This is a genomic window from Streptomyces katrae (assembly GCF_000717655.1).
Classification (GTDB): Bacteria; Actinomycetota; Actinomycetes; order Streptomycetales; family Streptomycetaceae; genus Streptomyces; species Streptomyces katrae_B.
The window spans coordinates 170,695-226,707 of sequence record NZ_JNZY01000003.1 but is presented as its reverse complement, the minus strand read 5'-3'; the positions used below and the strand labels follow the sequence as shown (position 1 = coordinate 226,707).

The window sequence follows — 56,013 nt, the reverse complement described above, 5'->3', positions numbered from 1 at the left end:
ACCAGGGCCAGGTCCTCCGGCGCGAACAGCACCGTCCGTACGATCCCCAGCACGTCCCGGGGCCTGACCTGCGAGGACCGGTTGATCCGGGCGCGGTTGGCCCGCCCCGGGTTCAGTTCCAGCTCGACCAGCTGCTGGCGCTCACCGTGGGTGACGGCCGCGCGGATGATCGCCCGGTCCGCGCCCATCCGTACCAGCGGCGCGTCCGACGAGACGCGGTGGCTGCCCAGCGTCGCCAGGTAGCCGATGGCCTCGACCAGGTTCGTCTTGCCCTGGCCGTTGGGGCCGACGAAGGCGGTGACGCCCGGGTCGAGGGGAACCTCGGCCCGGGCGTACGAGCGGAAGTCGGCCAGTGAGAGATGCGAAACATGCATGCGACGCCGACCTCCCCCGGCTTCCTGCTGCTCTGCTCTGTGCTGCTGTGGTGCCGTGCCTCTTCGGCGGTCGGCTACGCCTTCTCGACCGCGTGGCCGCCGAACTGGTTGCGCAGCGCGGCGATCATCTTCATCTGCGGAGAGTCGTCCTGGCGGGACGCGAACCGCGCGAAGAGCGAGGCGGTGATCGCGGGCAGCGGCACGGCGTTGTCGATCGCCGCCTCGACCGTCCACCGGCCCTCGCCCGAGTCCTGCGCGAAGCCGCGCAGCTGCTCGAGGTGCTCGTCCTCGTCCAGCGCGTTCACGGCGAGGTCGAGCAGCCAGGAACGGATGACCGTCCCTTCCTGCCAGGACCGGAAGACCTCGCGGACGTCGGTGACCGAGTCCACCTTCTCGAGCAGCTCCCAGCCCTCGGCGTAGGCCTGCATCATGGCGTACTCGATGCCGTTGTGGACCATCTTCGCGAAGTGGCCCGCGCCGACCTTGCCGGCGTGCACGGCGCCGAACTCGCCCTCGGGCTTGAGGGCGTCGAAGATCGGCTGGACCCGTGCCACATGGTCCTTCGCGCCGCCGTACATGAGCGCGTAGCCGTTCTCGAGGCCCCACACGCCGCCGGAGACACCGCAGTCGACGAAGCCGATGCCCTTGGCCGCCAGCTGCTCGGCGTGCTTCTCGTCGTCGGTCCAGCGGGAGTTGCCGCCGTCGACCACGATGTCGCCGATCGAGAGCAGCTCCGCGAGCTCGTCGACGGTGGACTGCGTCGCCGCACCCGCCGGGACCATCACCCACACGACGCGGGGGGCCTGCAGGTTGTCCACAAGTTCCCGCAGGCTGTGGACATCGGCGAGGTCCGGGTTGCGGTCGTATCCGATGACGGTGTGGCCTGCACGGCGGATGCGCTCGCGCATGTTGCCGCCCATCTTGCCGAGACCGACGAGACCAAGCTCCATCAGGTGGTTCCTTAAGCGTTGTGGCCGTCTGTGCCGGGTTCCCCGGAATCCCCTGGGGTACCCAGGCTCCGAGCCTACGCCGGGCGGTGCCGCGCGGCGCCACGGGCGCTCCTGGGGCGGCCGTACGCGGCACTGGACGGCGTGTGCGGGTGCGTGTGGGGCGAACGCCGTCGGGCCCGGCCCCGCAGCCTGCGAGACCGGGCCCGACGAAGGCGTGCGTCAGCCGGACAGGCGCACCGGCATGATCAGGTACTTGTACGCCTCGTCGGCCTCGGCGTCGACCGCCGGGCGGCCGCTCAGCAGCGCCGGCTTCGTGGACGTGGTGAAGCTCAGCTGCGCGGCCGGGGAGTCGATCGCGCTCAGGCCGTCCAGCAGGAAGGTCGGGTTGAAGGCGATCGAGATGTCGTCGCCCTCGAGCTTGGCGTCCACACGTTCCACAGCCTGTGCATCGTCGGAGGAACCCGCCTCCAGGATCAGCACGCCCTGCTCGAAGCTGAGGCGGACCGGGGTGTTGCGCTCGGCGACCAGGGCCACGCGCTTGACGGCCTCGACGAACGGGGCGGTCTCGATCACGGCGATGGAGTTGAACTCCGTCGGGAACAGCGTGCGGTACTTCGGCAGGTCGCCTTCGAGGAGGCGGGTGGTGGTGCGGCGGCCGGCGCCCTCGAAGCCGATGAGGCCCTCGCCCGCGCCGGAGCCCGAGAGCGCCAGGGTGACGGTGTCACCGCTGGTCAGGGACTTGGCGGTGTCCAGGAGCGTCTTGGCGGGCACCAGGGCCACGGCGGACGCGTCCGGGTTCTCCGGCTTCCACAGGAACTCGCGGACCGCGAAGCGGTAGCGGTCGGTGGAGGCCAGGGTGACGCGGTCGCCCTCGATCTCGATGCGGACACCGGTCAGCACGGGCAGCGTGTCGTCGCGGCCGGCGGCGATGGCGACCTGGGCGGCCGCGGAGGCGAAGACCTCACCGGGCACGGTGCCGGTCGCGGTCGGCATCTGCGGCAGCGCCGGGTACTCCTCCACAGGCAGGGTGTGGAGTGTGAATCGCGAGGAGCCGCAGACCACGGTCGCCCGTACACCGTCTGTGGAAATCTCCACCGGGCGGTTGGGGAGGGCCCGGCAGATGTCGGCGAGCAGCCGGCCGGAGACGAGGACGGTGCCGTCCTCCTCGACGTCCGCCTCGACGGAGACGCGGGCCGAGACCTCGTAGTCGAAGCCGGAGAGGGACAGGGTGCCCTCCTCGGCCTTCAGCAGCAGGCCCGCGAGAACGGGCACCGGCGGCCGGGCCGGGAGGCTACGGGCAGCCCAAGCCACCGCCTCCGCGAGTACGTCGCGCTCCACCCGGATCTTCACCGGAACCGCCTCCTGCTGTTGCTCGCTCGTCTGCCGGCCTTCGTCGTCGGCTCGATGCCTCGATCCTCGATGCCCTCGATGGCTCGGAGCCTCGTTGCCGGGGACCAGTCTGACGTACGGCGCCGACAGTCGCTGCTGCCGGAGGTCAAGTCGGGAGCGAGGCGTCGGGGAGGCGTGCCCACCGAGTTGTGCACAGGACCCGCTTGAAAACCGAAACCGGCCTAACTCTCTATGGGGGTAGTAGTAGGGCCTGTGGAAACGGTGGATAAGCCCGTTCTCGCAGGTCAACCCGCGTTTTTTATCCACCGGGCCTGTGGGTGACACCGGTGGACAACACGATGTCTCTGTGGAGAACGAAAAGTTCTGCACAGTCCGTCCCCAGGGGACCCCGACTACTCCACAGGTGTGTCCCCAGCTTTCCCCCGGTACTCCACAGCCCAAACGTCGACTTCTGTGTGACGGCTTTCACTCGGGGCAGTGACGGGGGGTGCAATGTTGCCGAACAGTGGACAACGGTGTGGGTAACTCGTCGGATCCTGTGCACAGCATCCGGCAACCTGTGGGTCGGCGGTGGACAGAGGCGTGGACGAGCCTGTGGACGAAACTTCTGTCCACAGCCTGTGGATGACGCTTGCGCACAATTCCACAGGGGGCTGACCAGGGTTGATGGGGGCTCATACGGCACCCCTGTGGACAGATTGTGGGCGACGGGAGCCGTCCCCACCCTGTGGACGGAGGAAAGTCCGGGAATCTGTGGATGAGTTGCTCCACAGGGGGCGTATTCGAACAGGTCGGAGGCGCGCGGACGAAGAAGGGCGCCCCCGAAGTACCCCGGGAGCGCCCTCTGGATGTGTTTGAAGAGGCTCGGCTTGGCCGTCCTCAGCCGTTCTTGATGCGGTTGGTGAGCTCGGTGACCTGGTTGTAGATGGACCGCCGCTCCGCCATCAGCGCGCGGATCTTGCGGTCCGCGTGCATGACGGTGGTGTGGTCGCGGCCGCCGAACTGCGCCCCGATCTTGGGCAGGGACAGGTCCGTGAGCTCCCGGCACAGGTACATGGCGATCTGCCGGGCGGTGACCAGGACGCGGCTGCGCGAGGAGCCGCACAGGTCGTCCACGGTGAGGCCGAAGTAGTCGGCGGTGGCCGCCATGATGTCCGACGCCGTGATCTCGGGCGCGGAGTCCTCGCCGCCGGGGATCAGGTTCTTGAGGACGTCCTCGGTCAGGCCCAGGTCGACCGGCTGCCGGTTCAGGCTCGCGAAGGCTGTGACCCGGATCAGCGCCCCCTCCAGCTCGCGGATGTTGCGCGAGATGCGGGAGGCGATGAACTCCAGTACCTCCGGCGGGGCGTTGAGCTGCTCCTGGACGGCCTTCTTGCGCAGGATCGCGATACGGGTCTCCAGCTCGGGCGGCTGGACGTCGGTGATCAGGCCCCACTCGAAGCGGTTGCGGAGCCGGTCCTCGAGGGTGACGAGCTGCTTGGGCGGCCGGTCGGAGGACAGCACGATCTGCTTGTTGGCGTTGTGGAGCGTGTTGAAGGTGTGGAAGAACTCCTCCTGCGTCGACTCCTTGCTCGCGAGGAACTGGATGTCGTCGACGAGGAGGATGTCCATCTCGCGGTAGCGCTTGCGGAACGCGTCGCCCTTGCCGTCGCGGATCGAGTTGATGAACTCGTTGGTGAACTCCTCGGAGCTCACGTACCGCACCCGGGTGCCGGGGTAGAGGCTCCGCGCGTAGTGCCCGATGGCGTGCAGCAGATGCGTTTTGCCAAGACCCGATTCCCCGTAGATGAAGAGGGGGTTGTACGCCTTGGCGGGCGCTTCGGCGACGGCCACCGCGGCGGCGTGCGCGAAGCGGTTGGAGGCGCCGATGACGAAGGTGTCGAACAGGTACTTGGGGTTCAGCCGGGCGGTCGGCTCGAGCGGGCCCGACGTGGAGCCGCCGGACGGGGCCGGGGGCGGCACGGGCCGGCCGGGCGCCGGGCGGGGGGCCGGCTGCTCGTACTGCTGCTGTTCGTACTGATGGGACTGCTGCTGGCGGGGCTCGTACTGCTGCTGCTCGTAGCCGCCCTGCTCGTAGCCGCCCTGCTCGTAGCCGCCCGGCTCGGACTGCTGGAGGTAACCCGGCTGCGGGGAGGCGTACGGGTCGCGCTCGGGGAAGCCGCCGAGGCGCGGCTGCTGCCAGCCGTAGTCGTCCTGCTGGCCGCCGCGGGGCCAGGAGCCGGGCTCGGGGCGCGACTGCTGGTAGTCCGGGTAGGCGGGGCGGGCGGTCGGGAGCTGGTCGTCGGCGGGGCCGCCGGGGCGCTGGCCGCCGTACGGCTCGTACGACTCGGGGCGCTGCTGCGCGGGGGCGGCCAGGGGCGCGGGCTCGCCGGCGGAGTCGTCCACGGTGATGGCGATGCGGATCGGGCGGCCGCACTCACGGCTGAGCGCATCGCTGATCAGCGGGGCGAGCCGGCCCTCCAGGACGCGCTTGCCGTACTCGTTGGGGACGGCGAGGAGCGCGGTGTCGGCGACGAGAGCCAGGGGCTGACAGCGTTCGACCCACTGCTTGTCCTTGGGCTCGATCGCCTGCTGTCCCTCCCCGAGGAGCTTCTCGAGCACCCTTGGCCACACTGCGGCAAGATCGGCAGGTACGTCAGCCACAGAGCACGCTCTCTCACAGGGGTCCCACGAATGTGTGGTTCTTTGGGACGGTCGGGACAAAAAATCCGGGATCAGACAACGGTAGTCAGGCCGACGGGTACGGTTCAAGTCGTTGTCCACAGCCTGTGCACAGTGTGGGGGCACGTAGCCTCGGTTTGACCGGATGGCGTAGCCGCGCGTACCGTAACGAGGTCGAGTTGTCGATGGCTGCTGCCGCCTGCCTACCGATGGGCGAAGGTCACCTTTTGTGATCGTTTAGCGGTGCCACTCGGGCGAACACGCGAGTTTCCTCGTGGGCGCACGGTGACAGCCAGGCGATGTCCCGCCACAACGATTTATTCTCTGGAGCCCCCGAGTGAGCAAGCGCACCTTCCAGCCGAACAACCGCCGTCGTGCCAAGACCCACGGCTTCCGCCTGCGGATGCGTACCCGTGCCGGTCGCGCGATCCTGGCGAACCGCCGCAGCAAGGGCCGCGCCGCCCTCTCCGCGTAACAACGCGCAGGTCGTGACGTCGTGCTGTCTCCCGAGAATCGGCTGAGGCGGCGTGAGGACTTCGCGAGCGCGGTACGTCGAGGCCGGCGGGCTGGTCGCCCGCTCCTCGTCGTCCACCTACGTACAAGCGGTGCAACGGACCCGCACGAGCCGGGGGAGATCGATCCCTCGACGCGTGCGGGTTTCGTTGTCAGCAAAGCCGTGGGTGGCGCCGTCGTCCGTAACCGGGTGAAGCGCCGTTTGCGCCATCTTGTCCGCGAGCGGCTGTCCCAGCTGCCCGCCGGTAGCCTGGTGGTGGTACGGGCATTGCCCGGCGCGGGTGATGCCGGTGCCGACGAACTGGCCCGGGACCTGGATGCCGCCCTGTCGCGGCTCCTGGGAGGCGTGGCTCGATGAAGTACCCGCTGCTCGCATTGATCAAGCTGTACCAGTGGACGATCAGTCCGCTGCTCGGGCCGGTGTGCCGTTACTACCCCTCGTGCTCGCACTACGGGTTCACGGCCATCGACCGGCATGGTGCGGTGAAGGGGACGGTTCTGACCGGCTGGCGGATCCTGCGGTGCAATCCGTGGTCCGCCGGTGGTGTCGATCATGTCCCACCCCGTAAACGCCCGCGTTGGCACGAGCAGCTGCGCAGTGCGTTGCGTAGATCTCGCAATGCTCAAGGAGCCTGATTAGTGGACACGATTGCCAGTCTGTTCAGCTTTATCACCACGCCCGTCTCGTGGGTCATCGTCCAGTTCCACAGCCTGTACGGCGCCCTCTTCGGCCCGGACAGCGGCTGGGCCTGGGGCTTGTCCATCGTGTCCCTGGTGGTCTTGATCCGTATCTGCCTGATCCCGCTCTTCGTGAAGCAGATCAAGGCGACGCGCGGTATGCAGGCGCTCCAGCCGAAGATGAAGGCGATCCAGGAGCGCTACAAGAACGACAAGCAGCGCCAGTCCGAAGAGATGATGAAGCTGTACAAGGAGACGGGTACCAACCCGCTCTCCTCGTGCCTCCCCATCCTGGCGCAGTCCCCGTTCTTCTTCGCGCTCTACCAGGTGCTCGCGAGCATCGCCAACGGCAAGACCATCGGCGTGATCAACGAGTCGCTGCTGGAGAGTGCCCGGCAGGCACACATCTTCGGTGCCCCGCTGGCAGCGAAGTTCACGGACAGCGAGGAGAAGGTCGCCTCGCTCGGCGCCTCCCTGACCGACGTCCGCATCGTGACCGCGGTCATGATCGTCCTGATGTCGCTGTCACAGTTCTACACCCAGCGTCAGCTGATGCAGAAGAACGTCGACCTCTCGGTCAAGACGCCGTTCATGCAGCAGCAGAAGATGCTGATGTACATCTTCCCGCTGATCTTCGCGTTCATGGGCATCAACTTCCCCGTGGGTGTCCTCGTCTACTGGCTGACCACGAACGTGTGGACCATGGGCCAGCAGATGTACGTGATCAACCAGAACCCGACGCCGGGCAGCAAGGCGCAGGACCAGTACCTGACCCGTCTGCTGAAGCACGTCACCACGCACGGCGATGTCAAGGGCCGGGGCAAGAAGAAGATCGTCGCGGCGATCGTGGCCAAGGGGCCGGACCGCAACGACAACGAGCGCAAGTTCATCACGGCTCTCACGAAGCAGGGTCTGGCTGCCCAGGCGGACGGGTCTGTGATCAAGAGCGTCGAGGCCACGGCCGACTCGGACGCGGCGAGCGGTGGTGCCGCCAAGCGGCAACAGCCGAAGCGGCAGTCGAAGTCACAGCGTCAGACGCCCCCCAAGCCCTCTTCCAAGAAGTAAGAAGGAGTCCCTCCCGTGACGGAAGGCACCACCACCGCCGCCGCTGAGAGTGGCGACACCCTGACCCGCCTCGAGCAGGAGGGCGAGATCGCGGCCGACTACCTCGAGGGTCTGCTGGACATCGCCGACCTGGACGGGGACATCGACATGGACGTCGAGGCCGACCGGGCCGCGGTGTCGATCGTCAGCGACTCGGCCAGCCGTGACCTGCAGAAGCTCGTGGGCCGCGACGGTGAGGTCCTGGAGGCTCTGCAGGAGCTCACGCGCCTCGCCGTGCACCGGGAGACCGGGGACCGCAGCCGGCTGATGCTGGACATCGCCGGGTTCCGTGCGAAGAAGCGCGAGGAGCTGGCGGCCCTGGGCGCCCAGGCGGCCGCGGACGTGAAGGCGTCCGGTGAACCGCTGAAGCTGGCGCCGATGACGCCCTTCGAGCGGAAGGTCGTCCACGACGCCGTGGCGGCCGCCGGTCTGAAGAGCGAGTCGGAGGGCGAGGAGCCGCAGCGCTTCGTCGTCGTGCTCCCGGCCTGATCGCGACCCTGACTGTTCGGCCCCGTCTGTCTCGCAGACGGGGCCGAAGTTTGTCAGCCTGGCAGTGCCCGTTCGGGCGGTACCAGTTTTGAGCAGTGCGTTTTCAACGATCCATGCGGTACGGAAGGACGGTCCCCGTGACGGAGGCAGCAGCGGAGCTTCCCCCGGCGCCCGAAGAGGCGCGCGCGGTGTTCGGTGAGTTTTTCCCGGAAGCTGTGCGGTATGCGGAGCTGCTGGCGGACGCGGGGGTCAAGCGCGGCCTGATCGGCCCGCGTGAGGTGCCACGGCTGTGGGAGCGGCACCTGCTGAACTGCGCGGTGCTCTCGGAGGTGGTGCCCGAGGGCGTCACCGTGTGCGATGTCGGCTCGGGTGCCGGCCTGCCCGGTATCCCGTTGGCTCTGGTCCGGCGCGATCTGAAGATCACGCTGCTGGAGCCGCTGCTGCGGCGTACGACGTTCCTGCAGGAGGCCGTGGAGCTGCTGGGCCTTGACCATGTCACGGTGGTGCGCGGCCGGGCCGAGGAGGTCCTCGGCAAGGTGCAGCCGGTGCATGTGGTGACGGCGCGCGCCGTGGCTCCGCTGGACCGGCTGGCGGGCTGGGGCGTGCCCCTGCTGCGCCCGTACGGGGAGATGCTGGCCCTGAAGGGCGACACCGCCGAGGAGGAGCTGGTGGCGGCGAAGGTCGCGCTGGCGAAGCTGGGTGTGGTGAAGACCTCGGTGCTGCACGTGGGCGAGGGTGTGGTGGATCCCATGTCGACCGTGGTCCGGGTCGAGGTGGGAGAAAGCCCCGGTGGGGTGAGGTTCGCGGCCAAGCGGGCTAAGGCCGCTCGCACCAGCCGCACCCGTCGGCGTCGCTGATTTCGGGTGCTTTGAGCCCTATAGGTATGCATTTCGGAGTGTCGTAGCGGCCTGATGACTCCGTCCGGGCATCGTGTTTCACGTGAAACGTCGCTCTCTGCTGCACGGAATCATCAGCCGCGGCCGTGCGGCTGCGTCCCCCCGCCCACGCAAGAACGAAGGGGGGACGGAGTTGTCCACATCGGTGGATTCATCCACAGGAGTACGGCCCCCGCTGGTTCGCGACCCACATGCCATGGCAGGCTCTGTTCATCGCGAGCCTGATGTCGAGGAGAGTGACACCGTGCGGTCCGACGCCAACCTCGCGGGGCCGATGGCCGATCCGGTCCCCGGTCCCCGCTCTGAATCGGCGCGCGAGGATGTTTCACGTGAAACATCCTCGCCCCTTGTAGACAACGACACACCCATCGGCCGTGCCGCCCAGCTGGCGGTCGAGGCACTGGGGCGCGCCGGCGAGGGGCTGCCCCGCCCGGAGCAGACGCGGGTCATCGTGGTCGCCAACCAGAAGGGCGGCGTGGGCAAGACCACGACGACCGTGAACCTGGCGGCCTCGCTGGCTCTGCACGGAGCGCGGGTCCTGGTGGTCGACCTCGACCCCCAGGGCAACGCCTCCACGGCGCTCGGTATCGACCACCACGCGGATGTGCCCTCGATCTACGACGTACTCGTGGACAGTCGGCCGCTGCTGGAGGTCGTCCAGCCGGTGGTGGACGTGGAGGGGCTCTTCTGCGCTCCGGCCACGATCGACCTGGCGGGTGCGGAGATCGAGCTGGTGTCGCTGGTGGCCCGGGAGAGCCGGCTGCAGCGGGCCATCCAGGCGTACGAGCAGCCGCTCGACTACATCCTGATCGACTGCCCGCCCTCGCTGGGGCTGCTGACGGTGAACGCGCTGGTGGCCGGCGCCGAGGTGCTGATCCCGATCCAGTGCGAGTACTACGCGCTGGAGGGTCTGGGTCAGCTGCTGCGGAATGTCGACCTGGTGCGGGCCCACCTGAACCCCACGCTGCATGTCTCGACGATCCTGCTGACGATGTACGACGGCAGGACCCGGCTGGCTTCGCAGGTGGCGGAGGAGGTGCGCACCCACTTCGGCAAGGAGGTGCTGCGCACGAGCATCCCGCGGTCGGTGCGCATTTCCGAGGCGCCGAGCTACGGCCAGACCGTGCTCACCTACGATCCGGGTTCCAGCGGTTCTCTCTCCTACCTGGAAGCGGCGCGTGAGATCGCGCTGCGGGGGGCCGGAATTTCGTACGACGCCCAGCACGCCCATCTGGGCGCGGGCATGAACAGCACGCAGAGTGTGGCGGAGGGGATCCAGTGAGTGAGCGACGTAGGGGTCTGGGACGGGGGCTCGGTGCACTGATCCCCGCAGCTCCGCAGGAGAAGACGCCGCCGGTGATCGGTGCCGGGTCGATGTCCCCGTCGGCGGTGCCGGTCATGACATCGGAGCGCGGAATCGCGGCGGCGAAGCTGGCTTCGCTGGCGCAGGCGGATGTTTCACGTGAAACATCGGCGGTTGCGGTCGCAGTGGCGGATGAGCCGGCGGCATGGGAGCCCGAAGCCAATGTGGTCGCCGGGGCGACGTTCGCCGAGCTCCCGATGGACGCGATCACGCCGAACCCGCGGCAGCCTCGTGAGGTCTTCGACGAAGACGCGCTGGCGGAGCTCGTGACCTCCATCCAGGAGGTGGGTCTGCTGCAGCCGGTGGTGGTGCGGCAGTCCGCTCCGGGCCGCTACGAGCTCATCATGGGTGAGCGCCGTTGGCGGGCGTGCCGGGAGGCCGGGCTGGAGCGCATTCCGGCGATCATCCGTGCGACGGATGACGAGAAGCTGCTGCTGGACGCACTGCTCGAGAACCTGCACCGGGCGCAGCTGAACCCGCTGGAGGAGGCGGCTGCTTACGACCAGCTGCTCCAGGACTTCAATTGCACGCATGACCAGCTGGCGGACCGGATCGGGCGCTCGCGCCCGCAGGTGTCGAACACGCTGCGTCTGCTGAAGCTGTCGCCGCCGGTGCAGCGCCGCGTGGCCGCGGGTGTGCTCTCCGCGGGACATGCGCGGGCACTGCTGTCGGTGGAGGAGTCCGAGGTCCAGGACCGTCTGGCACACCGCATCGTGGCCGAGGGCCTGTCGGTGCGCGCGGTCGAGGAGATCGTGTCGCTGATGGGCTCGGAGCCCTCCGGAGCTGTGAAGCCGAAGGGTCCGCGGGCGGGCGCCCGGGTGGCTCCGGCGCTCAGCGAGCTGGCGACGCGGCTGTCCGACCGGTTCGAGACGCGCGTAAAGGTGGATCTGGGTCAGAAGAAGGGCAAGATCACCGTCGAGTTCGCCTCGATGGAGGATCTGGAGCGGATTCTGGGGACGCTGGCACCGGGCGAGGGCCGGGTGCTGGAGCAGGGTCTGTCTGGGGAGTGAAGTCCCCGGCCGCCGAGGGGCGGGTCGTGCCGGTGCGAACCGGCGCGGTCCGCCCCTTTGCCTTGTAGCGGTTTCTCCTGATTCGGGCAGTGGATACGATGCGCTCATGGGGCGTCGGTTGGTACCACTCACGCTGGACAACCTTCAGGACCTGCCCAGGCGTTGCCGGTCCTGTGTGTTCTGGGAGTTGGATCCGGTCAGCGGTGAGGCCGCCGTGAAGGCAGGGACTCCGGCGCTGGAGAAGGAAGCGTGGATCTCCGCCGTCCTGCTGGAGTGGGGTTCGTGCGGCCGCGTGGTCTACGTGGACGATGTCCCGGTGGGATTCGTGCTGTACGCGCCGCCTGCGTATGTACCGCGGGCCGCGTCCTTTCCGACGAGTCCGGTGTCGCCGGATGCGGTGCAGCTGATCACTGCGTGGATCATGCCGGGCTATCAGGGGCAGGGCCTGGGACGGGTGATGGTCCAGACAGTGGCCAAGGACCTGCTGCGGCGCGGGTTCAAGGCGATCGAGGCGTTCGGAGACGCGCGGTGGGAGGGCCCGGCGTGCCTGCTGCCTGCGGACCACTTGCTGGCCGTGGGCTTCAAGACGGTAAGGCCGCATCCCGTGCATCCGCGGCTGAGGCTGGAGATGCGCTCGACGCTCTCGTGGAAGGAAGACGTGGAACTCGCGCTGGACCGGCTGCTTGGTGCGGCGCGGAAGGAGCCCGCGCTGCGTCCGCTGTGACGGCCGGACGGCCTGTGATGTGCGAACGGGGCCGCCCCTCGCGGGGGCGGCCCCGTTTCACGTGGAACTCACCCGGCTGCTGCCGGGCGGAGCCCCGGCCGTCAGACGGCCTTGGCCTGGATGAACCCCTCGAGGTCGCGCAGGATGGCGGCCTTCGGCTTGGCACCGACGATGGTCTTGGCGACCTCGCCGCCCTGGTAGACGTTCAGCGTCGGGATGGACATGACGCCGTACTTGGCGGCGGTGGCCGGGTTCTCGTCGATGTTGAGCTTGACGATCTCGATCTGGTCGCCGTACTCGGCGGCGATGGCCTCGAGGGACGGCGCGATCTGGCGGCACGGTCCGCACCAGGCGGCCCAGAAGTCCACGAGGACGGGCTTGTCGCTGCCGAGGACCTCGGTGTCGAAGTCAGCGTCGGTCACGTTCTTGAGGGTGCCGGCCACAGCGGCCTCCTATTTCTTCCTGCGGGGTGTGGGGTGGGGGGTGTGCGTGAGGGTCAGACCGTCGCGTGGGCCTTCTCGGCGTCCGCGAGGGCGGAGAGGAAGCGCTCGGCGTCGAGGGCCGCGGAGCAGCCGGTGCCGGCGGCGGTGATGGCCTGACGGTACGTGTGGTCCACGACGTCGCCGGCGCCGAAGACGCCGGTGAGGTTGGTGCGCGTCGAGGGGGCGTCGACCTTGAGGTAGCCCTCCTCGTCGAGCTCCAGCTGGTCCTTGAACAGCTCGGTCCGCGGGTCGTGGCCGACGGCGATGAAGAGGCCCGTCACGGGGAGCTCGGAGGTCTCACCGGTCTTGGTGTTGCGCAGGGTGAGGCCGGAGAGCTTCTGCTCGCCGTGGATCACGGCGACCTCGCTGTCCCAGGCGAACTTGATCTTCGGGTCGGCGAACGCGCGGTCCTGCATGGCCTTCGAGGCACGCAGGCTGTCGCGGCGGTGCACGATGGTGACGGACTTGGCGAACCGGGAGAGGAAGGTCGCTTCCTCGATCGCGGTGTCGCCGCCTCCGACGACGGCGATGTCCTGGTCCTTGAAGAAGAACCCGTCGCAGGTTGCGCACCAGGAGACACCGCGGCCGGAGAGGGCGTCCTCGTTCGGCAGTCCGAGCTTGCGGTGCTGGGAGCCGGTGGTGACGATCACGGCCTTGGCGCGGTGCACGGTGCCGGCGGTGTCGGTGACGGTCTTGATCTCACCGGTGAGGTCCACGGACACGATGTCGTCGGGAACCAGCTCGGCGCCGAAGCGCTCGGCCTGGCCGCGCATGTTGTCCATGAGGTCCGGACCCATGATGCCGTCCTGGAAGCCGGGGAAGTTCTCGACCTCGGTGGTGTTCATCAGCGCACCACCGGCGGTGACGGCGCCTTCGAAGACCAGCGGCTTGAGCGAAGCGCGTGCGGTGTACAGGGCTGCCGTGTAACCGGCCGGCCCGGAACCGATGATGATCACGTTTCGTACGTCGCTCACGGGTTTTTTCCTCGTCTCTGTGGACTGCGCACTGCTTGCCGGGGGGCCGGTGTGGACTCTCACCCCACCCAACGGATCCTACGGCGCTTGCATTCCCGGCCCGCTCCCTCGCGGTCCCGAAGGTGTCAGCTCCGGGGGTATGTCCTGGTCAGCAATGGTTTGCTGGGGCCGTCCGACGGGGTGTTCGTGCACTCGGTACCCACGAGGTAGGCGTCCACACGGGCAGAGTCGCCGGGGTGCGGCAGTACGAGGAGGTAGACCTCCGTGCCCTCGTAGCTGCCCCGTTCGGCGGCGAGCGGGGTGTCGGGGCGACCGGTGGCGCCCTGGACACAGGGCGGGACCGGGGCGGGTTCCGTGCGGTTGCGGTCACCGGGGACCGGTCCAGGTGAGGGAGTGGTGTTCTCCAACCCGTACGTGTTGTTCGGCTGTTCTCCCTGCGGCGAGGTCTTGGCGCCCTGCCCGGGGACCAGGAGCCTGCGGACGCTGCCCTGGAGGCCCTGCGCGGTGTACGTACCGTCCGTGGGGGCCTCGGCAGCCGTGCTCGTGCCGGATTTGCGGGCGGCGGTGTCCGGAGAGCCGGTTCCGAGCAGGTTGCCCGCAAGGAAGATGCCGAGGGCGCAGGCGGCCGCTCCGGCGAGGCCCGCGATGACGGCGATGCGGCGGCGGGCGCGGCGGCGTCCCGGGCCGGTTGCTCCGGCCGGGTGACCGGCGGGCCGCCGAGTACCCGGACCGGCGGGTGCGGCAGGCGATGTTTCACGTGAAACATCGCGTGGCGTGCCGGGCTCGGAGGCCTGGGCAGCCCCCGCCCTGGGCGTGGTGGAGTCGAGGAGGGCCTCGGCGGCGAGGGCCGCGTCGATACGCCCGGCGATGTCGGAGGGCATGCGAGGGGGCCCCGGCAGGGTGCCGAGGAGCGCCCGGATCTCCTCCAGGGAGGCGTGGACGTCGGCGCACAGCGGGCAGTCGCCCAGATGGCTGCGTACCTCGGCGGTCCGGACCGGGGACAGGAGCCCTTCGGTCAGGTCGGAGATCTCCGAGACGTCAGGGTGCCGGATCGTGCCGGTTGTGGGAGTCACGTTCGTCCACCTCCGCCCTTCACCGTGTCTGCGTCTGGGGCTGGCTGACTGGGGTCTGCCGCTGGTGGGACGGGCGTCCCCGGCGTCCGGTTCCTTCCCCGCTGCGCGGCGGTGTTATCCCCGGCATTCGAGCGCAGATGAGTGAGCATCGGGAGGAGTTTCGCCCTGCCGCGCGCGCAGCGGCTCTTCACGGTGCCGGCGGGGACGTCGAGGATACGTGCGGCCTCGGCGACGGGGTATCCCTGCATGTCGACGAGGACGAGGACGGCCCGCTGCTCGGCCGGTAGCGTGCCGAGGGCGGCCAGCAGCTGCCGGTGGAGCTCCTGGCGCTCCGCGGGGGCCTCGGCGGACTCGTGGGGCTCCAGGAGGCGCTCCAGGCGCTCTGTGTCGTCGAGGGGTGCGGTCTTGCGGGAGGCGGTCTTGCGGGCCCGGTCGAGGCAGGCGTTGACGGTGATGCGGTGCAGCCAGGTCGTGACGGCCGATTCCCCGCGGAAGGTGTGGGCGGCCCGGTAGGCGGAGACGAGGGCGTCCTGCACGGCGTCGGCGGCCTCCTCGCGGTCGCCCAGCGTGCGCAGGGCCACCGCCCACAGCCGGTCGCGGTGCCGCCGCACGAGCTCCCCGAACGCGTCGGGATCACCGGCGCCATGCAGCGCCAGCAGTTCCTGGTCGCTCCGGTCGTCTCCCGTTGCAGAGTGCATCACACCTCGCTTCTTCCCGGGATGGAGCGTAGAGCCTGTGCGAGCCGCGCACGAGGGGCCGGTTCACACGCCGGGAGCCACGGTCCGCCGGGGGGAGGACAGGACTCCCCGGCCGCACCATGGCTCCCTCGCCGTGCGGTGGGCTCAGCCTGCCGGGCCGAGCACTTTGATCTCGCCGATTCCGCCGCGGTAGCCGTCGCCACTGCCGTCGGACGGCAGTGTGGTGATGTGGACGAGCACGAAGCGGGTCTTAATCGGGGTGTCCACGGTGGCCTGCAACTTCTTCCCCGTATTGCCCAGTTTGACGAGCTCCTGGGGGAAGTCGGAGATGCCGTGCGGCGAGGAGGCCTCGGGGGCGGCGGCGCGGACCTCGACCTTGTGTCCCGCGGCGTACATGTCCGCCTCGATGCCCGTCACCTCCTGGACGCTTCCGAGGTCGACGACGATGCCACTGCCGTCGTCGTAGCTGTCCAGGTTGCCGAACTTTCCGCCGTAGCCGTAGAAGATCTTGGTGATCCATGCGGTGTCGGGGTTGCCGTCGACGGCCTTGCCGGCGTCCTCGGGTTTGATCGGGTCCTTGCCGAAGGTGGCGGCGCTGCCGATGTGCAGCGGTTTGCTCTCCTTGGGCTTCTTCTCGTCCTCGTTCGTCTTCGTGGACTGAGAGTTGCTGGTACCGCCGTTGTCGCCCTTGCCGCGGTCCAGGAGCGTGTCGGCGAGCTGCCAGCTGCCCAGGCCGAGGGCGGCGATCAGCAGGGCGGCGACACCCCACTTCAGAACCCGGCCGGTGCGGCTCTGCAGCGGGGCCGGCGGGACGGCGACGGGCTGGGGCACGCGCCCGCCGGGGTGCGTCGGAGGCCGGCCGTAGCTGCCCTGCTGGTAGGTGGTGTGCTGGTACTCGGGAGGCGCGGTGAAAGCGGGCTCCGGCGGCTTGATGCGGGGCATCGCTGCGACGGCCTTGGCCAGTTCCTCCGGGGTGGTGCAGGCGGGCTCCTGACGGGAAGCGGTGGCCCCGTCATTGGCGAGGGCACGCATGGCGAGCTCCCCCAGCCCCCGGTGCACCCCGGCGCGGACCTGGTCGGGGGCGATCAGCCCGACGCCCTTGGGCAGGCCGGTGAGACCGTAGGCGTCGACCTCGTACGGCCAGCGCTGGGTCAGGGCGGCGTACAGCAGTGCGCCGATGGCCTCGGTGTCCGCGCGCTGCGGGGTGTCGCTGGTGATGCCGCGCAGCGCGGCGTTCACGGCGAGCCCGCGGATCCGGTACTGGCCGGTGGAGGTGCGCAGTATCGCGCTCGGCGTGAGGCGCAGGTGGGCGAGGCCCTCGCGGTGCGCGGCGGCCATGGCCTGGGAGACCTGGGTCACGAGCTGGTAGGCCTCGTGGGGCTCCAGGGGGCCCGCGGCGAGGAGTGCGGTCAGCTCGGTGGCGTCGGGCAGCCACTCGTGGACGACGTAGACGAGGTCGTTCTCTTCCACGGCGTCGAGGACGTGGACGAACCGCGGGTCGCCGAGCAGCGCGGAGGAGCGGGCGGCGGCCAGGACGGCGCGGGCCCGAGGGTGGTCGGCAGGCAGCAGATGGACGCCCACGGCCCGGCGCAACTTCTCGTCCATCGCGCGCCAGCTGCTGAATCCGTCCAGACGGGTGACGCACTCTTCGAGACGGTAGCGCCTCGCGAGCTTGTGGCCGCTGTGCAGTTCGGGGGCGGCAGCAGGGGCCGCTTTTCTGCGTTCGCCGTCCTTTTCTGGCATGGGTCCGTCCGCGGCTCGTCCGTTCTGGGTGTCCACCCCGTCGGCCGTGACCTTTGCCGCATCTGCGGCCGGCGGCTCGTCGCCGCCGTTGTCGGCCACGTCGACGGCAGCCGTGCTACGTTCCGCCACCGTCGTTCCTGCCTCCCCATCCGTTACGCGCTGTCGGCCAGTCTGCGAAGCCATGCCAATTGTGCCCACAGTCCCGCGCTATGCACGACACGCGAAGGGGTCCGACGGTTGTGCGCATCAGCGCCCCATGCGTCCGCGAACCATTCCGACCATGGCGTTGAGCTCTTCGATGCGCATCCTCTTGGCAGCCACGAGGAAGACGACGGCCAGCGCGACACCGCCGGCGGCCAACGCGGCGAAGGAACCGGTGACTCCGCTGCCGAGCCACTGGGTGACAGCGTAGGCGGCTGCACCGGCCACCGCGGCCGCGGGGACGCAGGCACCGGTGAGGCGCGCGTAGGTCCGCATCACATGGGCGCCGTCGAGGTCGCCGCCCAGCCGGTTGCGCAGCCGACGCCAGGCGACGCCGACGCCGACGGTGTAGCCGAGGCCGTAGGCGGCCGCCATGCCGACGACCGCCCAGCGTGCGGGGAGCACGAAGAACGCGGCGGTGGAGACGGCCGCGTTGACGGTGGCGACGATGACCGTGTTGTAGAAGGGGGTCCGGGTGTCCTCGTAGGCGTAGAACCCGCGCAGGACGACGTACTGGACGGAGTACGGGATGAGCCCGAGGCCGAAGGCCATCAGGACGTAGCCGATGTTCTGGGCGCCGGAGCCGGAACCGGCGTACAGCAGCGTGGCCATGGGGACGCCGAGGGCGAGGAACGCGAAGGCGCACGGCACGATCGCGACGGCCGAGGTGCGCAGCCCGTACGAGATGTCGTCGCGGACGGCGGCGGCGTCCCCGTCGTGGGCGGAGCGGGAAATGCGGGGCAGGACGGCCGTCATGACGGAGACGGTGATGATGGCCTGCGGCATCTGCCACAGCAGCAGCGCGTAGTTGTAGGCCGTGATGCCGGTGCCCGGGTGGCCCTGCTTCTCGGCGACGGATCCGGCCCAGGTCGCGAGCTGGGTCACGACGACGAGGCCGATCTGGTTGGCGAGGACGAAGAAGAACGTCCACTTGGCCAGGCGGGCGGCCTTGCCGAGGCCGTGGCCCCGCCAGTCGAACCGCAGGCGCGGCTTGAAGCCGGCATCGCGCAGGTAGGGCAGCATCGCGAGCGCTTGGACGGTGAGGCCCAGGAGGGTGCCGAGGCCGAGCAGGCGGACGCCGTCGGCAGTGACGGTGGTGGCACTGACTCCGGAGGTGGTGAAACCGCCGAAGGCCCAGATGAAGGCCCCGAAGGTGGCGATGACGACGATGTTGTTGAGGACGGGGGTCCACATCATCGCGCCGAACCGGCCGCGTGCATTGAGGATCTGACCGAGGACCACGTGCACGCCCATGAAGAACATGGTCGGCAGGCAGTAGCGGGCGAAGGCGACCGCGACGTCCATCTGCTGGGGGTCGGAGGCGAGCTTCGGCGACATCATCGTGATGAACACCGGTGCGGCGAGGACACAGATGGTGGTGATGGCGGCCAGCAGCACCACGACGAGGGTCAGGAGGCGGTTGGCGTACGCCTCGCCCCCGTCGTCGTCCTGCTTCATGGCCCGCACCAGCTGGGGGATGAAGACGGCGTTGAGGGCGCCGCCGCCGACCAGCACGTAGATCATCGTCGGCAGGGTGTTGGCGATCTGGTACGTGTCGTTGAACGTGCCGACGCCGATGGCACCGGCGATGACGAGGGTCCGCAGGAAGCCGGTGATGCGGGAGACGATCGTGCCGGCGGCCATGAGGGCGCTGGACTTGAGCAGGCTGGAGGCGCGGCCGGCGGGCTTGCTCGGTGCCGGGACGGCGACGGGGGCGTCCTCGGCAGGGGGGCCGGGAGTCCCTTGCTGGTCCCGGTAGAGGTGCGCGAAGGCGTCGGGCTCGGGCTGCTCGTCCGCGGCCTTGGTGACCAGGGAGTCCACTCCGACGAACTGGGTGGTCGTGGCGTGGTCGCCGTAGGGCAGGTGCCGGGAGGGCCCGTCCGGCTCGGGCGGCGGGGTCTGCGCCCAGACGTGCGGGTCGGGGGCGTGCAGAGGGGTCTGCGGCGCCGCGTAGAGCGGGCCGGGCTCCTGGTAGGTGCCGGGCGGCGGCGGAGGGTGAGAGGCCCGGTCGTACAGGACCTCGGCGACGGGATCCTGGGCCGACAGGTCCTGTGACCGGTAGGGGTCGTGCTCGTAGGCGTCCTGGACATACGGGTCGCGGTCCGGCGCGGGCGCAGGCACGGGAACCTGCCCGGGCACGGGGGCGCCCGGGGCAGTGCCCTGGGAGGGCGCGGGCCCACCAGTGCCCTGCGCGCGGTCACCGTCGTACGGCGCGTTCATCGAAACCCCACCTCATCGTCCCCAGGCCGACCGGCCACGGCATCGCTCAACGGTCCACTGTCTCACCCGTGCCGGACGGCCCGGTGCTTTGCGGTCCGGTGTCCGGGGTCTCGTCACTCGGCTGCGTGCTCTCCTCGGCGGCCGCCCGGGCCGCCACGCGCTTGCGGCTGGCGTACATCTTGATGCCCGCGAGGACGAGGAGGAGGACGCCGCCTGCGATGACGAGCATGACGGTGGGAGTGATCTCGGTGGCCTCCACGGTGAACGTGCGCTGCTTGCCGTAGGGCACGCCGTCCGTGGTGAAGAGCTGCGCGGTGACCTCCACGGGGCCGCTCGCGGTGGCGTTGGCGGTGAACTTGACCGTCTGGCTGTGTCCGCCCGTGACGGTCACTTCCTGCTCGGCCTGGCCGCTGTCGCCGAACACCAGGCGGGTCGGGTTGGCGGACTTCACCCGCAGGACGAGGTTGTGGACGTCCTGGACGAGGCTGTTCTGGACGCTGACCGGGATGGTCGCGCTGTGTCCGGACAGGGTGGCGTCGGACTTGGGGACGACCTTGACCTTCTCGGTGAGGCCGATCAGGTACTCGTGCACCTGGTCCCGGTAGAGCCGGGCCTCCTCGGGGTGGCCCCGCCAGGAAGTGGACATCTCGCGGTTGGTGGTGTTGCCGAAGGGGATCTCCACGCGGTCGGGCGCGGTGAGGATCACCTTGAAGTGGTCCAGGGTGTTCTGGGTCGTGCGGATCTTCTCGAAGGCGGAGACCGGAAGCTCCGTCTTGCGCAGCGCATCGGGGTACTGGCCGGCGCCCGGGACCTGGGTGTTGACGCCAGGGTCCGGTTTGGCGGCGGCCGCGCCCTCGAGGTCGGCCGGCTGGGTCCAGCGGCCCGCCTGCAGCCCCCGCAGCGCGGCTGCCATCGTCTGCACCTGGCTGGAGGAGGGCATCCGCTGCGGGGTGACGACGAAGCTGCGCTGGCTGTCGGTCTTCTGCAGGTTCAGGGCGAGGCTCTGGGCGAGGAAGCGCTGCACGGCCAGGGTGGCGTTCCCGGCGCCCAGCATGTCGCCGTCGAAGGCGGTGGAGAGATCGGCATCGGCGACGACGGCGGTGGTTCCCGCTCCGATGGGACGGGCGGCCGACGGGGTGTAGCCCAGGGCGCCGGTCTCCTGGAGGCTGTCGCTGCGCGTGAGGACGTTGTGGGCGCCCGCCGAGGTGGCCACGTTGACGATCGACGGGTCGATGGCGCCGTCCAGGGGCCAGGAGAAGTCGGTGGACGGGGAGACGTGCAGCACCGTCTCCACGGCCTGCTTCGCCTTGTCGGTGGCCGGCCGCAGCTGGCCCAGGGTGCCCGAGACGTCCTTGCCCTGGTGGGCGAGGGAGGCGATGTCCGGGTCGGCGAACGGCAGCGCCACGATCTTCTTGCCCTGGACCGCGGCTTCCAGGGAGCTCAGCCACTGCTCGGCGACGGCCTTGTTCTTGCCCTGGACGACCCGCCCGTCCGGCGTGCGGAACCGGTATCCCTTGGTCATGGCGTCGACCGTGTAGAGCAGGTCGGGGTCGATGACCCAGGTGACGGGCAGGTCCTTGCCGAGGGCGACCATCTGCTGGAGGCGGCCGCCGGACTTGAGGTCCTCGGCGAGCGAGTCGTCGAGGAAGACGGGGGTCTGGAGCTCGTCCGAGCCGGTCTCCGCCGTCACGTGGGTGGTGGAGATCAGCGGCCACAGGTAAGTGAGCTGGGAGCGCTTGGAGGCCGCCTCCGGCTGCCAGGGCAGGAAGGTCCGCTTGATGCCGAGGACCTGCTCGTACGGGCGGCTCTCGGTCTCCCCGGACAGCGAGACGCCGAGCTGGTAGACGCCGTCCTTGTCCAGCTCCAGCTTGTTCACCGGGATCGTGAGGGTGAAGTCCTGCTTGACCTTCGACGGCAGCGAGGCGATCTTCACGGCGTAGGCCTGGTCGATCTCGCCGGGATCCGTGCCGGCCCGGAAGCCGGCGCGTTCCGCCGCCTCGTCGATGGAGGCCCGGTCGCCCAGCACGGGCCCGACCCGCAGGCCCACGTGCGCGCCGGTGATCGTCTCGCGGCCGTTGTTGACCACGCTGCCGGAGATCGTGAGGGTGTCGCCCTTGACCGGGGCCGTGGGGGCCATCTCGGTCAGCTGCACGTCGACGGCACCCGCGTCGGCGGCCTGGGCGGCCTGAGGGGCGGGCGAGTAGACCAGAGCGGCGAGCACGGGAGTCCCGGCCAGCAGCACGATTGCGCGCCGCAGCCAGCGGCGCCGGGCAGGTGCGGGGGGTGCCCCCTGGATGTCTGCCGCCTCGGCCACGCGCTGCCCGTCCCTCGAAGTGTCAGTGGTCGTCGTCTGTGCGTCCACGCATGGTAACGAGACCCGCTGTGCGCGAGTGCCGCGCCTTGCTCCACATGATCGTGGCCGGCCCGGCGGCACCGCAGGCCGGGGTGGCCGCAAACAGGGAAGCCCTCGCCGGGCCGGGCACGTACCCTTTTCTGTTGTGCCGAACGCCAACGAAGACAATCCCAGTGCCCTGAGTCAGGTGCAGCACCGCGCGGTCAGTGAACTGCTGCGGGTCGCCCCTGTCGCCGACGAGCTCGGCCGCCGGTTCCACGAGGCGGGCTTCCGCCTCGCCCTGGTCGGCGGGTCCGTACGCGATGCGCTGCTCGGGCGTCTCGGCAACGACCTCGACTTCACCACGGACGCCCTCCCGGGGGACGTTCTGAGGATCATCCGCCCGTGGGCCGACTCGGTATGGGACGTCGGCATTGCCTTCGGCACCGTCGGGGCCCAGAAGGACGGCTTCCAGATCGAGGTGACCACGTACCGCTCGGAGTCGTACGACCGCACCTCTCGCAAGCCGGAGGTCTCCTACGGCGACTCGATCGAGGAGGACCTGGTCCGTCGCGACTTCACCGTGAACGCGATGGCGGTCGCACTGCCGGAGAAGGAGTTCGTGGATCCGCACGGCGGTCTTGAGGACCTCCGGGCGGGCGTCCTGCGCACTCCCGGCACCCCGGAGGACTCCTTCTCCGACGACCCGCTGCGGATGCTGCGTGCGGCGCGCTTCGCCGCCCAGCTCGACTTCGAGGTCGCCCCGGAGGTCGTCGCGGCGATGCAGGCGATGTCCGACCGGATCGAGATCGTCTCGGCGGAGCGGGTGCAGGGTGAGCTGAACAAGCTGCTGCTGTCCGCGCACCCCCGCAAGGGCCTGGGCCTGCTCGTGGACACCGGGCTGGCCGACCACGTGCTGCCCGAGCTTCCCGCCCTGCGGCTGGAGAGTGACGAGCACCACCGCCACAAGGACGTCTACGACCACTCGCTGATCGTGCTGGAGCAGGCGATGGCTCTCGAGCAGGACGGCCCGGACCTGGTGCTGCGGCTGGCTGCCCTGCTCCACGACATCGGCAAGCCGCGTACCCGCCGGTTCGAGAGCGACGGCCGGGTCTCCTTCCACCACCATGAGGTGGTGGGCGCGAAGATGACCAAGAAGCGCATGACCGCGCTCAAGTACTCCAACGACATGGTCAAGGACGTGTCCCGGCTCGTGGAGCTGCACCTGCGCTTCCACGGCTACGGGGACGGCGAGTGGACCGACTCCGCGGTGCGGCGCTACGTCCGCGACGCCGGCCCGCTGCTGGAGCGCCTGCACAAGCTGACCCGGTCGGACTGCACCACCCGTAACAAGCGCAAGGCCAACGCCCTCTCCCGCACCTATGACGGCCTGGAGGAGCGCATTGCGCAGCTCCAGGAGCAGGAGGAGCTCGACGCCATCCGGCCCGACCTGGACGGCAACGAGATCATGCAGGTGCTGGGTGTCGGCCCGGGGCCGGTGATCGGCAAGGCGTATGCGTTCCTGCTGGACCTGCGGCTGGAGAACGGCCCCATGGAGCGTGACGCCGCGGTGACCGCCCTCAAGGAGTGGTGGGCCGCACAGGCCTGATGCGGCCGGCGTCTCACACGTCCGCGCGGGGCGATGTTTCACGTGAAACATCGCCCCGTCGTTTCAGGTACAACGCCGTCAGCGCGTAGAGGACGGCCACGCTCACGATCAGCGCGACGGACTGCCCGTCCGGGGGGAGCATGAGTGCCGCCACGGCGGCCGCACTCACGAACGCGATGTTGAAGAGCACGTCGTAGACGGAGAACACGCGGCCGCGGTAGTCGTCGTCCACATGGGACTGGATGGCCGTGTCGGTGGAGATCTTGGCGCCCTGGGTGGCGAGGCCGAGCACGAAGGCTGCGACCAGCATCGGGCCGGGCTTGAAGAAGAGTCCGAGGGGCGGCACCAGGACGGCAGCCCCTGCGGAGCAGGCCGTGATCCAGCCGCGGGTGCCCAGCCGGCCCACCAGCCAGGGGGTGACGAGGGCGGCCGTGAAGAATCCGGCTCCGGAGACGCCGACCGCGATGCCCAGCAGGGCGAGACCGCCGGACTCCGTGTTCGACCAGGAGTAGCGGCAGAGCATGAGCAGCGTCACGAACAGGGCCCCGTAGCAGAAGCGCATCAGGGTCATGGCGGTGAGCGCCTGGGCTGCCTCGCGCCGGGAGGCCAGGTGCCGCAGCCCTTCGGCCATGCCCCGGACGGTCAGGGCGACCCCCTCGGCGACCGACGGGTGGACCTGTCCGGCAGGGTGGTCCGGTCCGAGCAGCCCCACGGCCAGACGCAGCGAGACCAGGGCTGCGCACAGGTAGAGCGCGGCGCCGAGCAGCACCACCACGGCGTTGGAGTCGGAAGCCAGCAGCTGGACGAGGAAGGCGAGCCCGCCGCCGGCGACCGCCGCGAGCGTCCCGGCCGTGGGCGAGAGCGAATTGGCGGTGACCAGCTGTGCGGGGCCTACGACGCGGGGCAGGGACGCGGCGAGCCCGGCCAGGACGAAGCGGTTGACGGCGGTCACCGAGAGGGCCGAGGCGTAGAAGAGCCAGTCGGGGACGTGCGCGACGATCAGCACGCCGGTGCCGCACGCGAGGAGTGCCCGCAGCAGGTTGCCGTAGAGGAAGACCTGCCGGCGCCGCCAGCGGTCGAGCAGCACCCCGGCGAAGGGGCCGATCACCGAGTAGGGCAGCAGCAGGACCGCCATGGCCGAGGCGATGGCCGCGGGCGAGGTCTGCTTCTCCGGGGAGAACACCACGTACGTGGCGAGCGCCACCTGGTACACGCCGTCCGCCGCCTGGGAGAGCAGCCGTACGGCGAGCAGGTTGCGGAAGTCCCTCAGGCGCAGGAGTACGCGCAGATCACGTACGACAGGCATGAGGGCAAGGGTCACATACGCGGAGGGTCCCCGGGCACATTGCCCGGGGACCCTCCGCGGAAGAACAGTCGAAGACCAGGTGTCCGAAGACACCGGGAGGGCGACTTAGCGCTCGACCTCGCCCTTGATGAACTTCTCGACGTTGGCCAGGGCCTCGTCGTCGAAGTACTGCACCGGCGGGGACTTCATGAAGTAGCTCGAGGCCGACAGGATCGGACCGCCGATGCCGCGGTCCTTGGCGATCTTCGCGGCACGCAGGGCGTCGATGATGACACCGGCGGAGTTCGGGGAGTCCCAGACCTCGAGCTTGTACTCGAGGTTCAGCGGGACGTCGCCGAAGGCGCGGCCTTCGAGGCGGACGTAGGCCCACTTGCGGTCGTCGAGCCACGCGACGTAGTCGGACGGGCCGATGTGGACGTTCTTCTCGCCGAGCTCACGGTCGGGGATCTGCGAGGTGACGGCCTGCGTCTTGGAGATCTTCTTCGACTCGAGGCGGTCCCGCTCGAGCATGTTCTTGAAGTCCATGTTGCCGCCGACGTTGAGCTGCATGGTGCGCTCGAGACGGACACCGCGGTCCTCGAACAGCTTCGCCATCACGCGGTGCGTGATGGTGGCGCCGACCTGCGACTTGATGTCGTCGCCGACGATCGGGACACCGGCCTCGGTGAACTTGTCCGCCCACTCCTTGGTGCCGGCGATGAAGACCGGGAGGGCGTTGACGAACGCGACCTTGGCGTCGATGGCGCACTGGGCGTAGAACTTCGCCGCGTCCTCGGAGCCGACCGGCAGGTAGCAGATCAGGACGTCGACCTCGCGGTCCTTGAGGATCTGGACCACGTCGACCGGGGTCTCGGCGGACTCCTCGATCGTCATGCGGTAGTACTTGCCCAGGCCGTCCAGGGTGTGGCCGCGCTGCACGGTCACGCCCTTGTTGGGGACGTCGCAGATCTTGATGGTGTTGTTCTCGCTGGCGCCGATGGCGTCCGAGAGGTCGAGGCCGACCTTCTTCGCGTCGACGTCGAACGCGGCGACGAACTCGATGTCACGCACGTGGTAGTCGCCGAACTGGACGTGCATCAGACCGGGGACCTTGGCCGCCGGGTCGGCGTCCTTGTAGTACTCGACGCCCTGCACCAGCGAGGCGGCGCAGTTGCCCACGCCGACGATGGCTACGCGAACCGAACCCATTCCGGTTGCTCCCTGTTTGTTCTCGGACGAGGCCTGCGAGATGCAGGCCTCACTTTGCAGTTTCGTCGGGCGGACCGGGTCGTCTCTGATCCCGTCCCGCCCGCTCACTCTCGATGAGCTCGTTCAGCCAGCGCACTTCGCGCTCCACGGACTCCATTCCGTGCCGCTGCAGCTCAAGGGTGTAGTCGTCGAGGCGCTCCCGCGTACGCGCGAGTGAGGCGCGCATCTTCTCCAAGCGCTCCTCGAGCCGGCTGCGACGGCCCTCCAATACCCTCATGCGTACTTCTCGCTCGGTCTGACCGAAGAAGGCGAAGCGGGCGGCGAAGGACTCGTCCTCCCAGGCGTCGGGGCCCGTGTGGGACAGGAGCTCCTCGAAGTGCTCCTTACCTGCAGCCGTCAACCGGTAGACGATCTTGGCTCGGCGCCCTGCGAGTGAAGTAGCGAGAGCGTCTTCCGGGGCGTTGCCCGGTTCTTCGATCAACCAGCCGTTGGCTACCAACGTCTTGAGGCAGGGGTAGAGCGTTCCGTAGCTGAACGCCCGGAACACCCCCAGCGAGGTGTTGAGCCGCTTGCGGAGCTCGTACCCGTGCATGGGGGATTCGCGAAGGAGGCCGAGGACGGCGAACTCGAGGATGCCTGAGCGCCTGCTCATCCGCCTGCCTCCTTCACATCTGAGTTTTTATGCCGAGCTGATGTATCGGCTCGATACATCCAGACGATAGAGCGGGCCGTCTCCGGCGACAAGGGGCGAGGTGGTGACCGGCGTCACATCACCAATTCGTACCAGGCGAGTTGCCTGATTTGGGGTGAACTTCGGCACTGTTCGGGTTTTGAGCGTGCGTAGTCTGTGGGCCATGACAACGGGGGGAACCGGAATTCACCTGCCGCTTCCAGGCCACTCGCCTGCCCGAGGAGTAGTCGTTCGATGAGCGAGCACCGCCGCAAACCGCCGCAGCCCGAGGGCGGCGGACGTGCCGCGGCCCGCCGGGCCGCCCAGCAGCGCCCTGGCCGGGGCGCCGGGCCCGCACGTGACGTCCCCACTGCGTCACCCAGCGGACCGTACGCAGAGCCGCCCGGCCCCGGAGGCCGTGCCGGGGCACGCCGGGCTGCCCCTCGTGGATCCGGAGGCCGTGGACGCACCGCCGGCCCCGCCGGCCGCGGTTCGGGCCGCCCGGACAAGCGGCTGATCAACTACCCGCGCTCCGACAAGGCAGGCTGGCAGCGCTTCGTACCGTCCTGGAAGCTGGTCTGCGGCACGGCCCTCGGCTTCTTCGCGATCATCACGGCAGGGGCCGGCATCGGCATCGCGTCGGTGAACACACCCGACCCGAACAAGGCGGCCCAGGCGCAGAACAACGTCTTCTACTGGGAAGACGGCTCCCAGATGGTGGCCACCGGCGGTTCGATGAACCGGCAGATCGTGCCCATCGACAAGATCCCCAAGTCGATGCAGAGCGCCGTGATCGCCGCCGAGAACGAGTCCTTCGAGACGGACAAGGGCGTCGACCCGATGGGCATCGCCCGGGCCGTGTGGAACATGGCCAAGGGCGGCTCCACCCAGGGCGGCTCGACCATCACCCAGCAGTACGTGAAGAACACGTACCTGGACTCCGACCAGACGCTCAAGCGCAAGGTCACCGAGCTCTTCATCTCGATAAAGCTGGGTGTTTCCGAGGAGAAGGACACGATCCTCGCGGGCTACCTCAACACCGCGTACTACGGCCGGGACGCGTACGGCATCCAGGCGGCCGCGCGGGCCTACTTCGGCAAGGACTGCGTGGACCTCACGCCCTCCGAGAGCGCCTTCCTCGCCTCCGTGCTCAAGGGCCCCAACCTCTACAACCCGGACGGCGGCATCGGTGCCGCGGCCACCCCCGAGAAGAACACCGAGCGGGCCAAGGAGCGCTGGGCCTGGGTCCTGGACCGCGAGGTCGCGGTGAAGCGGATGCCGAAGGCCGAGCGGGACCAGTTCAAGGAGTTCCCCAAGATCGTCGACTCCGAGCAGGCCCGTGGCCTGTCCGGGCAGACCGGCTACCTGGTCGAGACGGCCAAGCAGTACGTGATGAAGGTCACGGGCATCACGGCCGACGAGATGGCCCGCGGCGGCTACCAGATCAAGACCACCTTCCAGAAGCCGAAGGTGGACGCACTGGTCAAGGCCGTCGAGGACACCCGCAACGACTTCCTGGACGAGAAGGCCCGGCCCGAGTACGACACCTTCGTGCAGTTCGGCGCGGCCTCCGTGGACGTGAAGTCCGGAGCGATCGTGGCCCTGTACGGCGGCCCGGGCATGGACAAGAAGTACTTCAGCAACAACGCCAACACCATCGGCGTCCCGGTCGGATCGACCTGGAAGCCGTACGTCCTGGCGGCCGCGATGCAATACGGCACCCAGAACTCGAGCGGCCGGGGCATCTCGGCCGACAGCAAGTACAACGCGAACGACCTGACGGTGATCAACAACCGTGACGGCAAGCCGCTGATGGACGCGTCCGGCAAGCCGTTCAAGCAGAAGAACGAGAGCACCTACCCCTACGGATACGTGACCCTCAACGAGGCGATGGAGAAGTCCATCAACGTGCCGTTCGCGCAGCTCGTCTTCGATGTGGGCCACAGCAAGGTCCGGGAGGTCGCCGAGTCCACGGGCATCCTCAAGGACTCGATGAACCCGAACAACGACGCCTCGTTCGCCCTCGGCACCTCGACCCCGAGTGCCATCCGCATGGCCGACTCCTACGCCACCTTCGCCGCCTCCGGCACCCACCGCGAGCCGTTCTCCGTGACCCGCGTCGAAAAGGACGGCAAGGAGCTGCCCGGCTTCGGGGCCCCCAAGGAGCAGCGGGCGATGGACAACGCCATCGCCGACAACATCACCAAGGTCCTGCAGAACGTCGTCGAGAACGGCACGGGCACCAAGGTCAGGAAGCTCGGCTTCAACCGGCCCGCCGCGGGCAAGACCGGAACCACCGACAAGAACAAGTCGGCCTGGTTCGTCGGCTACACGCCGGAGCTGTCCACCTCGGTCGCCCTGTTCCGCACCGACCCGAACTCGGCGGACAAGAAGCTGATCTCCATGAACGGCGTGGGCGGCGTCGACTCCATCCACGGTGGCGACATCCCGGCCGCGATCTGGACCGAGTACATGAAGGAAGCCCTCAAGGGCACGCCGGTCAAGGAGTTCCCGGAGGCGGACAAGATCGGCGTCACCGCGGACGCCTCGGGCGCCCCTTCGCCGAGCCCCTCCTTCTTCCCCTCGCCGTCCCCGTCGATGCCCTCGCCGTCGGCGAGCTCCTCGCCGCCGGTCTCCCCCAGCCCGTCGAGGGGCGGCAAGCCGAGCTGCAAGCCGTGGGAGCTGTACTGCATCCCGGACACCAGCGGCGGCACCACCAGCGGCACCACCAGCGGCGGTACCGGCGGGTCCAGCGGATCACCGTCTCCGACGCCATCGGGCAAACCGGGCCGCCCGGGCGGAACCAGCTGGGGGAGCACGGTCGGGACCTCGGGCTGACCCACTCCCCCTCCTCTCCGGCGAGGGCCGTCGCACACGGTGCGGCGGCCCTCCCGGATGTCCGGCCCCGTACGGCAGGATGAGCGCATGACCAAGGTGCACGAGGAGCGGCCCGTACTGCCCACCCGGCAGGACGACGTCGCCACGGCAGGCAGCGAGTTCCTCGGCGGCCCGATGGGCCGCTACGCCCGGCTGGGCGGCCACTGGCTGACCCCGGTGCGCGTCGTGGTCCTCGTCGCCCTCGGACTGTTCGCGCTCGGCATGGTGCAGAAGCTGCCCTGTTACGACTGGGCGTGGTTCCGCGGAGCCGGCTCGCAGTACACGCACGCCTGCTACTCCGACATCCCGCACCTCTTCGCCGTACGGGGCTTCGCCGACGGACTCACGCCCTACTTCGACCGGCTCCCCGGCGACATGGAGTATCTGGAGTACCCGGTGCTCACCGGGCTCTTCATGGAGGTCGCCTCCTGGCTGACCCCCGGCAGCGGCTCCATGCAGCACCGCGAGCAGATGTACTGGATGGTCAACGCGGGGATGCTGATGGCCTGCGCCGCGGTCATCGCCGTGTGCGTCGCACGGACCCACCACCGCCGGCCCTGGGACGCGCTGCTCTTCGCCCTGGCGCCCGCCTACGCGCTCACCGCGACGATCAACTGGGACCTGCTGGCCATCGCCCTGACCGCCGCGGGAATGCTCATGTGGTCCCGCGGCCGGACCGTGCTCTTCGGCGTCTTCATCGGCCTGGCCACCGCGGCGAAGCTGTATCCCGTCCTGCTGCTCGGCGTGCTGTTCGTGCTGTGCTGGCGGTCCGGGAAGTGGCGGGCGTTCGGCTCCGCCGCCCTCGGCGCGGCCGTCTCCTGGCTCGTGGTGAACCTGCCGGTCATGATCTACGCCTGGGACGGCTGGAAGAAGTTCTACACGTTCAGCCAGGAACGGCCGATCGACTTCGGGTCCGTGTGGCTGCTCATCTCCCAGCGCTCCGGGAACCCCCTGGAGGACGCCAACACGTACGCGACGGGCCTGACGCTGCTGCTGTGCGCGGGCATCGGAGTGCTGACGCTGACCGCCCCGCGCCGCCCGCGCTTCGCCCAGCTGGCGTTCCTGGTCGTGGCCGCCTTCATCCTGGCCAACAAGGTCTACTCGCCGCAGTACGTGCTGTGGCTCATCCCGCTGGCGGCGCTGGCCAGGCCGCGCTGGCGGGACTTCCTGATCTGGCAGGCCGGCGAGGTCGTGTACTTCCTCGGGATCTGGCTGTACCTCGCCTACACGACCAGCGGGGACAAGCACCAGGGCCTGCCCGTGGAGGGCTACCAGCTGGCGATCGCCGCCCACCTGCTGACGACCCTCTACCTGTGCGTGGTGGTCGTGCGCGACATCCTGATGCCCGAGCGGGACGTCGTACGCCGCGACGGGTCGGACGACCCGTCGGGAGGGGTCCTGGACGGGGCCGAGGACGTGTTCGCGCTGTCGGACGCCGCGAGGGCGCCGCAGGATGCGGCGCCCTCGGAGGGACAGCGGGTCGAGTGGGGCATGGCCCGCAAGGACTGACCGGTCAGGCGTCGAGCACCCGGTCGAACTGCGTGGTGGTGTGGCGCAGGTGCGCCACCAGCTCGTCGCCGACCTTCGGCTCGGGGGCGTCCGACGGCACGAACAGGATCGACACCTGCATGTGCGGGGGCTCCGCGAACCAGCGCTGCTTGCCCGCCCACACGAACGGCGACAGGTTCCGGTTCACGGTGGCCAGACCGGCCCGGGCCACGCCCTTGGCGCGCGGCATCACGCCGTGCAGGGCCTTGGGGGCCTCCAGGCCCACCCCGTGCGAGGTCCCGCCGGCGACCACGACCAGCCAGCCGTCGGAAGCCGCCTTCTGCTGCCGGTAGCCGAACCGGTCGCCCTTGGCGACGCGTGTGACGTCCAGGACGGCGCCGCGGTACTCGGTTGCCTCGTGGTCGCCCAGCCACAGCCGGGTGCCGATCCGCGCCCGGAAGCGGGTCTGCGGGAACTGCTGGTGCAGCCGCGCCAGCTCCTCGGCCCGCAGGTGGCTGACGAACATGGTGTGGAGCGGAAGCCGGGCCGCGCGCAGCCGGTCCATCCAGCCGATGACCTCCTCGACGGCGTCCGAACCGTCCGGGCGGTCCAGCGGCAGGTGCAGGGCGAAGCCCTCCAGCCGCACGTCCTCGATCGCCGAGTGCAGCTGGCCCAGGTCCTGCTCTGAGATGCCGTGGCGGCGCATCGAGCTCATGCACTCGATGACCACGCGGGCGCCGACCAGGCCGCGGACCCCGTCCAGCGAGGACACCGAGCGGATCACCCGGTCCGGCAGCGGCACCGGCTCCTCGCCCCGCCGGAACGGGGTGAGGACGAGCAGGTCGCCGCCGAAGTAGTCCTTGATGCTGGCGGCCTCGTACGTGGTCCCGACGGCCAGGACGTCGGCGCCCAGCCGGGTCGCCTCCTCGCACAGCCGCTCGTGGCCGAAGCCGTAGCCGTTGCCCTTGCAGACCGGGATCATCCCGGGGAACTGGTCCTGGATCTGCTTCTGGTGCGCACGCCAGCGCGCGGTGTCGACGTAGAGCGTGAGCGCCATGCCCGTCCGGAGCCTCTCTCGAAAGCTGCAAGGTGCAGCGGTGCGGTGTGGGGGATGCAGCAGGAGGTCAGCGGCGCGACATGTAGATGTCGAGCGCCTTGTGCAGCATCTTGTTGAGCGGGAAGTCCCACTCGCCGACGTACTCGACGGCCTCGCCACCTGTACCGACCTTGAACTGGATCAGGCCGAACAGGTGGTCGTTCTCGTCCAGCGTGTCACTGATGCCGCGCAGGTCGTAGACGCTGGCACCGAGCGCGTACGAATCGCGCAGCATGCGCCACTGCATCGCGTTCGATGGCCGCACCTCGCGCTTGTGGTTGGCGGATGCGCCGTACGAGTACCAGACGTGCTGGCCGACGGTGAGCATCGTGGCGGCGGCCAGCGGCTCCCCCTCGTGCTTCGCGATGTACAGCCGCATCCGGTTCGGGTCCTCGGAGTTGAGGGCCGTCCACTGGCGCTGGAAGTAGCTGAGCGGGCGCGGGCGGAACTTGTCGCGCTCGGCCGTGATCTCGTACAGCTCCTGCCAGACCGGCAGGTCCTCGTAGCCGCCCTGGACGACCTCGACGCCGGCCTTCTCGGCCTTCTTGATGTTGCGGCGCCACAGCTGGTTGAAGCCCTTGAGGACGTCGTCCAGCGAGCGGTTGGCGAGCGGCACCTGGAAGACGTAGCGGGGCTGCACGTCGCCGAAGCCGGCGCCGCCGTCCTCGCCCTGCTGCCAGCCCATGCGGCGCAGCTTGTCGGACACCTCGAACGCGCGGGGCTCGATGTGCGAGGCCTCCACGTCCCGCAGGCGCTTGACCTCGGGGTCCTGGATTCCGGCCTTGATGGCGGCGGAGTTCCAGCGGCGGATGACGACGGGCGGGCCCATCTTCACGGTGAAGGCGCCCTGGCGCTTGAGGTGCGCCAGCATCGGCTGGAGCCACTCCTCCAGATTCGGGGCGTACCAGTTGATGACCGGGCCTTCGGGAAGGTAGGCGAGGTACCGCTTCACCTTGGGCAGCTGGCGGTACAACACGAGGGCGGCACCGACCAGTTCGTCGTTCTGGTCGAACCAACCGAGGTTCTCGGAGCGCCACTCGTTCTTCACGTCGGCCCACGCCGGGACCTGGCAGTGGCTAGCCGAGGGCAGGCTCTGGAGGTATCCCAGATGCTGCTCTCGGCTGATGGTCCTCAGGGACAGGCTCATGCGGGGCGTCTCCTCCGGCGGCTTCGCTGGCTATGGCGCGAAGCCTACTGCGACAAGGGCGCCACCCTTCTGGGGGACGGGCCGGGCCCGGGCCGGTGAGCGGCCGGTGCCCTGTCGCGGAGGTACCCCCGGTCAGCCCCGTCAGCCGCCGAAGAGGCCGCCGTGGAACATACCGAGGTAGAAGCCCACGGCCGAGGCGCCAAGCCCGATGATCAGTGCGAAGCGCTCGCGTGTCGTCTCGGAGATGAACTGTCCGTACGCGCCGGTCAGGATGCCGACGAGCCCGGTCCACGAGCTGAGCAGGTGCAGATTGTCGAAGAATCCCGTGACGAACGCCACGACCCCGAGCACCAGCGTGGCCGCCATGAGCGCGTCCTGCAGCGGATGGGGCTTGCCGTCGGTGGCGAAGATCGAGATGGGCTGACGTTGCATTGCCTGTGCCATCGGAAGGCACCTCCTGGCTGACGCAGAGCGGTGCGCGGGGCTGCCTCCGGCAGGGGCCGGGGCATAGCACCGAGCACACCCGGTGAATACAGAGTGTGGCCTCTTCCCGTCGGATTTCAACCGGAAGGAGTCGAGCAGGTAGTCTGTACAGCTGCGCGGTGTCTGCTCACAGACGCCGTGCGCACGCATCACGACCCTCCTGCCACGGAACGACCGTGGCCGCTGAGTCCAAAGGAGGTGGGTTCCACATGCGTCACTACGAAGTGATGGTCATCCTCGACCCCGATCTCGAGGAGCGCGCTGTCTCCCCGCTGATCGAGAACTTCCTCTCCGTCGTCCGTGAGGGCAACGGAAAGGTCGAGAAGGTCGACACCTGGGGCCGTCGTCGTCTCGCTTACGAGATCAAGAAGAAGCCCGAGGGCATCTACTCGGTCATCGACCTTCAGGCCGAGCCTGCGGTCGTCAAGGAGCTTGACCGACAGATGAACCTGAACGAGTCGGTTCTCCGGACCAAGGTCCTCCGCCCCGAGACCCACTGAACTTCGGTTCAGCGGTAATCGGGACCGAGTAGCACAGCAGCCCAGCAGCAAATCCCCGCCGAGAGGTTCATCCATGGCAGGCGAGACCGTCATCACGGTCGTCGGCAATCTCGTCGACGACCCCGAGCTGCGCTTCACCCCCTCGGGTGCGGCGGTCGCGAAGTTCCGTGTCGCGTCCACCCCCCGCACCTTCGACCGCCAGACCAACGAGTGGAAGGACGGCGAGAGCCTGTTCCTGACTTGCTCGGTGTGGCGGCAGGCGGCCGAGAACGTCGCCGAGTCCCTTCAGCGGGGCATGCGCGTCATCGTGCAGGGCCGGCTGAGGCAGCGGTCGTACGAGGACCGTGAGGGTGTCAAGCGCACGGTCTACGAGCTGGACGTCGAGGAAGTCGGCCCCAGCCTGAAGAACGCCACGGCCAAGGTCGCCAAGACCACCGGCCGCGGTGGTCAGGGTGGATACGGCGGCGGTGGCCAGCAGCAGGGCGGCGGCGGTGGCTGGGGCGGAGCCCCCAGCGGCGGCGCCCCGCAGGGCGGCGGAGCTCCCTCCGACGACCCGTGGGCGTCCAGTGCGCCGGCCGGCGGCCAGCAGCAGCAGGGCGGCGGGGGCGGCTGGGGCGGAAGCTCCGGCGGCTCCAACGGTGGCTACTCGGACGAGCCTCCCTTCTAGGGAAGCTCGCATCCCCACTTCTTGATCACACAGGAGAGACACAATGGCGAAGCCGCCTGTGCGCAAGCCTAAGAAGAAGGTCTGCGCGTTCTGCAAGGACAAGACCGCGTACGTGGACTACAAGGACACGAACATGCTGCGGAAGTTCATTTCCGACCGCGGCAAGATCCGTGCCCGCCGCGTCACCGGCAACTGCACGCAGCACCAGCGTGACGTCGCCACGGCCGTGAAGAACAGCCGTGAGATGGCGCTGCTGCCCTACACGTCCACCGCGCGATAAGGAAAGGGTGACCGACTAATGAAGATCATCCTGACCCACGAGGTTTCTGGCCTCGGTGCCGCCGGCGATGTCGTCGACGTCAAGGACGGTTACGCTCGCAACTACCTGGTCCCGCGTGGTTTCGCGATCCGCTGGACCAAGGGTGGCGAGAAGGACGTGGCGCAGATCCGCCGCGCCCGCAAGATCCACGAGATCGCGACCATCGAGCAGGCCAACGAGGTCAAGGCCAAGCTCGAGGGCACGAAGGTCCGTCTGGCCACCCGCTCGGGTGACGCCGGCCGTCTCTTCGGCTCCGTGACCCCGGCCGACATCGCCACGGCGATCGAGGCTTCCGGTGGTCCGAAGGTCGACAAGCGCCGCGTCGAGCTGGCTGCCCCGATCAAGACCCTCGGTTCGTACCAGGTCTCCGTGCGTCTGCACGCCGAGGTCGCCGCGAACGTGGGCGTCGAGGTCGTCGCCGCCTAAGTGCTGCACGCGAAGGGCCGCACCCCTGTGGGGTGCGGCCCTTCGTCGTTCTCGGGCTCCGACCGATGTTTCACGTGAAACCTGCGGGGGAGCATGCCGCGGAACGACCCGTGTTTCACGTGAAACATCGGCTCGTGGATCAGCGGGTCGCCCCCGCGACCAGCCATCGGCCGGAGCGTGCGCGCAGCTGGAGGGTGGCCATCCGGACCAGCATCATCAGGGTCATGGCCCACCAGAGCGTCGTCAGACCGCCTCCGACGGTCGGGACGAGCAGGGCCACCGGCGTGAACGCGGCCAGCGTCACGAGCATCGCCCAGGCCAGGTAGCGGCCGTCCCCCGCACCCATGAGAACCCCGTCGAGCACGAACACGATGCCGGCCACCGGCTGGCACAGGGCCACGACCAGCAGGGCGGGCAGCAAGGCGTCCTCGACTGCCGGATCGCCGGTGAAGAGCGGGATGAACAGCGGGCGGGCCGCGATCACCAGCGTGCCCAGGACGAACCCGGAGACGATGCCCCACTGCATCACCCGGCGGCAGACGGCCCTGGCCCCCGCGGTGTCGTCGGCGCCCAGGTAGCGGCCGATGATGGCCTGTCCGGCGATGGCGATGGCGTCGAGAGCGAAGGCGAGCAGGCTCCACAGGGAGAGCAGTATCTGGTGGGCTGCGATGTCCGCGTCGCCGAGCCGCGCGGCCACGGCAGTTGCGATCATCAGGACGGCGCGCAGCGACAAGGTGCGCACCAGCAGCGGTACGCCGGCTTGGGCGCAGGCCCGGATACCCGCGAGGTCGGGGTGCAGGGAGGCCCCGTGTCGGCGGGCTCCGCGGACCACCACCACCAGATAAGCGCCGGCCATGGCGCACTGGGCGATCACGGTGCCGCAGGCGGAACCGGCGATGCCGAAGCCTGCGCCGTATACGAGGGCGCCGTTCAGGCCCGCGTTGAGAGCGAAGCCCCCGATGGCGACGTAGAGCGGGGTACGGGTGTCCTGGAGACCGCGGATGACGCCGGTGGCGGCCAGCACCATCAGCATGGCCGGGATTCCCAGGGCGGAGATCCGCAGGTAGGTGACCGCGTACGGGGCGACGGTGTCGGAGGCTCCGAAGAGGGAGATCAGCCAGGGCGCCGCGGGGAGTACGACGGCTACGACGGCCGCCCCGATCAGGAGGGCGAGCCAGATGCCGTCCATGCCCTGCCGGATGGCTGCCGGGAGGTCCCCCGCGCCGACCCGGCGGGAGACGGCCGCGGTGGTGGCGTAGGCGAGGAACACGAAGACGCTGACGGCGGTGGTGAGGAGGGCGGCGGCGATGCCGAGTCCTGCCAGTTGGGGGGTGCCGAGGTGCCCCACGATGGCGCTGTCGGCCATCACGAACAGGGGTTCGGCGACGAGGGCGCCGAAAGCCGGGACGGCGAGCGCGAGTATCTCGCGGTCGTGCCGTCTCGGGGCTGCCTTCAGCGGCACGAGAGCCTGTGTCATGCGCTCAATCTAATCTTCCACAGGTAATAGACGCAACTGGCCTTGGATCCTTACCTGTGAGTTGGCTTGCGTCTTCTCGGCACCCCGTTGGAGGCGATCTCGGAAACGCCGCGAAGAAATTTCTCCCCCACAGCCCGTGGAGGAAGGAGCTGCAGGTCAGGCTGGGTGCTTGGGGAGTACAGGTGATTTTGTCCACAGCGCCGTCCCCCGGTCCGTGCACAGCTTCCGGCGACTTACCCACAGCATTGGGTCGGTCATCCACATCTCATCCACACAGCCTGTGGATAACAAGATTGGCTGACGTCGCTCCCGGCCCTACCGTTGGGCGTTGCCCGACTCTCCGACAGCGGATCCGGGTGCCCCAAATGTCAGAGCCGTGCCCTAGAAAGAGTGGCACGGCGAGGTCCGCGTTGCGGACGGGAGGAGGCGGCCCGGTGAGCATGCCCGAGCCCATGGACGACCCCTGGGCCGACAGCGGTCCGGGTGACCGTCTGCCCGCCCGTCCGCGCCGTAACAGCGACGGCCGGGTCCGCGGGGACGAACAGCACGAGCGGGGCCGTGAGGGCGGCTCCTGGGACGGCGGTGGCGGCTTCGAGCGCGTCCCCCCGCAGGACCTCGACGCCGAGCAGTCGGTGCTCGGCGGGATGCTGCTGTCCAAGGATGCGATCGCGGACGTGGTCGAGGTCATCAAGGGCCACGACTTCTACCGGCCCTCGCACGAAACGATCTACCAGGCGATCCTCGACCTGTACGCCAAGGGCGAGCCGGCCGACCCGATCACGGTCGGCGCCGAGCTGACCCGCCGCGGTGAGATCAGCAAGGTCGGCGGGGCCTCGTACCTGCACACCCTCGTCCAGTCGGTTCCGACCGCGGCCAACGCCGAGTACTACGCGGAGATCGTTCACGAGCGGGCCGTCCTGCGCCGCCTCGTCGCCGCCGGTACGAAGATCACGCAGATGGGATACGCGGCGGACGGCGACGTCGACGAGATCGTCAACAGCGCCCAGGCCGAGATCTACGCCGTCACCGAGCAGCGGACGTCCGAGGATTACCTGCCGCTCGGCGACATCATGGAGGGTGCGCTCGACGAGATCGAGGCCATCGGCTCGCGCAGCGGCCAGATGTCGGGCGTGCCGACCGGGTTCACGGACCTCGACTCGCTGACCAACGGCCTGCACCCGGGCCAGATGATCGTCATCGCGGCCCGTCCCGCCATGGGCAAGTCCACCCTCGCGCTGGACTTCGCCCGCGCCTGTTCCATCAAGAGCAATCTGCCGAGCGTGATCTTCTCCCTCGAAATGGGGCGTAACGAGATCGCGATGCGTCTCCTGTCGGCGGAGGCCCGGGTGGCCCTGCACCACATGCGCTCGGGCACCATGACGGACGACGACTGGACCCGCCTGGCCCGCCGGATGCCGGATGTCTCCGCGGCCCCGCTCTACATCGACGATTCCCCGAACCTGTCGATGATGGAGATCCGGGCGAAGTGCCGACGACTCAAGCAGCGCAACGACCTCTCGCTCGTCGTCATCGACTACCTCCAGCTGATGCAGTCGGGCGGCTCGCGCCGTCCCGAGAGCCGCCAGCAGGAGGTCTCGGACATGTCACGAAACCTCAAGCTGCTGGCCAAGGAGCTCGAGGTGCCGGTGATCGCGCTGTCGCAGCTGAACCGTGGTCCCGAGCAGCGCACCGACAAGAAGCCGATGGTCTCCGACCTGCGTGAGTCGGGCTCGATCGAGCAGGACGCCGACATGGTGATCCTGTTGCACCGTGAGGACGCGTACGAGAAGGAGTCTCCCCGCGCGGGCGAGGCGGACCTGATCGTGGCGAAGCACCGTAACGGCCCCACGGCGACGATCACGGTCGCCTTCCAGGGCCACTATTCGCGGTTCGTGGACATGGCCAACACGTAGCATCCGATCATGGATGCCGTATCTGAAGACCTGGAACTGCTCCCTGCCACCCGGCGTGCGCTGAGGCACCGGATCGCCGTTGCACAGAGCGAGGGACGGGCGCCGTCGGTGGTGGCGGCCGTGGCCCGCGGCGGTGAGGTGGTCTGGGAGGGCTCCCGGACCTCCGTCGAGGGGCACGGACCCGACGGGAACGTGCAGTACCGGATCGGGTCGATCAGCAAGACCTTCACCGCTGTTCTGGTGATGCGGCTGCGCGACGAGGGGCTGCTGCAGCTCGAGGACCCGCTGGAGAAGTACCTGCCGGGCACGGCCGCCGGGGAGGTGACCGTCGCCCAACTGCTGGCCCACACGAGTGGATTGGCGGCTGAAACGCCCGGCGAGTGGTGGGAGCGTACGCCCGGTGCCCTGCGCCCCGGGCTGGCCGACGTGCTGGGCGAGGAGCCGTTCCGCTTCCAGCCCGGACGGCGGCACCACTACTCCAACCCCGGCTACACGCTGCTGGGTTCGCTCGTGGAGGCCGTACGCGGGAAGCCGTGGGAAGAGGTGCTCCGGGCCGAGGTCCTGGAGCCGCTGGCCCTGGACCGTACGACGGCTCAGCCGCAGGCTCCGCACGCGGGCGGCTGGGCGGTGCACCCGTGGGCCGACGTGATGATGCCCGAGCCGCTGGAGGATCTGGGGCTGATGGCCGCGGCCGGGCAACTCTGGTCCACGACGCGCGACTTGGCGCGGTTCGCGGTGTTCCTCGCCCGTGGTGACGAGCGGGTGCTGAGCGCGGAGACCGTACGGGAGATGCGGACGCCGGCCTCTCCGCCGGAGCCTGGTTTCGCCGAGCTGGGCTACGGGCTCGGCGTGCAGCTGACGGACGGCGGCGGACGCAGGCTCGCCGGCCACAGCGGCTCCCTCCCGGGATTCGTCGCAGGGCTGTGGCTGAGCGAGGCGGACGACGTGGCGGCCGTGGTGCTGGCGAACTGCACGTCGGGGCTGCCCGCCGCGACGGTGGCCGCGGACCTGGTGGCGATCGTCGCGGACGCGGAGCCGCGGTTCCCACAGCCCTGGCGGCCGTTCCGGGAGGCCGATCCGGTCGCCCTGGAGCTGTGTGGTCCCTGGTACTGGGGGACGTCGGCGCAGGTGCTGCGGCTGAAGGCGGACGGGCTGTTGGAGCTCGCCCCGGTGGGTGTGACGGGCCGCTCGGCCCGGTTCCGGGCCGAACCCGACGGCAGTTGGACCGGGCTCTCCGGCTACTACGCGGGGGAGACGCTGCGGGCGGTCCGGCGCGAGGACGGTTCGGTGAGCCACCTCGATCTGGGCTCGTTCGTGTTCACGAGGGAGCCGTACGACGCCCAGGCCCCGGTGCCCGGCGGCATCGACCCGCAGGGCTGGCGGGGCATCGGCTGAGCGCTTCGGTCGACAGGCTCAGGCGACGAGTTCGCGCTCCAGCGGGGTGCGGAAGCGCGGGGTGATCCGGGCGTCGCCCACCCACCGGGCGAGGCGGGCAGCCTCGGCCGTGATCGCCTCCTCTGCGGCGCGGCCGGGGTCGGCCAGCATCCGCCAGACGATCTCGCCGTCCGCTCGCTGGGCCCAGCCGCCGACGATCTCGCCGTTCCACCAGACCGTGGGGCCGATGTTGCCGGCGTAGTCGAAAAGGGCGGACCGGTGGGCGGGGTCGAGCTGGAAGCCCCGGTCGGCCCAGCCCATGCCGCTCGGGTCGAGTCCGGGCAGCAGCGCTGCCCAGGGCTCCGGGGCGGGTTCGGGCGCGGTGTCGCCGGGGCTGACGAGGGCGGTACTGCCGTCGTCGAGACGGACCTGGTCGGGGCCGACGACGGCGAGGGCCTTGCGGACGTCGGTGAGCGTCCAGCCCGTCCACCACTTCAGGTCCGCCTCGGTGGCCGGACCATAGGCGCGCAGCCAGCGGCGGGCGATCTCGGCGCGAGCCTCGGCTGCGGGCACGGCGGGCCAGGGCTCGGTGTGCACCCACCGGAACTGGCTGGAGGTCCAGGATCCGCGCGGCCGGTCGCGGCGGATCCGGCCGTCGGCGGCCAGGAGCCGGATGACTCGGGTGGCGACGCCGGTCTTTGTCTCGTACTTCTTGCCCCGGCCGATGGTGATCTTCTCGCGCAGTTCGGGAACGGCCGCCGAGAGCTGGCTTCCGGTGCAGGGGCCGCCGGTGTCGAGGGCGTCGAGCGCGGCGGCCTCGGCCCGGGCCAGCCACTCGGCATCCAGGCCCTTGCCGTCCTCGTCGAGATGCTTGAGGAGGGTACGGCGCTCCTTGACGGCGATGCTCCGGGCGGTCGAGGCGTCCACGTACGGGGCTAGTTCCGTGGAGACGGCGAAGAGCGTATTGCGCATGCTGAGCAGCCGGACGAGGGAGACGTCCTCGTAGAACGCCTTCTCGATGGCGGCCGGCCCGCCATCCGTGAGCCGGGCGCGGGCGGAGAGGAACACCGTCGCGGCGTCGGTGGCGTGCAGTGCCACGACGGCGTCCGCAGCCTGGGCGACCGTGGCCGCATGCGCCGAGGGAGCCAGACGGTGCCTGCGTCCGAGCCGGTGGCGACGCTCGGCGGTGGTGACGAGAGGGAGGCTGGGGCTCATCCTCCCGATCGTAGGCCGGGCCACCGACGCCGGCCCGGCCTTCCGCACGGGCGATCAGAGGGAGAGCTTGAACCCGACGTGGGACGCGGTGAACCCGAGCCGTTCGTAGAAGCGGTGGGCGTCGGTACGGGTCACGTCCGAGGTGAGTTGGACGAGCTGGCAGTTCTCGCGGCGGGCCTGCTCTACGGCCCATCGGATGAACCGGGTGCCCAGCCCGCTGCCGCGTTCGTCGGCGTGGACGCGGACGCCTTCGATGATTGCGCGGGTGGCGCCCTTGCGGGAGAGCCCGGGGACGATCGTGAGCTGGAGCGTGCCCACGACGAGGCCCTCACGGACCGCCACGACCACGTGCTGGTGGGGGTCGCCGACCAGGCGTTTGAACGCCTCGATGTACGGGGTGAGGTCGTCGGGGGATTCGCGGGTGGCGCCCAGGGGGTCGTCCGCGAGCATGGCGACGATGGCGGGCAGGTCCTCCTCGGTGGCGGATCGGATGGCCGGCTGGTCGGGTTCGGTCATGGAGATGTCCCTTCTCAGCCCGCTGCCACGGTGAGCGGGGCCCAGCGGCGGGTCCAGTCGCCGGGGAGGCTGGGGATGTCGCGGGTCATGACGGCGTTGAAGGCCACGGAGTCGAGGCCCCGCTCCTTGAGCCAGGTGAGGAACTCCTCGTGGCGTACGTCGATGTCGGTGCGCAGTGGTCGGTCGGAGACGGCCGCGAGAGCGGTGACGAGTGCCTGGGCTCCGGCCGTGTCGAGGGCGATCAGCGGGCCGATGACGTGGGTCTCCATGTTGGGCCAGATCGCGGCGTAGCCGACGAGCTTGCCCCGGCCGTCCTCGGCCACCAGCAGACGGTCTGCGAAGGCGGGAAGCCGCGTGATCATGTGGGTCCGGTCGGTACCGAAGACCTCGGTGTCCAGGTGGACGATCCGCGGGATGTCCTCGCCGGTCGCCGGCCGGACCGCCACGGAGCCCTGCCCCGGAGTCGGAGCCGCGGGGTCGTGGCGGAACGTGCCCCGGAGCATTTCCGCGCGGCCCGTGGTGGCGAAGCCGAGCTCCTCGTAGAGGGGACGGCCGTAGGGAGTGGCGTGCAGGGTGAGTGGGACGCCCTTGAGGAGGTCGTCACAGATGTACGCCATCAGGCGCCGGCCCAGGCCCTGGCGGGCATAGCGCCCGGCGACAAGGACCATTCCGATGGCGGCCAGTTCCGGGCCGGCATGGGTGTGGCCGTACGAGGTGACGATGCAGGCGGCGGCGAGCCCGTGCCCGTCGGGGGCATCGATGCCGTAGCCGCTGCCCGCGGCGAGGAGCAGGCCCCACTTGTGGTCCTCGCGCGGCCACCCGCGGTCTTCGGACAGGTCGGCGCAGTGGCGGAGGTCATCCACGGTCAGCGCACGGATCGGCAGTTCGGTGAGGTGTGGTGGTGTCACGGGGCCAGAGTGGATCATCGGATGGAGGGCGTCCAGAGGATTTGGGAGCGTGTTTCACGTGAAACATCCCGCTGTCTCTCCGGGCCACCGTGGGAAGGGTCTGGTGGGAAGAGGCGATGTTTCACGTGAAACATCGCTGCTTCTGTCCCGGCCACGGCCGGGAGGCGCCCCCGGGCGAAATGAACGGGCTAGCCTCGTCTGCCATGACCCTCCTGCACCTTTTCGATCTCGACGGGACGCTGATGTACGGCTCAGCGGCGCCGGTCGAGATCTCCCGACAGCTCGGCCTGAGCGCGGAGATCGCCGAGCTGGAGCGATCGTTCGGCGCACGGGAGATCGGGCCCCACGAATTCTCGGTGGCGGCACATGCGCTGTGGGCGGCGCTGACTCCCGCCCATGTCCGGGCAGCGTTCGACGGAGCTCCCTGGCTGGCGGGGATTCGCGAGGTGTGGCGGGAGATCAGGGAGCGCGGGGACTACTGCGCGGTGATCTCACTGTCGCCGTCGTTCTTCGTGGAGCTGCTGCTGGAGTGGGGCGCGCATGCCGCCCACGGCTCGGTGTTCCCGGAGGTGCCCTTCACCCGGCCCGTGGACGCGTCCGGGATCCTGACGCCCGAGGGCAAGGTCACGGTGGCGGACCGGCTCTGCGCGCAGTTCGGGGTGAGCCGGACCGACTGCGTGGCGTACGGGGATTCGTCGACCGACGCGGTCCTGTTCGAGGCTGTTTCGGTGTCGGTGGCGGTCAACGCGCGGCCTTACCTTGCGGAGCGGGCGACGTACGCCTACGAGGGCCGGGACCTACGAGAGGCGTATCAGCTGGTCGGGGTGGCGCGTCCGGAAGTCCAAGCATCTTAGGAGGAAAGTGGGTTCGAAACGCGGATTTCCGCGTTTCCCCGCGAGTGGTTGGGGCGGCTGGCAGGCTTTGAGGCCCGGAACCACGGATTCGAAGGCCGTGGCGTGCTTACCGACCGAGATGTTCGAAGCGAGGCACCGCATGGACGCTCCGCCCACGAGATCGGCCAGACGGACGGCCGGGATACCGTCCGGGGGCGGTGCGGTCGAGCCCTCCCCGGACGCGGTACTGATCCGCCGGACCCTCGAGGAAATCGCACCGATCGCCGGCAAGGTGACCTCGTACTTCTACGCCCTGGTGTTCACGGGCCACCCGGAGGTGCGGGGCATGTTCCCGGCCGCCATGGACGCACAGCGCGACCGGCTGCTGAAGGCGCTGCTGACCGCAGCCGAGCACATCGACAACCCGGACGTGCTCGTGCCCTATCTGCGCCGACTGGGCACCGGGCACCGCAAGTACGGCACGGCGGCAGGGCACTATCCGGTGGTGGGTGAGGCCCTGATCGGCGCCTTGGCCCGGTATGCGGAGCACAGCTGGGGACCGGAGGCGCAGGCCGCATGGGTGCGGGCCTACACCGCGATGTCCCAGATCATGATCGACGCGGCGGCGGAGGACGAGGTGAAGACCCCAGCGTGGTGGCATGCGGAGGTGGTCTCGCACGATCTGCGCACCCCGGACATCGCGGTGCTGACGGTCCGCCCCGACCAGCCCTACTCCTTCCTGGCGGGCCAGTACACGAGCCTGGAGACCCCGTGGTGGCCCCGGGTGTGGCGGCACTACTCGTTCGCCTCGGCTCCGCGTGCCGACGGACTGCTGTCCTTCCACGTCAAGGCCGTTCCGGCGGGCTGGGTGTCCAACGCGCTGGTGCGGCACGCCCGGCCCGGCGACGTGCTGCGGCTGGGGCCGCCGGCCGGGTCGATGGTGGTGGACCACACCACCGACAACGGGATGCTGTGCCTGGGCGGCGGCACTGGCATAGCCCCGATCAAGGCGCTGATCGAGGATGTGGCGGAGCACGGTGAGCGCCGCCCGGTGGAGGTGTTCTTCGGGGCGCGCAGCGACGGCGACCTGTACGACAAGGACACCCTGCTGGGGCTGCAGCGCTCGCATCCGTGGCTTTCGGTGCGCCCGGTCGTCTGCGAGGGCCTGGCGGGGCAGCTGCCGCAGGCGGTCGGTGAGCACGGGCCCTGGAGTTCGTACGACGCGTTCATCTCGGGGCCGCCCGCGATGATCCGCAGCGGTGTGGACGAGCTCAAGCGGATCGGGATCCCCGGGGACCGGATCCGCTTCGACGCGCTCGAGGAGCTGGTGGGCGCGGCCGGCTGAGGCCCGGGCCGAAACGGCCCGGGTCGAGGTCAGCCCAGGTCGGGGGCGTGCATGGCGCGTACGCCCTCGATGTTGCCGTCGAGGTAGTGACGCAGGGACAGCGGGACGAGATGGACGGCGGCGATGCCGACACGGCTGAAGGGCACGCGGACGATCTCGTACTCGCCTGCCGGCTCGTCGACTTCGGGGCCGTGCCGCTGGCTGGGGTCCATGGATTCGAGGTGGCAGACGAAGAAGTGCTGCACCTTCACGCCGGTCACTCCGCCGTCGGCGATGTGCTCGACGGTGTCGACGAAGCAGGGCACCACATCGGTGATCTTCGCGCCGAGTTCCTCGTGGATCTCTCGGTGGAGGGCGTCGACGACGGTGGCGTCCGAGGACTCCACTCCCCCGCCGGGGGTGAGCCAGTACGGGTCGACGCCGGGCTTGGTGCGTTTGATGAGGATCAGGTCGTCACCGTCGAGCAGGATCGCGCGGGCGGTGCGTTTGACCACGGGACGTTCGGTCATGGGAGAAGAGTGGCCCAGACTGCGGTGTCTGAAACGCGTGTCGGCGAAACGCGCTGCACGCCGGAAGCGGAGGCTCACCAGTGCGCGGCGGCGCGCAGCAGCCGGTCGTGCGCACGGGCGAGGTGGGCGAGGGAGAGGCTGCCGGCCCGTACGACGAGGAACCAGGTGCGCAGCGGCGGTACGGGCGGCTCGAGCAGGGCGACGATCTGCCCGCGGTCCAGGGCGTCCTGGCACAGGTACCGAGGCAGGACGGCGAGGCCGGCGCCGGCCCGGACGCATTCCAGCACCGCCCTGAGATCCGGGACGACGACGGTGGCGGCATCGGGCCGGGTCCCGGGGCGGGTCTCGAAGACCGCGGCCCAGTAGCGGGCGACGAGCGGCAGGGTCTCGTGGACCTCGACGAGCGGAATGCCGTCGAGGGCGGCGGGTCCGGTCTCGCGCAGCCGGTCCGGATCGACGAGGGCGGCCCAGTAGGGCGCGGCGACCAGGACGTGCTCCTCGTCGCACAGGGCGGTCGCACTGAACAGCCCGCCGCGTGGCCGGGCTGTGGTGACGACGAGGTCGTGGTGCCCGGCGGCGAGCCCGTCGAGGGCCTCCTCGGCGCCGGTCTGCAGGACGGTGCGCAGGGTGTGGCCCTGGCCGACGAGCGGTGCGAGGGCGGGCAGGACGCGCAGGCACAGGAATTCGGGGGGACCGGCGAGGTGCAGGGTGCGCAGCGCACCGGCGGCCTCCCGTTCCGCCTCGGTGATCCGCAGCAGGGCGTCGAGGTGCGGGGCGGCTTTGTGGGCGAGTTCGTCGCCGACGGCGGTGGGGGTGACCCCGCGGGCCCTGCGGTGGAACAGCGGTCGGCCCAGCTGGCGTTCGAGAGTGCGGATCTGGGACGTGACGGCGGGCTGGGACAGCCCGAGCAGCGTGGCGGCCCGGGTGAACGAGCCCGCCCGGTGCACGGCGACGAAGGTGCGCAGCAGGGCCAGGTCCATGAAGGCCCCTCTCGGTGGGGGCCTTCAACTATAAATATGCCGATAGGCCCCTGTCGTTACCGTGATTGGACTCTGACGCTGGGTCAACTAGCCTTGAGCACGTGGTTCTTCGCGCGCAGAACCCGGGCGGTCCGAGCCACTAGGGGGGAGGCTCGGACCGCTCCATGTCTGCGCCAGTTCAGGCGCCGTCGCCCGCGGCGTCGAGGGCGCGCAGCACGTCCGCGACCAGGTCCCCGGTGTCCTCGGCCCCGGCGGACAGGCGGATGAACCCCTCCGGGACGGGGTCGCCGCCCCACCGTCCGCGCCGCTCCGCCGTGGACCGTACGCCGCCGAAGCTGGTGGCGTCCTCGACCAGGTGCAAGGCCGTCATGAAGCGTTCGGCGTGCGCGCGGTCCGGCAGGGTGAAGGAGACGACGGATCCGAAGCCCCGCATCTGCCGGGCGGCCGTCTTGTGCGACGGATCCGCGGGCAGCCCCGGGTAGCGCAGCCCGGTCACGTCCGTACGGTCGGCCAGCGCCTCGGCGACGGCCAGCGCGTTGGCCCACTGGCGGTGAGTGCGCAGCTGGATGGTGGCCAGGGAGCGGTGGGCGAGCCAGGCCTCCATCGGGCCGGGGATCGCACCGACGATCTTGCGCCAGCGCCGGACGGCGGCCGCGAGCTGCGGGTCGCGGCAGACGACGTAGCCGAGCAGGAGGTCGCCGTGGCCGGTGAGGCCCTTGGTGCCGCTGGCGACGGAGAAGTCCGCGCCGAGTTCCAGGGGGCGCTGGCCGAGCGGGGTGGCGAGGGTGTTGTCGACGGCCACGAGGGTGCCGCCCGCGTGCGCGGCCTCGACCAGACGTCGTACGTCGCACACGTCGAGCCCGGGGTTGGAGGGGGTCTCGATCCACAGCAGCCTGGCCCCGGCGAGGACGGCGAGCTGCCCGTCGTCGCCGGTCGCCGCGGTGCGGACGTGGATCCCGTACGCCTCCAGCTGCTCGCGGACCAGCGGCAGCGCCTGGTATCCGTCGTCGGGCAGGACGACGGTGTCCCCGGTGCGGGCCTGGGAGAGCAGGACGGCGGAGACCGCGGCCATGCCGGACGCGAAGACGATGGTGTCCACGCCGTCCTGGCCGGGGGCTTCGAGTTCCCCGATGGCCCGTTCCAGCAGGGTCCAGGTCGGGTTGGTGTCGCGGCCGTAGGTATACGGGCCCGCCACGTCGCCGGGGAGGTGGAAGTGGGCGGCGAAGACGGGTCCGGGCAGGGGCGGTTCGTTCTTGACCGGCTCGGGCAGCCCGGCCCGCACGGCCCGGGTGCCGTCGCCCGGCCCGTCCGCCCGGGCGGCTCCGCCGGCCGCTGCTGATGCTGCCTGGTTGGCCTTGTTGCCCTGGTCGTTCACGCGGTGTGCTCCTTCACTGCCTCACGTACGGCGTCCGGCAGGCCCGCACTCGCCGCTTCGACGAGAGCGTCGAGTCCGGCTCAGTTCTTGTCGGGCAGAGCCATGTTCACGGCCCAGGAGACGACGGAGATGATCAGGCCGCCGACGAGCGCGGTCCAGAAGTTGTCGACGTGGAAGCTGAGGTCGAGCTGCGTGGCAAGCCAAGAGGTCAGCAGCAGCATCAGGGCGTTCACGACGAGGGTGAACAGTCCCAGAGTGAGAACGAACAGCGGCAGCGAGAAGAACTTCACCACGGGTTTGACGATGATGTTCACCAGGCCGAAGACCAGTGCGACCAGGATCAGCGCGAGGGTCCTGCGGCCCAGGGAACTGTGGTCGTCGAGCGTGATGCCGGAGAGCAGCCAGATGGCGACGGCCAGGGCTGCGGCGTTCGCGAGCGTCTTGACTACGAAATTCGTCATGTGTCTGATCGTGGCAGAGAAGATCCCGGTGGGACATCAGCAGATCAGCGGATGCCAGGGAACGCGAGAGAGCAAGGGGCACAACGAAGATGAAGGCCTTCCGGCTGGACGAGCTCGAGGCGGAGCGGCTCGCGAACGACGGCGCCTATCTGCAGTTCCTGCGCGAACGGAACATGTCGGTCGGGCTGTACGCGCTGGACGCCGGGCAGAGCGACCCGCAGCAGCCGCACCGGCAGGACGAGGTGTACTTCGTCGTGAGCGGCCGTGCCTCGATCACCGTCGGGGAGGAGACGACGACGGTGGCCCGCGGCAGCGTCGTCTACGTCCCGGCCGGGGTGGTGCACAAGTTCCACCACATCAGCGAGGACCTGCGGGTACTGGTGGTGTTCTCCCCGCCGGAGGCATAGCCGGCAGAACCCGGAGCGAGGGTCGGATCCCTGGTCCCCCTAGGGGGCGGATCAGGGGACTCCGGGGGCTCGCTGGCCCCCGGGCGCCTCCGCGGCCTCCTAGCATCGAGAGCAGGAAGTCACGGCTCAGGAAGAGGTTGAGGACATGGACGGCATCCGAGAGACATTCGCAGGCATGCCCTGGTGGGTTAAGTGGGTCGCGATCCCGCTTCTGGTGCTCTTCGTCTTCGGTGGCGTCATCACGAGCATCCTCGGTGCCCTGATCGGGTTCGCGTTCAAGCTGCTGCTCTTCGTCGGCCTCGTCGGCGGCCTGGTCTTCCTCGTGAAGAAGTTCAGCGGCAGCGGTACGAAGCCCTCGTCCGGCGACTGGTAGGCCCCGGGGTCAAGCCCGGGGATTAACCCAGGCGGGGGAACGTGAGGTGGCAAACCGCTCACACCGCGGGAATCGGCGGATAGGGTGGCAATCTGTGCCGTTCCCCTGGGCCGAAAGCTGGTAGCGCGGCCCTGACCTGCGGCAATCTCCACTACAAGCCGAGCGCGACCTCCAGGTGTCACGGCATGTGCGGGGCGGCCCCTGCAGGGCTGGCCCTCCCAAGGCCCGCCGCCACGCCTGGGGGCGAGCTTTGTCTTCGGTTCACAATGCCGGTGTGCCAACGCTGATCGGTTCGGTGCAGCGAGCGTTGAGACTGCTCGAAGCAGTGGGCTCCCACAGCGAGGGAGCCCCGGCTAAACAACTGGCGCGCGAGGCCGGGCTCCCGCTCCCCACCGCGTACCACCTGCTGCGCACCCTCACCCACGAGGGCTATCTGCGGCGCGAGGGTGGAGTGTTCGTTCTCGGCGCCGCCGCAGGCCGGCTCGCGGGCGGCGGACTGCAGCAGAAACGTCGCAGCATGATCCTCGACTCCCTCGCGCACTTCCGCGACGCGGTCGGGGCCCCCGTCTACTTCGCGGTGTTCCGCGACGGTGAGATCGAGCTCGTGGGCGTTTCGGACACCCCGGCCAGCCCTGCCGTCGAGGAATGGGCCGATTTCCGTGCGACCGGGCACGCGCACGCCATCGGACAGTGCCTGCTGGCCCAGCTCGACGAGGAGACGCGCGAGGACTACTACGACCGGCATCCGGTCGAGGCCGTCACCCGGTACACCGTTCGCGACCAGCGCGCCCTGGAAGACCGGATCGCGTCCCTCGGTCGCATGCAGGCGGTTACGGAGCGTCAGGAATACGCGCTGGGCACGGTGTGTGCAGCCATCCCCATCACTGCCGGCGATACTGCCGCAACCATGGCGATTTCGCTCCCTTTGCACCAGGAGGGACAATTGCTGTATGTGGTCGATCGGCTACGGAGTGAAGTAGGCGCGCTGTTGAGCACCCTCTCGTTCTCTATCAGTATCTGAAAACTCACTCCTTGTGATCTGCAAGCGCGTCCACCACCCTTGTCAAGAGGGCCCTGGGGGATCATTCCTGGCCACTTCCACTACAGCGGGGTAGTCAATGCGCGAGTCGGTACAGGCAGAGGTCATGATGAGCTTCCTCGTTTCCGAGGAGCTCTCGTTCCGGATCCCGGTGGAACTCCGGTACGACACCCGTGACCCCTACGCGGTGCGCCTGACGTTCCACCTTCCCGGAGACGCGCCCGTGACCTGGGCGTTCGGCCGGGAACTCCTCCTCGACGGCATCAACAAGCCGTGCGGTGACGGCGACGTGCACATCGCCCCCACCGACCCGGAGGAGCTGTCCGATGTCCACATCCGGCTCCAGGTCGGCTGCGACCGGGCCCTGTTCCGCGCCGGAGCCGCGCCGCTCGTGGCGTTCCTCGACCGCACCGACCGGCTTGTTCCGCTCGGTCAGGAGCGCAACCTCGGCGACTTCGAGGGCAACCTCGACGAAGCGCTGGACAGGATCCTGGCCGAGTCCCGGCAGAACGAGCAGAACGCGGGCTGACGGGACCGGACCGGACAAGCCGAGCCGCCCCGGGCCCCCGAGCCACCCGGGTCTTCTCAGCTCTTGCGCCGCCGTCCCCGGCCCCTGCGGACCGGCCCAGAGGCCGCCGCTCCGGCCGGGGATCCCGGCCGGTCGGCAGAAACCACCAGCGCGGCAAGCGCCGTTGTCACCGGGACCGAGGCCACCAGGCCGATCGACCCGACGAGTGTCCGTACGATCTCCTCCGCGACCAGCTCGCTGTTGGCCACCGAACCCATGCTGCTGTTCGCGATCGAGAACAGCAGCAGCAGGGGCAGCGCCGCGCCCGCGTAAGCCAGTACCAGGGTGTTGACCACCGATGCGATGTGGTCGCGGCCGATCCGGATGGCCGCACGGTACAGGGCGCGGGACCCCATCGACGGGTCGGCCTGGTGGAGTTCCCAGACCGCCGAGGTCTGGGTGACCGTCACATCGTCGAGCACCCCCAGAGATCCGATGATCACGCCTGCAAGCAGCAGGCCGCTCATGTCGATGTCCGGGTAGAGCCCGTGGATCAGACCGGTGTTGTCGTCGGTGTTGCCGCTCAGGAACGCCCAGTCGACGAACACCGAGCCCAGCAGCCCGATCAGCAGCAGCGAGACGAGCGTGCCCAGGACGGCGACGGAGGTACGGGCGCTCAGTCCGTGGCACATGTACAGCGCGATGAGCATGATGGCGCTGGCGCCGATGACGGCAACGAGCAGCGGGTTCGAGCCCTGCAGGATCGCCGGGAGGATGAACAGCGTCAGCACGCCGAAGCTGACGACCAGCGCGATCAGCGCGAACACGCCGCGCATCCGGCCGACGACGACCACCGCCACAGCGAAGAGCCCGGCCAGCACCGCCAACGGCAGCTTGCGGTTCACGTCGATCACGGAGTACTGGAGATCCCGGGGTGCGTCCGGCGCGTACGCGACGACCACCTCCTGGCCGTTCTCCAACTGCCGTGGGGCACCCGGCTGGACGATCTCGAAGAAGGTGCGGCCCTTGTCGGATCCGGTGCCGACCTCGATGGTGGCCTTCTTGCACTCGCCGGTCTGCGCGGCCTGGGCCTCGCGGCCCTCCGGGGTGGAGACGTCGCCGGTGGGCGGCACCTGCGAGGCGTTCACGGATTTGCAGTCGACCTGTTCCAGCGCGACGACCCGGCCCTGCTGGGTCTGCCGGTCGAAGCCCACCCCGGAGCGCTCGTGGGCGGGGGCGCCGCCCGGCCAGAGCACCACCATGCCGGCGAAGACGGCGACGGCGAAGGGGATCAGTACGGCCGCGATGACCTTGCGCAGGTGCTTCGAGACGGGTGCCGCCGGCCCGTGGCTGTGGGAATGACCATGGGAGTGGCCCTCGGCAGGGCCGTGGGATGGGCGGTGATCATGCCCGGGGTCCACGTGTGCGTGGTCGGTGTGACCCGTGGGGTCGTGGGGTTCGGAGGGAGGCTGCGGCGAGGACGTCACTGGCAGATCATCGCAAGAGTTGAGGGGGCCCACTGTTCAGCACGCCACAGATGACGCTAGCGTGGGGGCACCTTTGCACAACGCGGGAGCTCGGAGCACCGGGCTGAGAGGGCGCTGATCACCGTACGCGCAGTACACATGCGTACGGGAAGAGGCTGCGTCGACCGCCGAACCTGTTACCGGGTAATGCCGGCGTAGGGAGATCAGGTCTCATGACCATTCAGGACGCACGCACGCCTGCCGTCAGCCAGGACGCCGACGGCCAGACCGAGCGCCAGCCGGGCTGGCACAAGGGCTACGTGGCGGGCTCCCGCCCCGACATCCGGGTGCCGGTCCGCCAGGTCCACCTCACCAACGGCAAGGACGTGACGCTCTACGACACGTCCGGGCCGTACACCGACCCGCAGATCGAGACCGACGTGCGTCGCGGCCTGCCGCCGCTGCGCGAGAACTGGATCATCGGCCGCGGCGACACCGAGGAGTACGCGGGCCGTCCCGTGCGCCCCGAGGACGACGGCATCAAGCACACCTCGCCGCGCGGTGGTCTGAAGAACCTCGACGCGGTCTTCCCGGGCCGCCCCCGCCAGCCCCGCCGGGGCCGTGACGGCGCCGCCGTCACGCAGCTCGCGTATGCCCGCCGCGGTGAGATCACCCCGGAGATGGAGTACGTCGCGATCCGCGAGAACGTCTCCCCCGAGGTCGTCCGCGAGGAGATCGCCGCAGGCCGCGCGGTACTTCCCGCGAACGTGAACCACCCGGAGATCGAGCCGATGATCATCGGCAAGCGGTTCCTGGTGAAGGTCAACGCCAACATCGGCAACTCCGCTGTCACCTCCTCCATCGAGGAGGAGGTCGACAAGATGACCTGGGCGACCAAGTGGGGCGCCGACACGGTCATGGACCTCTCGACCGGCCGCAACATCCACACCACCCGCGAGTGGGTGCTGCGCAACTCCCCCGTGCCGATCGGCACCGTGCCGCTGTACCAGGCGCTCGAGAAGGTCGACGGCCGCGCCGAGGACCTGACCTGGGAGATCTACAAGGACACGGTCATCGAGCAGGCCGAGCAGGGCGTCGACTACATGACGGTCCACGCCGGCGTGCTGCTGCCGTACGTGCCGCTGACCGCCCGCCGCAAGACCGGAATCGTCTCGCGCGGCGGCTCCATCATGGCCGCGTGGTGCCTGGCGCACCACAAGGAGAACTTCCTCTACACGAACTTCGAGGAGCTCTGCGAGATCCTCGCGACGTACGACGTCACGTACTCGCTGGGCGACGGCCTGCGCCCCGGGTCCATCGCGGACGCCAACGACGCGGCGCAGTTCGCGGAACTCAAGACGCTGGGCGAGCTGAACACGATCGCCAAGCGGCACAATGTGCAGACCATGATCGAGGGCCCGGGCCACGTCCCGATGCACAAGATCAAGGAGAACATCGACCTCCAGCAGGAGATCTGCGAGGAGGCGCCGTTCTACACGCTCGGCCCGCTGACCACGGACGTCGCCCCGGCGTACGACCACATCACGTCGGGCATCGGCGCCGCGATGATCGCCTGGTGGGGCACCGCGATGCTCTGCTACGTCACGCCGAAGGAGCACCTGGGCCTGCCCAACCGTGACGACGTGAAGACCGGCGTCATCACATACAAGATCGCCGCCCACGCGGCGGACCTGGCCAAGGGCCACCCGGGCGCCCAGGAGTGGGACGACGCCCTGTCGGACGCGCGGTTCGAGTTCCGCTGGGAGGACCAGTTCAACCTGGCCCTCGACCCGGACACGGCCCGCGAGTTCCACGACGAGACGCTCCCCGCCGAGCCGGCCAAGACCGCGCACTTCTGCTCCATGTGCGGTCCGAAGTTCTGCTCGATGAAGATCTCCCAGGACATCCGCCGTGAGCACGGCGGAGACCTGAAGGCCGATGAGATCGAGGCGGGCATGGCGGAGAAGTCCGCCGAGTTCGCGGCGAGCGGCAACCGGGTCTACCTCCCGCTGGCGGACTGACCCGACCGCCGTGGTGGCGCTGCTCTGGGGAGGAGGAGGGGACTCCCCAGAGCAACGTCCCCGGGACGGAATTGCTTGCGCTGGAGTGCACTCCAACTCCTACAGTGCGGCCCCATGACCATGAGATATCGCAGTCTGGGCGGGACCGGCATAGAGGTCAGCGCGCACTGCCTCGGCACGATGATGTTCGGATCGGTGGGGAACCCGGACCACGACGAGTGCGCCCGGATCATCCATGCCGCGCTCGATCAGGGCATCAACTTCGTCGACACCGCGGACATGTACTCCGCAGGGGAGTCCGAGGAGATCGTCGGCAAGGCGCTCAAGGGGCGGCGCGACGACGTGGTGCTCGCCACCAAGGTCCACTTTCAGATGGGGCAGGGACGCAACCGCAGCGGGAACTCGCGGCGGTGGATCGTGCAGGCCGTCGAGGACAGTTTGCGGCGGCTGGACACCGACTGGATCGACCTCTACCAAGTGCACCGGCCCGACCACTCGACGGACGTCGAGGAGACTCTCTCGGTCCTCGGAGACCTGGTGCGGGCGGGCAAGATCCGTGCCTTCGGCTGCTCCACCTTCCCCGCCGAGGAGATCGTCGAGGCGCAGCACGTCGCCGAGCGGCGGGCTCTTCCGCGGTTCCGGACGGAGCAGCCTCCGTACTCGATCCTCGCGCGCGGGGTGGAGGCCTCCGTACTCCCGGTCGCCCGGCGGTACGGGATGGGCGTACTGACCTGGAGTCCGCTCGCCTCCGGCTTCCTGACCGGAAAGTACAGGCTCGGCGGGCCCGTCGACATGAGCTCGGGGAGGGCGGCGCTGACGCCCGCGCGCTTCGACCCGGCTATCCCCGGCAACGTCGCGAAGCTCGAGGCCGTGGAACAGCTCCTCGAGCTCGCCGACGGCATCGGCTGCACGCTGCCCGAGCTGGCGGTCGCCTTCCCGGTCGCGCATCCCGCAGTCACCTCGGTGATCATCGGCCCGCGGACCATGGACCAGCTGAACTCGCTGGTCCAGGGTGCCGGACTGGTCCTCGACGACGCGGCACTCGACCGGATCGACGAGATCGTGCCGCCGGGGACGAACCTCTACCAGCCGGACGGCGTGTGGCGCCCGACGGCTCTGACCGACACCGCGCAGCGGCGGCGTGTCCCGGGGGACCGGTCGGCGGGCCAGTAGCGTACAGCGCGATGTTTCACGTGAAACAGGGACGGACTGCCCACCCGGGCCGTCAGGGCGTCTCGGTCTCCGGGCCGCCGAAGTCGGGACTGGTGAAGTCCGGAGGCGAGTAGCCGGGCCGGGGTCCCTGCGACGCGGATCCCGGGCTGGTGAAGTCGGGCCGGGTGTAACCCAGGTTGGGGATGCGCCCGGCCTTCGGCGTGCGGGGGGCCGGATACACGGGCCCCGCGCTCGGATCGGCCAGCGCGTCCTGCAGGAACGGCAGGATGCCCCGCTCCAGCAGGGCGTGCCGCCAGGCCTCGCGGGCCTGCGCGAGGTCGTCGGGTATCGCACCGTCCTCGGCCACGACCTCCGTCGCGCGGTTGCGGACGGCCGTCACCAGCAGCCCGATCACCGCGAACAGCAGCGAGACCACGGTCAGCGCGCCGAAGAGCCAACCCGCCGTCAGCATCGTGTCGGCGAAGGCCGGTTCGGGCTCGATCGCCTTCAGGGTGTAGCCCACCAGCAGG

At 69.5% G+C, this 56,013-nt stretch carries 53 protein-coding genes and 1 riboswitch (2 of these 54 cut by a window edge); of the genes, 26 read left to right on the top strand and 27 right to left on the bottom strand.

The genetic code is table 11. The annotated features are described in order from the left end of the window. From recF to dnaA, 4 genes are all read right to left on the bottom strand, one after another. On the bottom strand, nucleotides 1–374 hold the start of the coding sequence (gene recF / locus IF09_RS0106025; RefSeq protein ID WP_030292650.1) for a DNA replication/repair protein RecF. 784 nt of this gene lie to the left of the window's left edge; the window shows 374 of its 1,158 coding nt (coding positions 1–374); its start codon is at nucleotides 372–374; the stop codon falls past the left edge of the window. 74 nt (nucleotides 375–448) lie between these two features. Then, nucleotides 449–1,324, bottom strand: coding sequence for a phosphogluconate dehydrogenase (NAD(+)-dependent, decarboxylating) (gene gnd / locus IF09_RS0106020; protein ID WP_030292648.1), 876 nt, complete (start codon nucleotides 1,322–1,324; stop codon nucleotides 449–451). Between the two features lie 219 nt (nucleotides 1,325–1,543). Further along, entirely contained in the window at nucleotides 1,544–2,674 is a 1,131-nt protein-coding gene (dnaN, locus tag IF09_RS0106015; protein ID WP_030153167.1) for a DNA polymerase III subunit beta, read from the bottom strand. Between the two features lie 879 nt (nucleotides 2,675–3,553). Beyond that, entirely contained in the window at nucleotides 3,554–5,317 is a 1,764-nt protein-coding gene (dnaA, locus tag IF09_RS0106010) for a chromosomal replication initiator protein DnaA (RefSeq protein WP_078613074.1), read from the bottom strand. Between the two features lie 355 nt (nucleotides 5,318–5,672). Here dnaA and rpmH point away from each other — a divergent pair, with 355 nt between their 5' ends. The 9 genes from rpmH (at nucleotide 5,673) to IF09_RS0105975 (ending at nucleotide 12,112) form a co-directional block, all read left to right on the top strand. Next, a complete protein-coding gene (gene rpmH, locus IF09_RS0106005) occupies nucleotides 5,673–5,810 on the top strand; it encodes a 50S ribosomal protein L34 (protein ID WP_018547628.1) in 138 nt (45 codons plus the stop codon). A 21-nt stretch (nucleotides 5,811–5,831) separates the two neighbouring features. After that, entirely contained in the window at nucleotides 5,832–6,206 is a 375-nt protein-coding gene (rnpA, locus tag IF09_RS42595; protein WP_078613073.1) for a ribonuclease P protein component, read from the top strand. Further along, the gene (gene yidD, locus IF09_RS42590; protein ID WP_078613072.1) at nucleotides 6,203–6,484 is read left to right on the top strand and encodes a membrane protein insertion efficiency factor YidD; all 282 of its coding nucleotides are present in this window, start codon (nucleotides 6,203–6,205) and stop codon (nucleotides 6,482–6,484) included. Before rnpA ends, yidD begins: the two co-directional genes overlap by 4 nt. Nucleotides 6,485–6,487: 3 nt before the next feature. Next, the gene (gene yidC, locus IF09_RS0106000) at nucleotides 6,488–7,591 is read left to right on the top strand and encodes a membrane protein insertase YidC (RefSeq protein WP_030292638.1); all 1,104 of its coding nucleotides are present in this window, start codon (nucleotides 6,488–6,490) and stop codon (nucleotides 7,589–7,591) included. A 15-nt stretch (nucleotides 7,592–7,606) separates the two neighbouring features. Then, nucleotides 7,607–8,119: a protein jag gene (locus IF09_RS0105995; RefSeq protein WP_030153171.1), complete on the top strand. Its 513-nt coding sequence runs from the start codon at nucleotides 7,607–7,609 to the stop codon at nucleotides 8,117–8,119. A gap of 113 nt (nucleotides 8,120–8,232) precedes the next feature. Further along, a complete protein-coding gene (gene rsmG, locus IF09_RS0105990; RefSeq protein ID WP_037634083.1) occupies nucleotides 8,233–8,976 on the top strand; it encodes a 16S rRNA (guanine(527)-N(7))-methyltransferase RsmG in 744 nt (247 codons plus the stop codon). Nucleotides 8,977–9,211: 235 nt separating this feature from the next. Then, nucleotides 9,212–10,297: a ParA family protein gene (locus IF09_RS0105985; protein WP_078613071.1), complete on the top strand. Its 1,086-nt coding sequence runs from the start codon at nucleotides 9,212–9,214 to the stop codon at nucleotides 10,295–10,297. Continuing rightward, on the top strand, nucleotides 10,294–11,388 hold the full coding sequence (locus IF09_RS0105980; RefSeq protein WP_078613070.1) for a ParB/RepB/Spo0J family partition protein: 1,095 nt from the start codon (nucleotides 10,294–10,296) through the stop codon (nucleotides 11,386–11,388). Before IF09_RS0105985 ends, IF09_RS0105980 begins: the two co-directional genes overlap by 4 nt. Before the next feature lie 106 nt (nucleotides 11,389–11,494). Next, a complete protein-coding gene (locus IF09_RS0105975) occupies nucleotides 11,495–12,112 on the top strand; it encodes a GNAT family N-acetyltransferase (protein WP_030292633.1) in 618 nt (205 codons plus the stop codon). 101 nt (nucleotides 12,113–12,213) lie between these two features. Here IF09_RS0105975 and trxA read toward each other — a convergent pair whose 3' ends face one another. From trxA to IF09_RS0105940, 7 genes are all read right to left on the bottom strand, one after another. Next, the gene (gene trxA, locus IF09_RS0105970; RefSeq protein ID WP_030292632.1) at nucleotides 12,214–12,555 is read right to left on the bottom strand and encodes a thioredoxin; all 342 of its coding nucleotides are present in this window, start codon (nucleotides 12,553–12,555) and stop codon (nucleotides 12,214–12,216) included. Between the two features lie 53 nt (nucleotides 12,556–12,608). After that, nucleotides 12,609–13,568 carry a thioredoxin-disulfide reductase gene (trxB, locus tag IF09_RS0105965; RefSeq protein ID WP_030292631.1) on the bottom strand — a complete coding sequence of 320 codons (960 nt, stop codon included), beginning with the start codon at nucleotides 13,566–13,568 and terminating at the stop codon, nucleotides 12,609–12,611. Between the two features lie 125 nt (nucleotides 13,569–13,693). Continuing rightward, on the bottom strand, nucleotides 13,694–14,641 hold the full coding sequence (locus tag IF09_RS0105960; RefSeq protein ID WP_030292630.1) for an anti-sigma factor family protein: 948 nt from the start codon (nucleotides 14,639–14,641) through the stop codon (nucleotides 13,694–13,696). Next, nucleotides 14,638–15,339 carry an RNA polymerase sigma factor SigM gene (gene sigM, locus IF09_RS0105955; RefSeq protein WP_030292629.1) on the bottom strand — a complete coding sequence of 234 codons (702 nt, stop codon included), beginning with the start codon at nucleotides 15,337–15,339 and terminating at the stop codon, nucleotides 14,638–14,640. Before sigM ends, IF09_RS0105960 begins: the two co-directional genes overlap by 4 nt. Nucleotides 15,340–15,483: 144 nt before the next feature. After that, nucleotides 15,484–17,211, bottom strand: a complete 1,728-nt coding sequence (locus IF09_RS0105950; protein ID WP_030292628.1) for a protein kinase family protein — start codon at nucleotides 17,209–17,211, stop codon at nucleotides 15,484–15,486. Between the two features lie 117 nt (nucleotides 17,212–17,328). Then, nucleotides 17,329–19,503: a murein biosynthesis integral membrane protein MurJ gene (murJ, locus tag IF09_RS0105945; RefSeq protein WP_030292627.1), complete on the bottom strand. Its 2,175-nt coding sequence runs from the start codon at nucleotides 19,501–19,503 to the stop codon at nucleotides 17,329–17,331. Nucleotides 19,504–19,549: 46 nt separating this feature from the next. After that, complete coding sequence (locus IF09_RS0105940; protein WP_030292625.1) at nucleotides 19,550–21,817, bottom strand: DUF6049 family protein; 2,268 nt, start codon at nucleotides 21,815–21,817, stop codon at nucleotides 19,550–19,552. A 184-nt stretch (nucleotides 21,818–22,001) separates the two neighbouring features. Between IF09_RS0105940 and IF09_RS0105935 the strand changes: the two genes are divergently transcribed. Continuing rightward, nucleotides 22,002–23,444 carry a CCA tRNA nucleotidyltransferase gene (locus IF09_RS0105935; RefSeq protein ID WP_030292623.1) on the top strand — a complete coding sequence of 481 codons (1,443 nt, stop codon included), beginning with the start codon at nucleotides 22,002–22,004 and terminating at the stop codon, nucleotides 23,442–23,444. Between the two features lie 13 nt (nucleotides 23,445–23,457). Here the strand turns inward: IF09_RS0105935 and IF09_RS0105930 are convergent, their stop codons facing one another. The 3 genes from IF09_RS0105930 to IF09_RS0105920 form a co-directional block, all read right to left on the bottom strand. Next, nucleotides 23,458–24,750, bottom strand: coding sequence for an MFS transporter (locus tag IF09_RS0105930; protein ID WP_037634080.1), 1,293 nt, complete (start codon nucleotides 24,748–24,750; stop codon nucleotides 23,458–23,460). 105 nt (nucleotides 24,751–24,855) lie between these two features. Continuing rightward, nucleotides 24,856–25,938, bottom strand: a complete 1,083-nt coding sequence (locus tag IF09_RS0105925) for an inositol-3-phosphate synthase (RefSeq protein ID WP_030292620.1) — start codon at nucleotides 25,936–25,938, stop codon at nucleotides 24,856–24,858. 49 nt (nucleotides 25,939–25,987) lie between these two features. Continuing rightward, entirely contained in the window at nucleotides 25,988–26,590 is a 603-nt protein-coding gene (locus IF09_RS0105920; RefSeq protein ID WP_030292615.1) for a PadR family transcriptional regulator, read from the bottom strand. Nucleotides 26,591–26,863: 273 nt separating this feature from the next. On the opposite strand from IF09_RS0105920, the gene IF09_RS0105915 reads away from it, so the two are divergent. Further along, entirely contained in the window at nucleotides 26,864–29,446 is a 2,583-nt protein-coding gene (locus tag IF09_RS0105915; protein ID WP_030292613.1) for a transglycosylase domain-containing protein, read from the top strand. An 87-nt stretch (nucleotides 29,447–29,533) separates the two neighbouring features. Further along, a complete protein-coding gene (locus tag IF09_RS0105910; RefSeq protein WP_030292611.1) occupies nucleotides 29,534–30,994 on the top strand; it encodes a glycosyltransferase family 87 protein in 1,461 nt (486 codons plus the stop codon). A 4-nt stretch (nucleotides 30,995–30,998) separates the two neighbouring features. Here the strand turns inward: IF09_RS0105910 and IF09_RS0105905 are convergent, their stop codons facing one another. The 3 genes from IF09_RS0105905 to IF09_RS0105895 form a co-directional block, all read right to left on the bottom strand. Next, entirely contained in the window at nucleotides 30,999–32,030 is a 1,032-nt protein-coding gene (locus IF09_RS0105905) for an alanine racemase (protein WP_030292609.1), read from the bottom strand. A 67-nt stretch (nucleotides 32,031–32,097) separates the two neighbouring features. Continuing rightward, nucleotides 32,098–33,216 carry a lipid II:glycine glycyltransferase FemX gene (locus tag IF09_RS0105900; protein WP_030153200.1) on the bottom strand — a complete coding sequence of 373 codons (1,119 nt, stop codon included), beginning with the start codon at nucleotides 33,214–33,216 and terminating at the stop codon, nucleotides 32,098–32,100. Between the two features lie 141 nt (nucleotides 33,217–33,357). Beyond that, nucleotides 33,358–33,660 carry a hypothetical protein gene (locus IF09_RS0105895; RefSeq protein WP_030292607.1) on the bottom strand — a complete coding sequence of 101 codons (303 nt, stop codon included), beginning with the start codon at nucleotides 33,658–33,660 and terminating at the stop codon, nucleotides 33,358–33,360. Between the two features lie 248 nt (nucleotides 33,661–33,908). Here IF09_RS0105895 and rpsF point away from each other — a divergent pair, with 248 nt between their 5' ends. From rpsF to rplI, 4 genes are all read left to right on the top strand, one after another. After that, nucleotides 33,909–34,199: a 30S ribosomal protein S6 gene (gene rpsF / locus IF09_RS0105890; protein WP_004950685.1), complete on the top strand. Its 291-nt coding sequence runs from the start codon at nucleotides 33,909–33,911 to the stop codon at nucleotides 34,197–34,199. Nucleotides 34,200–34,272: 73 nt separating this feature from the next. Continuing rightward, complete coding sequence (locus tag IF09_RS0105885) at nucleotides 34,273–34,866, top strand: single-stranded DNA-binding protein (protein WP_030292604.1); 594 nt, start codon at nucleotides 34,273–34,275, stop codon at nucleotides 34,864–34,866. 43 nt (nucleotides 34,867–34,909) lie between these two features. Continuing rightward, nucleotides 34,910–35,146 carry a 30S ribosomal protein S18 gene (gene rpsR / locus IF09_RS0105880; protein WP_005315025.1) on the top strand — a complete coding sequence of 79 codons (237 nt, stop codon included), beginning with the start codon at nucleotides 34,910–34,912 and terminating at the stop codon, nucleotides 35,144–35,146. 18 nt (nucleotides 35,147–35,164) lie between these two features. Then, complete coding sequence (gene rplI, locus IF09_RS0105875; protein ID WP_030292603.1) at nucleotides 35,165–35,611, top strand: 50S ribosomal protein L9; 447 nt, start codon at nucleotides 35,165–35,167, stop codon at nucleotides 35,609–35,611. Between the two features lie 139 nt (nucleotides 35,612–35,750). Here rplI and IF09_RS0105870 read toward each other — a convergent pair whose 3' ends face one another. Continuing rightward, nucleotides 35,751–37,088 carry an MATE family efflux transporter gene (locus IF09_RS0105870; protein ID WP_030292601.1) on the bottom strand — a complete coding sequence of 446 codons (1,338 nt, stop codon included), beginning with the start codon at nucleotides 37,086–37,088 and terminating at the stop codon, nucleotides 35,751–35,753. A gap of 452 nt (nucleotides 37,089–37,540) precedes the next feature. Between IF09_RS0105870 and dnaB the strand changes: the two genes are divergently transcribed. Both dnaB and IF09_RS0105860 read left to right on the top strand, forming a co-directional pair. Beyond that, a complete protein-coding gene (gene dnaB, locus IF09_RS0105865) occupies nucleotides 37,541–39,001 on the top strand; it encodes a replicative DNA helicase (protein ID WP_030292598.1) in 1,461 nt (486 codons plus the stop codon). A gap of 9 nt (nucleotides 39,002–39,010) precedes the next feature. Continuing rightward, nucleotides 39,011–40,396: a serine hydrolase domain-containing protein gene (locus tag IF09_RS0105860; RefSeq protein WP_030292596.1), complete on the top strand. Its 1,386-nt coding sequence runs from the start codon at nucleotides 39,011–39,013 to the stop codon at nucleotides 40,394–40,396. Between the two features lie 18 nt (nucleotides 40,397–40,414). On the opposite strand, the gene IF09_RS0105855 is transcribed toward IF09_RS0105860, so the two are convergent. From IF09_RS0105855 to IF09_RS0105845, 3 genes are read right to left on the bottom strand one after another with little or no spacing between them, the layout of a single operon-like run. Next, nucleotides 40,415–41,590: a winged helix DNA-binding domain-containing protein gene (locus IF09_RS0105855; RefSeq protein WP_030292594.1), complete on the bottom strand. Its 1,176-nt coding sequence runs from the start codon at nucleotides 41,588–41,590 to the stop codon at nucleotides 40,415–40,417. A gap of 54 nt (nucleotides 41,591–41,644) precedes the next feature. Further along, nucleotides 41,645–42,106, bottom strand: a complete 462-nt coding sequence (locus tag IF09_RS0105850; RefSeq protein WP_030292592.1) for a GNAT family N-acetyltransferase — start codon at nucleotides 42,104–42,106, stop codon at nucleotides 41,645–41,647. Nucleotides 42,107–42,120: 14 nt separating this feature from the next. Then, nucleotides 42,121–43,014, bottom strand: a complete 894-nt coding sequence (locus IF09_RS0105845; RefSeq protein ID WP_030292590.1) for a GNAT family N-acetyltransferase — start codon at nucleotides 43,012–43,014, stop codon at nucleotides 42,121–42,123. Nucleotides 43,015–43,217: 203 nt separating this feature from the next. On the opposite strand from IF09_RS0105845, the gene IF09_RS0105840 reads away from it, so the two are divergent. Then, nucleotides 43,218–43,868 carry an HAD family hydrolase gene (locus IF09_RS0105840; RefSeq protein WP_030292589.1) on the top strand — a complete coding sequence of 217 codons (651 nt, stop codon included), beginning with the start codon at nucleotides 43,218–43,220 and terminating at the stop codon, nucleotides 43,866–43,868. Nucleotides 43,869–44,007: 139 nt separating this feature from the next. Then, nucleotides 44,008–45,192, top strand: a complete 1,185-nt coding sequence (locus IF09_RS0105835) for a globin domain-containing protein (RefSeq protein WP_030292587.1) — start codon at nucleotides 44,008–44,010, stop codon at nucleotides 45,190–45,192. A gap of 29 nt (nucleotides 45,193–45,221) precedes the next feature. Here IF09_RS0105835 and IF09_RS0105830 read toward each other — a convergent pair whose 3' ends face one another. From IF09_RS0105830 to IF09_RS0105815, 4 genes are all read right to left on the bottom strand, one after another. Next, complete coding sequence (locus IF09_RS0105830) at nucleotides 45,222–45,701, bottom strand: NUDIX domain-containing protein (RefSeq protein ID WP_030292585.1); 480 nt, start codon at nucleotides 45,699–45,701, stop codon at nucleotides 45,222–45,224. A gap of 74 nt (nucleotides 45,702–45,775) precedes the next feature. After that, entirely contained in the window at nucleotides 45,776–46,681 is a 906-nt protein-coding gene (locus tag IF09_RS0105825; RefSeq protein ID WP_030292584.1) for a LysR family transcriptional regulator, read from the bottom strand. A 178-nt stretch (nucleotides 46,682–46,859) separates the two neighbouring features. Beyond that, complete coding sequence (locus IF09_RS0105820; protein WP_030292578.1) at nucleotides 46,860–48,056, bottom strand: cystathionine gamma-lyase; 1,197 nt, start codon at nucleotides 48,054–48,056, stop codon at nucleotides 46,860–46,862. 80 nt (nucleotides 48,057–48,136) lie between these two features. Then, nucleotides 48,137–48,517, bottom strand: a complete 381-nt coding sequence (locus IF09_RS0105815) for a phage holin family protein (protein WP_030292576.1) — start codon at nucleotides 48,515–48,517, stop codon at nucleotides 48,137–48,139. Between the two features lie 89 nt (nucleotides 48,518–48,606). Between IF09_RS0105815 and IF09_RS0105810 the strand changes: the two genes are divergently transcribed. From IF09_RS0105810 to IF09_RS0105795, 4 genes are all read left to right on the top strand, one after another. Continuing rightward, nucleotides 48,607–48,924 (top strand): cupin domain-containing protein, encoded by a 318-nt coding sequence (locus tag IF09_RS0105810; protein WP_030292574.1) that lies wholly within the window; start codon nucleotides 48,607–48,609, stop codon nucleotides 48,922–48,924. A 145-nt stretch (nucleotides 48,925–49,069) separates the two neighbouring features. After that, entirely contained in the window at nucleotides 49,070–49,297 is a 228-nt protein-coding gene (locus tag IF09_RS0105805) for a DUF5326 family protein (protein ID WP_030292572.1), read from the top strand. Nucleotides 49,298–49,547: 250 nt separating this feature from the next. Continuing rightward, nucleotides 49,548–50,318, top strand: coding sequence for a helix-turn-helix domain-containing protein (locus tag IF09_RS0105800; protein ID WP_078613068.1), 771 nt, complete (start codon nucleotides 49,548–49,550; stop codon nucleotides 50,316–50,318). A gap of 97 nt (nucleotides 50,319–50,415) precedes the next feature. Continuing rightward, nucleotides 50,416–50,865 carry an SsgA family sporulation/cell division regulator gene (locus IF09_RS0105795; protein WP_030292568.1) on the top strand — a complete coding sequence of 150 codons (450 nt, stop codon included), beginning with the start codon at nucleotides 50,416–50,418 and terminating at the stop codon, nucleotides 50,863–50,865. 56 nt (nucleotides 50,866–50,921) lie between these two features. On the opposite strand, the gene IF09_RS0105790 is transcribed toward IF09_RS0105795, so the two are convergent. Beyond that, nucleotides 50,922–52,331: a YibE/F family protein gene (locus IF09_RS0105790; RefSeq protein ID WP_078613067.1), complete on the bottom strand. Its 1,410-nt coding sequence runs from the start codon at nucleotides 52,329–52,331 to the stop codon at nucleotides 50,922–50,924. Nucleotides 52,332–52,403: 72 nt separating this feature from the next. Beyond that, a riboswitch (TPP riboswitch) is annotated at nucleotides 52,404–52,549 on the top strand. On the opposite strand from IF09_RS0105790, the gene thiC reads away from it, so the two are divergent. Both thiC and IF09_RS0105780 read left to right on the top strand, forming a co-directional pair. Next, a complete protein-coding gene (thiC, locus tag IF09_RS0105785; protein WP_030292556.1) occupies nucleotides 52,544–54,331 on the top strand; it encodes a phosphomethylpyrimidine synthase ThiC in 1,788 nt (595 codons plus the stop codon). (Overlaps the previous riboswitch by 6 nt.) A 120-nt stretch (nucleotides 54,332–54,451) precedes the next feature. Further along, complete coding sequence (locus IF09_RS0105780) at nucleotides 54,452–55,504, top strand: aldo/keto reductase (RefSeq protein WP_030292554.1); 1,053 nt, start codon at nucleotides 54,452–54,454, stop codon at nucleotides 55,502–55,504. 52 nt (nucleotides 55,505–55,556) lie between these two features. Here IF09_RS0105780 and IF09_RS0105775 read toward each other — a convergent pair whose 3' ends face one another. Then, nucleotides 55,557–56,013, bottom strand: the 3' portion of a protein-coding gene (locus IF09_RS0105775) for a membrane protein (protein ID WP_030292552.1). The gene runs 365 nt beyond the window's last position; 457 of the gene's 822 nt are visible here — the last part of the coding sequence; the start codon falls outside the window, past its right edge; its stop codon occupies nucleotides 55,557–55,559.

Excerpts from the sequence above, each read along its gene's own strand:
- rplI (WP_030292603.1), top strand. The coding sequence starts at position 35,165 with ATGAAGATCATCCTGACCCACGAGGTTTCTGGCCTCGGTGCCGCCGGC.
- IF09_RS0105905 (WP_030292609.1), bottom strand. The coding sequence starts at position 32,030 with ATGGCGCTCACGCTCTACGTCGACACCGCGCGCTGGCGTGCGCACCAG.
- IF09_RS0105810 (WP_030292574.1), top strand. The coding sequence starts at position 48,607 with ATGAAGGCCTTCCGGCTGGACGAGCTCGAGGCGGAGCGGCTCGCGAAC.
- IF09_RS0105985 (WP_078613071.1), top strand. The coding sequence starts at position 9,212 with ATGGCAGGCTCTGTTCATCGCGAGCCTGATGTCGAGGAGAGTGACACC.
- IF09_RS0105835 (WP_030292587.1), top strand. The coding sequence starts at position 44,008 with ATGGACGCTCCGCCCACGAGATCGGCCAGACGGACGGCCGGGATACCG.
- sigM (WP_030292629.1), bottom strand. The coding sequence starts at position 15,339 with ATGCACTCTGCAACGGGAGACGACCGGAGCGACCAGGAACTGCTGGCG.
- IF09_RS0105805 (WP_030292572.1), top strand. The coding sequence starts at position 49,070 with ATGGACGGCATCCGAGAGACATTCGCAGGCATGCCCTGGTGGGTTAAG.
- IF09_RS0105830 (WP_030292585.1), bottom strand. The coding sequence starts at position 45,701 with ATGACCGAACGTCCCGTGGTCAAACGCACCGCCCGCGCGATCCTGCTC.
- IF09_RS0105885 (WP_030292604.1), top strand. The coding sequence starts at position 34,273 with ATGGCAGGCGAGACCGTCATCACGGTCGTCGGCAATCTCGTCGACGAC.
- murJ (WP_030292627.1), bottom strand. The coding sequence starts at position 19,503 with ATGAACGCGCCGTACGACGGTGACCGCGCGCAGGGCACTGGTGGGCCC.
- IF09_RS0105815 (WP_030292576.1), bottom strand. The coding sequence starts at position 48,517 with ATGACGAATTTCGTAGTCAAGACGCTCGCGAACGCCGCAGCCCTGGCC.
- IF09_RS0105795 (WP_030292568.1), top strand. The coding sequence starts at position 50,416 with ATGCGCGAGTCGGTACAGGCAGAGGTCATGATGAGCTTCCTCGTTTCC.
- IF09_RS0105920 (WP_030292615.1), bottom strand. The coding sequence starts at position 26,590 with ATGAGCAGGCGCTCAGGCATCCTCGAGTTCGCCGTCCTCGGCCTCCTT.
- rsmG (WP_037634083.1), top strand. The coding sequence starts at position 8,233 with ATGCGGTACGGAAGGACGGTCCCCGTGACGGAGGCAGCAGCGGAGCTT.
- IF09_RS0105930 (WP_037634080.1), bottom strand. The coding sequence starts at position 24,750 with ATGCCTGTCGTACGTGATCTGCGCGTACTCCTGCGCCTGAGGGACTTC.
- gnd (WP_030292648.1), bottom strand. The coding sequence starts at position 1,324 with ATGGAGCTTGGTCTCGTCGGTCTCGGCAAGATGGGCGGCAACATGCGC.
- thiC (WP_030292556.1), top strand. The coding sequence starts at position 52,544 with ATGACCATTCAGGACGCACGCACGCCTGCCGTCAGCCAGGACGCCGAC.
- IF09_RS0105975 (WP_030292633.1), top strand. The coding sequence starts at position 11,495 with ATGGGGCGTCGGTTGGTACCACTCACGCTGGACAACCTTCAGGACCTG.
- IF09_RS0105870 (WP_030292601.1), bottom strand. The coding sequence starts at position 37,088 with ATGACACAGGCTCTCGTGCCGCTGAAGGCAGCCCCGAGACGGCACGAC.
- IF09_RS0105825 (WP_030292584.1), bottom strand. The coding sequence starts at position 46,681 with ATGGACCTGGCCCTGCTGCGCACCTTCGTCGCCGTGCACCGGGCGGGC.
- IF09_RS0105780 (WP_030292554.1), top strand. The coding sequence starts at position 54,452 with ATGAGATATCGCAGTCTGGGCGGGACCGGCATAGAGGTCAGCGCGCAC.
- rpsF (WP_004950685.1), top strand. The coding sequence starts at position 33,909 with ATGCGTCACTACGAAGTGATGGTCATCCTCGACCCCGATCTCGAGGAG.
- IF09_RS0105915 (WP_030292613.1), top strand. The coding sequence starts at position 26,864 with ATGAGCGAGCACCGCCGCAAACCGCCGCAGCCCGAGGGCGGCGGACGT.
- IF09_RS0105850 (WP_030292592.1), bottom strand. The coding sequence starts at position 42,106 with ATGACCGAACCCGACCAGCCGGCCATCCGATCCGCCACCGAGGAGGAC.
- IF09_RS0105840 (WP_030292589.1), top strand. The coding sequence starts at position 43,218 with ATGACCCTCCTGCACCTTTTCGATCTCGACGGGACGCTGATGTACGGC.
- IF09_RS0105855 (WP_030292594.1), bottom strand. The coding sequence starts at position 41,590 with ATGAGCCCCAGCCTCCCTCTCGTCACCACCGCCGAGCGTCGCCACCGG.
- IF09_RS0105860 (WP_030292596.1), top strand. The coding sequence starts at position 39,011 with ATGGATGCCGTATCTGAAGACCTGGAACTGCTCCCTGCCACCCGGCGT.
- dnaB (WP_030292598.1), top strand. The coding sequence starts at position 37,541 with ATGGACGACCCCTGGGCCGACAGCGGTCCGGGTGACCGTCTGCCCGCC.
- yidD (WP_078613072.1), top strand. The coding sequence starts at position 6,203 with ATGAAGTACCCGCTGCTCGCATTGATCAAGCTGTACCAGTGGACGATC.
- IF09_RS0105900 (WP_030153200.1), bottom strand. The coding sequence starts at position 33,216 with ATGAGCCTGTCCCTGAGGACCATCAGCCGAGAGCAGCATCTGGGATAC.
- rpsR (WP_005315025.1), top strand. The coding sequence starts at position 34,910 with ATGGCGAAGCCGCCTGTGCGCAAGCCTAAGAAGAAGGTCTGCGCGTTC.
- IF09_RS0105895 (WP_030292607.1), bottom strand. The coding sequence starts at position 33,660 with ATGGCACAGGCAATGCAACGTCAGCCCATCTCGATCTTCGCCACCGAC.
- IF09_RS0105910 (WP_030292611.1), top strand. The coding sequence starts at position 29,534 with ATGACCAAGGTGCACGAGGAGCGGCCCGTACTGCCCACCCGGCAGGAC.
- IF09_RS0105925 (WP_030292620.1), bottom strand. The coding sequence starts at position 25,938 with ATGGGTTCGGTTCGCGTAGCCATCGTCGGCGTGGGCAACTGCGCCGCC.